The following is a 57,671-nucleotide window of genomic DNA, read 5'->3' as shown; positions in this document are numbered from 1 at the left end:
CGCCCCATGTCCTGTGGTACAATATTTACTTTTCCAATGCTCTCGTCAAAATCGGTAATGAGTTCGGCATTAAATGATTTATCCTTGGCCCGCAGACCATGATAAGCCAAGCGCAAATACTCATCGGCAAGGGCATTGATATCAGTTGGTTCTTTTGTGCCGCTGCTGCTCCTAGAATGTTGAAGCATACCTTTTACAATATTGTCCGCGCGTTTGCCGTGATGGTTTATTTTTTCAAGGTTTTGTTTGATATCCAACGAAATAGCCTTCACTTCTTCAAGATCTCCTTTATCCAATTCCTCGTTCATTTCATCAACAAGTTCGTTGCTTACTTCAGAGAAATTATTAACGAAGTTTAAGGGATTCTGAATCTCATGGGCAATACCGGCCGTGAGTTCACCAAGACTTGCCATTTTCTCGGATTGGATGAGTTGCGATTGTGTGGCTTTTAGATCATCTAAAGATTGATTTAATTCTAATGTTCTTTCTTTAACTAGTTGCTCTAAAGTATTTTTTTGTTGAGATAAAATGGATTCTTTTTCTTTGGATAATTCTTGGACACGATTTAAATTTAATCTTAAATCTTGACTGCGCTTTCCAAATGCGTAACCTAAATAGATAGCTAAAACAACAGGGATAAGCATAAAAGCAAAAGGAATAAATTTATCTATGCGCTGGTCTACTAAACCCATATACCAACATATCATTAAAATCCAAAAGGCCAGGTTAATACAACTAGAACTTAAAAATAAAAAGCTGGCAACTTTATTTTTGTTCCAAGATTTTAAACTTAAACGTATAATACCAGCATAAAAGAAAATTGACCAGATAGGCCCCAACGCGTCAGGATTATATAAAAAGTAACAACATATAGTTGAAAAACATAAAAAACTAATAGTTTTAAAAACAAGGTCTATAGGCTGTTCTAATATTTTGTAAAAACAGAATAAAAGAATAAGGCTTGAAATAAGAACGCAAGTGTCAAAATAAAACGTAAGCCAAAAATAAGTACCAGTATTATCATTGATTGACAATACTCCTAATGTAAATAGAATTAAGAATAATAAAGAGGCAGAAAAATAACCGTTAATTCTCTCTTTAGGGAAGAAAATAAAAAACGATAGGAAAATAATAAACATTAGAATGGCAAGACCAAGTGAGATATTATAATTATTGACATATTGTTGAAAAAAAGCTACACGTCTATTTTTTACCACATCAGTTGAATTGGCATTACGCAAAGACGATATAAAAATTCTAAATAGTCCGTTATGATTGAAATAGATAGGGTATTTGTATTGGGCATTGACAAAACGTACAGCTAAAATTTGTTCTTTGCCTATCTCTAAAGGTAAATGAAGCACTTGACTAAATGGATTATGGTAGATAACTTCATCCTTGTTAGAGCTTACATTACCCAATTGGTGAATTAGTTTGCCATCTAAATAAATTTCTGAAGCTCCTTCTTGATAAATATTTAAAACTAGAGCATCATTTAACGACTGGTCTGCCATAATACGTTTACGCAACCATACAATTTCGCCCCTATCTGCAATTACGTTTTTTCCATCAAGCAGATTTAAGTTATTACTAGAGAATTCATTCCAGGTAGAATCATCAAATTCTGGATTTGCCCATAATTTATTATCTCCTTTTTGATAACGCCAATCGTCACCAAGAATCATCCAGTTATCAGCCACAGTAGTATCTGTAATGACTAACACTTTGTCTTCTTGACTTAATAGTGTCAACGGAAGTAGAAAACCAATAATGTATAATATATGTTTCATTATCATTTAAATTATGGGAAAAATGATTTTAAAAGTGGTTCCTTCACCTTGTTGTGTTGTCACCAGCAATTCACCACCATGCCCCTTAGTAATAATATCATAACTCATGCTTAAGCCCAAGCCGGTACCTTGCCCAGTAGGTTTGGTGGTGAAAAAGGGTTGGAATATTTTCTCTTTGACTTTTTCAGGAATACCGTTACCATTATCAGAAACACTAATGGTGATATGTTCATCAGACTTTTTAGTGCTGACAGTAACTATCGGCTTAAAATTAATATCCCTTTGTTTTTTCTCGTTTACCGCATAAAACGCATTGGTAATCAAATTGAGAATTACCCTCCCCATGTCTTGTGGTACAATATTTACTTTTCCAATGTTCTCGTCAAAATCGGTTATGAGTTCGGCATTAAAAGTTTTATCCTTTGCCCGAAGACCATGATAGGCCAAGCGCAAATATTCATCTGCAAGGGCATTGATATCCGTAGGTTCTTTAGTGCCACTGCTACTACGACTGTGTTGTAACATACCCTTTACAATATTATCCGCACGTTTACCGTGATGGTTTATTTTTTCAAGGTTTTGTTTGATATCCAACGAAATAGCCTTTACTTCTTCAAGATCTCCTTTATCCAATTCCTCGTTCATTTCATCAACAAGTTCGTTGCTTACCTCTGAGAAATTATTGACGAAGTTTAAAGGGTTTTGAATTTCGTGGGCAATGCCGGCCGTGAGTTCTCCAAGGCTCGCCATTTTCTCGGATTGTATGAGTTGGGATTGGGTGGTTTTTAATTCATCTAAGGATTGATTTAATTCTGATGTTCTTTCTTTTACTTTTAATTCTAACTTTTCATTTTGTGAAGTAATAAGTGCACTCTTTTCAGCTTCAACCTTTACAAGTTCCATTGCATTTTGCCTCATATCCTCATTTTTCTCTCTCATGCGATAAGCGACAAATGCCAACATGCCTAAAAAGAGAATGGCTTTACCGATCGTATCACTATGAACCATTATTAACCTTAGACTAAAATCATCTTTTATAGAAGATTGTCTTACTAAAAGACCAACAAGAGTAAGGACATAAGATAATGTTAAACAATAAAGAAGTATTCTAGCAGATAAAACTTTATTCTTAGACTTTATGGATAGGTAGATTAAGAAAAGGCCAATACTAATTTTAAATATAAAATATAGGAAATCCCCTATATCGTTATTTAAAAAGAAGAAAAATAAAGGTATTATCAAACTTGCCAAAATAAGCCATTTAGGAACTTTTCCATAATATATTTTATAGGCGAACAAAACGCAGAATAAGTAAAAACATAATTCTAAATAAAATCCGCAATAGGCAAGTATTATCATGTAATGAGAAGGAATTGTAAAGTACAAACTATCACCACCATAGAAAGCTGTGCTAAAATTCTCTAATAACATTATAGTAGAAAAAAGAGCGATAAAGAGTAGTTCACTTTCCTCTTTAATAAGGAAATAAAGAAGCCAGAAAAGAATGAAGAAAATCAAAGAACTCAATAAGTCAAATAAATGTCTGTAACCTATAAAACTCATGTAGTCAAAATAGTCATTGGTAACAAATCTGGTAGAGCCCAAAGGAAGCAATTTAGCAATGCCCCAATAGGTACTATAGTCAACATAATGTATGGCTAATGTATATGTAGTGTCAGGCTCTAAAAAAATAGGAGATCGTATGTCGAAATCTTGAATATGCTCTTTAAACGAGGCTCTGTCATTCCCTTTTTCTCCAGATTGACGGAACAACTGTCCATTTATATAAATATCCTCTGCTGCATGGTCTTCTTTGTCCAAGTAGAGTGGAAGCTTTGCGAAAGCACTATCAATGGTAAATTGCAATCTGAACCATCCTTCAAATTTTCCAGAACTATCTGCCATATCATTGGTTATCTGAGAGGGGTTTAATCGTTCCCAACCAGCTAAATCAATGTTCATAGAAGACGCATCTTGGCTATTTCCTGATTTAAAAATCCAACCTGCTTTATTTGTCAACCTTAAGCCAAAAATTGAATCTAAATCTGCTTTCGTAAAATGAACAATTGTATCAAGGGCCAATCCATTTTTATCTACAGGGTTTTCTTGCCCACTTGCCGTAAATAGCATACAGAAAAATAGCGTGATGAATAGTAGGGATTGTCTAATCATGTATTCTTAAGTTAATTATGAAAGTTGTGCCTTCACCTTCTTTTGTTGTCACTTGTAATTCTCCTCCATGTCCTTTTGTAACAATATCGTAGCTCATGCTTAAGCCCAAGCCAGTACCTTGACCTGTTGGTTTCGTAGTAAAAAAGGGCTGGAATATTTTATCCAATACCTTTTGGGGTATTCCACCTCCATTATCCGTTACCTTAATTTCCAAATGGTCTCCGGTCTTTTTAGTGCTGACAGAAACTATGGGCTTAAAATTGTTGTCTTTTTGCTTTTTCTCGTTGACAGCATAAAAGGCATTCGTAATTAAATTAAGGATTACCCGCCCCATGTCTTGGGGTATTATATTTACTTTTCCAATATGCTCATCAAAATCGGTTACCAGTTCGGCATTAAATGATTTGTCCTTTGCTCGTAATCCGTGGTAGGCCAGACGTAGGTATTCGTCAGCCAAAGCATTGATGTCCGTAGGTTCTTTTGTGCCGCTACTGCTCCTTGAGTGTTGTAACATACCCTTTACAATATTGTCCGCACGTTTACCATGGTGGTATATTTTTTCAAGATTTTGTTTGATATCCAATGAAATAGCCTTGGCCTCTTCAAGATCCCCTTTATCCAGTTCCTCGTTCATTTCATCAATAAGTTCGTTATTCACCTCACTAAAATTGTTGACGAAGTTCAATGGATTTTGAATTTCATGGGCAATACCCGCTGTAAGTTCTCCAAGGGAGGCCATTTTTTCTGATTGGATGAGTTGAGACTGAGTAGTCTTTAGCTTGTTGTAGGCTTTTGCTATTTCCTTTGCATGTGCCAACTCTTTTTCACGTGATCGTTCTTGTTCTTTTCGTTTGATTTTTGCCCGCATAAAGCGGTTTACCATAATAAAGCCAAGAAGTACTATTACCGCATACAATGCATAGGCCCACCATCGTTTCCACCATGGCGCAGCAATATTGATATTTAAGATTTTTCCTTCTTCGTTCCATATGCCATAGGCGTTGGAAGCCCTTATGGCAAATTGATATTCACCTGGATATAAGTTGGTGTAGGAGGCGAAATTTCGATTGTCATAGATCCAATCTTCATCGTACCCTATAAGCTTGTGGGCATATTGATTCTTTTCTGGATTTGCGAAGTGTAAGGCCGAAAATTCAAAACTCAAGTTGTTCTGTTGATGGGATAAATTAAGCAAATCGGTGTTTAGTAAACTTGCTGTCAGCGGACTTTCCAATCCCATATCTAAAACCGATTTATTTGAAATTAGCACATTAGAAATAAGTAAATCAGGCGGCGTATTGTTCGCCGTGATACTTTTGAAAGAGGTGAGGCCATGATCGCCGCCAAAATAAAAAGTACCATCCGTACTGCGTGCAGCGCCCAAGGGTATAAAAATATCACCACCAAGACCATCGGTTGTGTTATAATTTATAAAGGTTACTTTACCCAAACTTTCGTTGGTAACCATTTGTGAGATTCCATTTTGTGTACCAATCCACATTTCACCATTATCACCTTCCAAGATTACCTCTGTTAGGTTGGTGGGAAGACCATCGGTCTCTGTAAATTGGGTGAATATTCCGGTATCAGGGTCAAGCTTATTAATTCCCTCTGACGTAGCCAGCCAAATAATACCTTTACTATCTTCTAGGATGTCTGAAATACTATTACTAGTCAATGAGTTTTCCTTTTTTGGGTCAAAGTCATAATAGGTTACTTTATTGGTTTCAGGATCAATTCTATTCAAGCCTTGCCCATTCGCACTAACCCATATATATTTAGTGCCTATTTCAATGTCTGAAATATTGTTACCTCCCATTACTATACCTTTTTTATTTTCGGCTATACGTTGCTCAAACGATGCAGATTGCTTGTCGCTTAAAGGTCTTATAAGTGATAAACCATATAGGGACGTTTGATCCGGCGGGTCTTCATTCCATGCGTCATAGGCATGGCTATTATCTGCTTTAAATCGTAATGTATAAGAGCCAGGTTGAAGTGTTATAGGCGCCATGACAATCCTGTTTTTTGCTGCACCTCCAGCATAATAAGATTCTTCAAAGTTGTTAAATTTCCATATCGTATCGTTTTGTGCGTTCTCTATCCATCCATAATCAGCCATACTTCTGGAATCTCCTTCCCCTACAGACATGATAAAATAGGTGTCCTCTTCATTTATTTCTATAGCTTGGGAGCGGTCTTCAGAATCTTTGACCTTATCAATGAGTCCCATACTTTGATCTGATCGGGATAATGTATCAAATTCTTTCACTAAATTTTGTGGATAGGCAAGGGTGAATTTGCTCATCAATCGCTGGAAATTTCCAGTAGCAGGGTCAAAAATATTTACTCCATTATTGGTGCCAACCCAGAGTTTGCCTCGCCCATCTGCCCTAATGACACGTACTTGCGTGTTAGATAGGGTATTGGTATTATCAGCTTCATATTTGTACCTGTTGATTTCACGATAATTTTTATCCAGTTCAATTAATCCATCGCCCCAAGTACCCAACCAAAGGGTGCCATCTGGGTCTTCCGCAATACTTCTTACAGATCCACCAAAATAATCATCAACGACATCAAAAGCTACTTTTTCGAAGCTTCGTTTTTTTGGGTCAAAAATATTCAATCCCTCACCTCTCGATCCAACGTACATGGTGCCTGGTTTTACGGTAGAAGCAAGAATGCCAAAAACGCCATTAGGGCTAATACTCAGAGGGTCCTCTTCTATATGGGAAAAATAGGAAAATGGTTTGTTGATCGGGTCGTATTTCAATAAACCAGATTCCAAACTCCCAAACCAAAAAATACCGCTACGATCAACAATTAAATGGCTTATTGTAATGTCCCACATAGTACCATTCATTTTTAATTTTCCTGCGATTGTAATTTCTTGGTAATTATCCGTAATTCCATCAAATTTTAATATTCCCTTAAAATTATTGGTGATCCATATATTACCCTGTTGGTCAGGTAAAATCTTATTCAGTCTATCGAAAAGTCTAGTTTCGGAATCACTGTAATCGACAAGGGTTTTTAGGTTATTGGTTTTCGGATTAAATTTGTATATACCTTTACGAGTGGTTAACCAAAGTATATTGTTGGTATCCCAATATATTGATGAGATATGATTATTTGGATTTACGAAGTCAAACCCTTCCAAATTATCAGCTTTTACCGGCTTAAAGGTTTTTTCGTCTTTACTCATGTGCATTAAACCATAAAGGGTGGAGCCAAACCAAATACCTCCTTGTGCATCTTCGGTTATTGCAATACTAAAACCATTATGGTCTGGGTCGGTTATATTTGGGATGTCATACTCGGCAAAACCCCAGCTATCAGTTTCAGGATTATATTTCACCAATTCCATTGCTTGTGTAGCTGCCCAAATGCGTTGTTGAGAATCAATAAAAACGGTAAAAACACGACCTACGTCTGGGGGTAAATCAAATAGTTCCACAAAAGCATAATTGATAAATTCATTTTTCTTTCGGTCATACTTGGATACTCCTTCGTCCGTTGCCACCCACATATCTTGGTTTGCATCCTCTGCAAGGCCCCAAATACCATTAGTAAGTAAACTATAGGGGTTGTTTGGTACATGTTTAAACGTCTCAAATCTGTAGCCATCATATTTTTGTAGGCCATTACTTGTTCCAATCCATAATAAACCATAGCTATCTTGTAAAACCTCTTTTACGTCTGGAGAGGCAAGACCATCGGCAATGCTTAAATAGGTGGGGTTTATCTGCTGTTGCTTCACTTGGGCAAATCCAAAAGAAGTTATTAGGCAGATTAGAGCAGTAATGAATCTGGTTTTTGCTTTCATTTCGTTTTTATTGGTTCGGTCACATATACTGGCAACGTAATGTTAAATTGCGTTCTCTCATTTTCTATGGTTTCTACATGGAGTTCCCCCCCATGCCCTTTGGTGACAATATCATAACTCATACTCAATCCTAATCCCGTTCCCTGTCCTGTTGGTTTAGTAGTGAAAAAGGGTTGAAAAACTTTGTCGATAACGTGTTTAGGTATTCCATTGCCGTTATCAGTGACTTTTATTTCTATTTTATCACCAACTCTTTTAGTACTAACTGAAACGATTGGCTTATAGTCCTTAGGTTTTTGTTGATTCTTTTCATTCACGGCATAAAACGCATTCGTAATTAAATTGAGAATTACCCGCCCCATGTCTTGTGGTATCATATTTACTTTTCCAATATGCTCATCAAAATCGGTTACCAGTTCGGCATTAAATGATTTGTCTTTTGCCCGTAATCCGTGATAAGCCAAGCGTAAATATTCATCTGCAAGAGCATTTATATTCGTAGGTTCTTTAGTACCGCTACTACTTCTTGAGTGTTGCAACATACCCTTAACAATATTGTCTGCACGTTTACCGTGGTGGTTTATTTTTTCAAGGTTTTGTTTGATATCCAATGAAATAGCCTTTGCTTCTTCAAGATCCTTTTTATCTAGCTCTTCGTTCATTTCATCAATAAGCTCGTTACTTACTTCAGAAAAATTATTGACAAAATTTAACGGGTTTTGAATCTCATGAGCAATACCGGCAGTAAGTTCACCAAGACTGGCCATCTTCTCGGCTTGTATCAATTGCGATTGGGTAGTTTGCAGATTAGACAATGTATTTTCTAATCTCTTTTTTTCTGTGAGTAGGGCAGTAGCTTGATTTTCCTTGACCTGTAAATCTAGAAATCGAGTATAGGTTTGTTCAAATACCGTTGCAAAGCGCTTAAAAATATCATGGGATTTTGGTACTCTTTCATAGGTGATAAACATAACATACCCATGTTTAAAATAACATATATGAAAGATTTGAAAAGTAGGAAGTGAATGCCCTGCTTTAAGAACACCATCCAAAACTTCGCCAAAAACAGGAAGCGTGCGCATAAACTCATAATGTTCTTTAATAAGTTCGCCACCAAGTTCCTCAACATGAAAGGTTTCACCATTATGTGACGGTTTTAAAAAATTATAACCAACACCAATATTTGGTAGTATAAAAGGTTTTTGAATTACGCCCTCACTGCTCATAAATGCAGTGGCTTTTTCTTTATTTTCTGACCATATGCAATATCCCGCGCTCCATGCTGGTATGCCTAGTGCCTGAACCTGTAAAAATAGGTCGTTGGCAGCCTCAGGAAGCTCATCACTACGCTGCATGGCCATTGTACGACTTCGTACCCGTTCTAAAGCATTTTCAATCTGTGCTTCACGAATTTGGGCTTCTGCTTTTTGAAGGTCTAGAAAACGTGTATAAGTTTGCTCGAAAACTTTCGCAAAACGTTTAAAAATATCATGCGCGTCTGGTACATGTTCTCTTGTGATAAAGAGCAGATAACCATATTTAAAATAAACAACATGGTCTATTTGATAGGTTGGGAAGCCATTATTGGTTTCCTTCAGCTTCTTTAATACATTACCTATAATTGGAAGAGAACTCATATATTCATAATGAGCCACACATTCATCACCTGTAAATTCTTTTATAACTAGAGATTCACCTCTCTGACCTTTTTTATAGTACTCATTAAATATACCTGCTCTTGGAACTTTATAGGTTTGTAAAATACCAGCCTCATTTCCAAACCATTCAGTAGAATCATTTTCTCCATAAATATTGAATGCGCATCCCCAGGTTTTAATATTCAACGCCCTTACTTGTTCATCTAATAGGAAAGAAGCTTCTTGTAATTCATCACTATGTTGCATTGCCATAGTTCGTGAACGTACTTTTTCCAATGCTAACTCTATCTGAACTTCACGAGCTTGTCTTGCAGATTTTTGAAGTTCAAGAAAACGATGATGAGCCAGGTCGAAAGCCTTTGCAAACTTCACTAAAATTTGCAGGTTTTCTTTAGGTGGATGTTCAACTATACCGGGTAAGCTATATCCAATTTCACCATGTGAAGTACGGGCCATAATAAAGGTTAATCCGCCAATATTGGTTATATCATCAGGTGTTGGTGCTTGAGGATCAATTTTTTTAAAATCGCCCAGGTTCATCATTTTATCCACATAACTGATTGCAGCTTTTGCATTCATAGGATATACGACCGTAGCATTATTGCTCTGTTCCCAATCGGCTAACAAAGGAATGTCACCATGAAGATGTCTTGGTAAGGACATTACAAATCCTATTTTGCTACCATCACCAGAGGTCATGGCTTTTTCATAGGTTTCTGGCAACCACATCATGTGCCAGAAGTACTGTGCTTCATATCCTAATTTGACAAATTCAGTGCGTAGCGTAACCACCACATCTAACAAATCGTCAGTGATATTCATCGCCAATGCCTTAGTGCGAATCCGTTCTAAAGCTCCTTCAATTTCTAATTCTCTATTCTTTATTTCAAGTTCTATGGTACGCCGCTTAATGGCTTCTCTTAATTCTAGATTTTCCTTACTAATCTGTTCAAAGCCTATAGTTTCTCCTTCTTGTGCCTTTACATCTGGGGTTGAGTAATGTTGATACACAAAATGCCAGCTTTTTTCGTTCTGCTCAAGAATATTGCTAAAACGAAAGCGACCATAATAATTCCATTCTTCTATATTTAGAAACCAAGCATCAAATAAGTGGGTGATAAATATGAGCTCACCAAATTGTTCTACTATTTTGGTTTCATTACGTATTTGAGATTTTCCAGAAAGTTGTTCAGCAGTTGCTTCAAAGAATTTAGTGGTATCCTTACGGTTTAAGAATTCTTCATTGTCTGTAGAGCCTATAAAATGAAAGTTAGTATCTAAATAGGAGTCGTAGGTTTCAACATCACCATTTAGGTAGCTGTACATCCATTTATCGTAAATTTCAATAACCTCTTTTTCCCTCTTTTTGGTTGGCTTCATGCACTAATTGGTGGTTAGTTTTGAAAAAAGTAAAAATTAATATCAGTCCATAAAAAAGTATAATCCATTACTAAAAACAGCATATACATTCTGTAATTTTTCGCAAAAGGAAAAAACAACAAATTGGAAATCAATTAAAAAATGGGGAATTTTATGCCTTTAAAATACATAATTTCCTTTTAAGATTAATGAAGCTTTCAACGGAATTCTATATTTTCTGTATAAACGGATGTATTTTATTCTTTTTTAAATACCTCTAATTCTATTTCGATCATAAACTCTGGCATGGCCAATTCTTTTACCCCTAACCAAGAACCCGCAGGAAACTGTTTTGTATAAATTTCATTTCTATACGCTGCCGCTTCTAAAAATTTGGGCATGTTGGTAGTGAAAATATTCTCGACAACAACATCATCGAACGTGCAACCATAATGATTTAGAATTTTCTGTAGATCGGCATAACAATTGATCATTTGCTGTTCAAAATTACCAGCGGCAGTTGGGGTACCGTCGGCATCCATACTTACGGCACCAGAGATTTTAATATCATTTCCAATTTTTACTGCATGGGAATAACCAAACAATTTTTCAACTTCTGGTCGTAGTTGAAAGTATTCTGGCACTTCTGCTTTTACTTCTATTGGCGGAAGTTCAACGGGTGTCTTTTCGGTATTATTTTGGTTACATCCAAAACACAAAGAAGCTACGAGTAAAATGACACTTATATTTTTAAGGTATGTTTTTTTCATTTTATTTAAGTTGATATAGTGCTTATTTAGTATGGGTAGCGTCTGCTATTTTTTTGGTGTCAGCAAACTGCTGAAATGCCACGATTTTTCCATTTTTCAATTTCCAGAAATGTGCAACTTGAGCGTTATACACTGCACCATTATTTTTTCTTTTGGCATCGTAGCGTAGGGTTGCCAGAACTTTATCATCAACCATATCATGAAGTTCAATATCCTTCAGATTAAAATATTCATGTTCTTCAGAGAGTCGTATAAATACTCCGTTTAGGACAGCATCAGGACCTATATATGGGTTACCTTCTGCAAGTGCATTTCCTTCGGCCTCGTTCCACTCCACATTTTTATCTAATAAGTCTAATACAACTGGTATATCTCCTGTTGCGAAAGCTTTATATAAATTGTCTATAATTTTCAAATTGTCCATCCTTAAAATATATATTGATGTTAATAATTTTAAACAAAATGTAGAAAATGCCATTAAGTCAAATCAAGACTTTATGGCATTTTTTTTACTTTTCTAATGCTGCTCTATTGAAGTATAAGATTTCAGAAATTATTTTTCCGTCCTCATCAAAGTCATCACTTATATGCATTGGAAGCGTAATTTTCTTTTTATCTGATTTTCTAACCAAGTGAAAATCCCACCAAGACATTACTACTCTTCCGTTAGCCATTTCGTATTCTAAATAATCGGGATAGCCAATCATATCAATACTTGTAATTTCAAAAGCATCTAAAAATGCTTGACGAATTTTTTTTACATCATCTTTAGTTTCCGGCTTATCTAAATCATCATTTATATTTAAAAAATAGGCATCATCGCTATAAAAACTAAGTGCTTTCTCTAAATCTGCATTCTCAAAGGCATACACTGCTTTTCGAACTGTATTTATATTTTCATGGTGGTTGTAAATAGTACCATTTGTACGGTCAGAAAAACTTTGTCGCAACTCATTAAAGATGCCTTCATTATTATAATTAATGATTGTTTTTATCTTATTGTCTTTTGTAACAACTATAAGACGATGGATTGGAGATGTGAATTTTACACCTGTTTCTTTATGTACTCCTTTAAGTAAATCCCAAGTTTGTACCCAAATTTCTCCATCTTTATTATCTTCTTTATACTCAACAGCATCAGGATATGCACCCGGAAAATCAGAAATTGAAAAATAATCTAGCTCATCAAACCAACGATATGAATTTTTTACATATTTAGCTTTGTCAGTGCCTTTATCACTGGGGTTTGTAGAAACACCATTATAGTTTTTAAAGTCATCTGTTAAAAGACTGGCTAATTTAACGGTGTCTCCTTTAACAAATGCCTGGGTAAAATTATTTACTACATCAATAGCTGAATGCTCTATATAAACAGTTCCATTTTTCTTTTGAGCAATTGTGATGAATGTTGTCATCAATGCGAATACTAATAAAATTTTTTTCATAATTTTTACTTTTAATAGTGGTTTGATTTTTCGTTTTAAAAAAAGACAGACATTTTTGACATCAGAATATTGGCTAAATTCAAAAACAGTTATGTTTTTCATATTGTAAATTGTCAAAATAAATTCTCCCGAATTTTGTCTGCCCTTTATTGTTGTATTGGTAATATTATTTAGGTTCGTTTGAAACTTGAACCATTATATTTTAAGTACTTCAATACAAAGAAAATTTCAGAAGCTAGTTGTATACATTTGGTGGTTACAAATTACTTAGTTGTACTATTTTTTAGCTGTGTCTGGAGGTATGACTGTATATCCTTGTTTTGTGAGTAAACTGATATAGTCTAGGTAATAGTACATGGCAGCTATTTTGTCGTCCTTGACTACTGCTGCTATGTGGTATGGTACGGGAGTTACCACTCCGGTTTTATTATTTTCAAGTGTATTTACTCCCCAGGTAAGCAGCCATTCGCCTTCGTTCCAACTATTTTCAACCTTTACAGGAAGGTAGAGGTCTTTAGAAATATTATGATTGTAGTTGGCTAAGCTGTTGATCCAATAATCTTTGTGTTGTGTTACGTTTAAAGAATCTAACCCACTTCCTAGACCGTAGACCATTGCATCTTTGGTCATTAGATTAGAGATATTCTCAACATCGGCATTTTGTATTGCGATTACGTATTTCTTTAGCGTTTCCATGGCAGTTTTACCATTGTCAAAATCTAAAGTTACACTAGGTTCCTGTGCATTGCTAAAAGTTGCTCCAAATGCCATGGCTACAAATAGCAATGTAATTTTTACTCTTTTCATAATTTCTCGATTTAAAGATTAATAGTACTTTATGAGATTCTAAAGAGGAGGAACTACTTTAAAGAAATCACTATTTGGCATGAAATACGAACTGTCTTGGACGGATGGGATTTTAAACTGTCCGAATGCCACTATTTATTTACCGAGAATTACTTACGGGATAGAATTAAATAAATATAATTTTATGTGTTAGGAATAAATAAGGAATAAATAAGGTGTGTTCAGTTAATTACCAATAGCTTCAATTAAAGAAATAAAGATTGGTAAATTGAATTAGGAGAATATTTTAGCGTGACTAAACACCCTAAACTACAAGGTATTTAAGTGTAGTCATTTCTAAAATTAGGGTTAGTGCAATAGTTGTATTTTTAGGATATTATGGAATTAGGTATAAGTTCTTCTTCTACCAAACCATCTTCTTTTAGATATACATAATACGAATTATTATCAGGGTCTAAAGAAACCGAAGTGTGTACTTTATCATCTATAAAGTGAATAGCAGAGCGATCATCACAGGCATAACCATCTGTAAGTTCTCCAGAAATAATATTATTATGATATAATGGTCTTCTAGACTTCTCTGAATTATAATGAGGACAATGGCTTTTATCTATAAATGACATGCCTTCTACAATGCTTAATTCTTTGGGTCTAGAATCAGTTGTGCCACCATTGAACCAACATAAGGATCCAGCACTACCACCGCCCATGACAACGCCATTATCGTATGCTTTTATAAGGGCAATGTCAATACCCTGAGCCTTCCAAATAGCTAGCATATTTAATGTATTTCCGCCACCTACTACAATGGCATCCATAGATGAAATTATCTCTTCAAAAGATTCTTTTTGGTCGTATGAGTTTATCCATACACTTAAAACATGGGGAGTTACATTAATTTGGGAACAAACCTGATAAAACGAATCTATATATTCTTGATCCTCGCCGCTAGCAGTAGGTATAAAGCAAAGATTCGGTTTTTTTTTACCTGTAGCTTCTGCCATATATTTTAAAAAGGGAACAGTATGCCTTCCACTACCATAAACTAAGAGCTGTTTTTTCATGAAGGCAAAATAATTGATTCTGCCACTAATTCGAAAGTATAGGGCAATTATTTTTTATTAAAATAATATGTTTGATGGTTTAGTTCATTACTGGTGGTGCCAAAGAATAGCCCCAGGCTTCCATAAGATTAAGCTTGTCAAAAAAGGCAATTTCATGGACTATTTTATTGTCATCATTAAATGTAAGAATACTGAAACCATGAATTTGCCCCACTTTTCCGGTTGGCGGTATATCTCCAAACATACCCGTGTTGGTTCCGGTACCCACCCAATTAACATACGTTCTATTTTCTACTACAATTATTTCTTTATCCACAATTTTAAGGTCTGGCATAACCCTGTGCCAAAAATGCATTGAATTAAATAATTGGTGCTGAGAGAAAGAAATATTATCACCATTAAGATTGCGAACAAATTTCTGTATAGTGATAGATTCCAACAACAACGTGTCATACTCGCTCCATGCATTCATATGATACTTTGTATTTTTCTTTAGGGCGTTGTTGACATTGTTAATTGTGGTTGACGTATTCTTGTTCTTAGTGGTTTCTTTATTTCTACATGCTATCAGTACAACTAATACAATAGCGAATAAAGTTATGCTGAGAGGTTTCATAGTAGAGGATTTTGGAGGTTCCACACTACTTTAACTAAGCTATAAATTCTTAATTATTAAGTTTTAAAAGGATGAATTCGTTGGTCTATTGTCCGAATAATGATATTTATTGATCCAGGAAAACACTGCGAAGATTGTTGTACATTTAATGAATACTCATTTTCCCTCGGTGAGAACTAACTTGTAAAATGAGAGTCAACTATCAAAAAATATACTACTTAATTCTGTTATGTTTTTTAGGACAGCTTTTTGGCTATGGGCAAATAGTAGATTTAGCAAGTGAACATCCTTATAAAAAAGTATTTGTTGAAACAGATAATTTCGGTGCTTCTTACCTAGATACTTTAGAGCAAAATTACAATAAGGTCAAGGTTGATACGGTCAAGTTTTCTATGCTTAATGACCTGGCCTATTATTGGCATACTAGGAACCTAAATAAAGCATTGATATTCACAAAAATTGGGCTTGACTGTACTGTAGAATCCGATTCGTTGTGGCATGGAAGGTTTCAAATTACACAGGGAGCTATTCTTTTGCGAATGGAAAAATTAGATAGCGCGCAAACCATACTAAAGTTGGCAAAAATAAAAGTTGACCAGTCAGATTTAGCATTTCTAAATACGCAATTAGGTTATGTATATGAACGTAAAAGTCAACTTGATAAAGCAGCGGATTATGCTTTGAAATCAATTGAATTAGGCCAAGAACATAATGATACTAAGGCAATAGCTATTGGGTATAGCGATTTAAGTAATCTGTTTTGGAAACAAGGTAAATATGAATCAGGTCTGGAATATGGACTTCGTTCTTTAGAACTTTTTGAAGTTTGGGGTTTTACTGATTTGGATTATGATTTTACCCTATATGTAACAGGTAATAATTATTTGGCATTAAGTAATTACGAACAGGCTCGCAAGTATTATGAACAATCAATTATAATTGGAGAGCGATACGGGTTTTACAATAATTTAAGTGATGTCTATATATCATTAGTAGACCTATATACTTACTTAGGCGAATTTGAAAATGCCAACGAAGCTGGAAAAAATGCTGTTAAGTATGCAGAGCTTCTTGAGAACAATTTTATGATAATGCGTTCTTGGCTAGCCATGGCAAAAATGCAGAATAAACAAGGAAATTATTTAGAAGCTATTGACGGACTCAACAAATCAATTAGAATAGCAACAGAAGACTTTGGTGATGCGTACTATTTGGGTGATGCCTATAAAGAATTAGGTAACGCTTATGCTGGGGAGCATAAATATAAAAAAGCCTATAAGGCATTTGCTAAATATGATTCCTTAAAAAGCGAAGTGTTTACGGCAGAGGCAGATCAACGAATATCACAATTAAGAACGGAGTTTGATGTGGCTAAAAAAGAGAATACAATTGCGCTACAAGAAATTCAAATTAAAAAGCAACAAACACGGCAGCACCTCATTATAATTATTACATTTTTATTATTGCTCCTATTGGTTTTGGCTTATAAGGCAATCTCTAATAATGTCAAGAAGAACAGACTTTTGCAAAGTAAAAATGCAGAAAAAGAATTTCTGTTGAAGGAAATACATCATCGGGTAAAGAACAATTTAGAAATTGTTTCTAGTCTATTATCATTACAGGCTTCATTAATTACAGATCCTAAAATATTGGATGCAATGGAGCAAAGTCAACATCGAGTACATAGTATGGGTATGATTCATCAAAAATTATATTTGGGCGAAAAATTGGCTACTATTGAAATGAAAGATTATTTTAAAAATTTAAGTGACTATATCATACATTCATTTGGTAAGTATGAACGGATAACTGTAAATATTGAGATGAAAGAACTTGAATTAGACGTAGACTTAGCAATTCCTATAGGTTTGATTGTTAATGAGTTGATTACTAATTCTTTAAAATATGCTTTTCCAGATAATAGAAAGGGTAATATTATTTTGTCGCTAACTAAAAAACAAGATTTGCTGCTTCTAGAAGTTGGTGATGATGGTATTGGTATGTACCATAATAGCCTAAAAAGTGGAACAGGTTTTGGCGCACATTTGGTTAATTTGTTGGTAAAACAATTAGATGGAAAGATGGAGCTTTTGACCAACTTAGGAACCACCGTTCACATTCAATTTCAAAATATAAAAGCTGCCTGATGAAGAATAGCCCAATTAAAGTATTGATAGTTGAGGATGATATGATCATTGCTGCCAATCTTTCTATTCAATTAACCAGCTTGGGTTATGAGGTTACAGGTATTTTGCCAAGGGGAGAAGAGGCTATTATACATGTTAGGGAACAAGCTCCTCATATTATTTTAATGGATATTAATCTAAAAGGAAATCTGAATGGAATTGCTACGGCAAAGGCAATACTTAAAGAAAAGAATATTGCTATTATTTACCTAACGGCAAATAGTGATGATGCTACATTTGAATTGGCAAAAGAAACACAACCCAAAGCTTTTATAGCCAAGCCGTTTAATAAATTAAGTTTAGAGCGCACTATTTCATTAGTTGTTGAACAATTAAAAGATGTAAGCGAGACGGCATCAATTGAAGAAAATATAGAAGTACTTGATGATCGTATTTTTGTACGACATAACGGTAGAATGGAAAAACTTTTACTAGAAGATATTCTATATATCGAAGCTGATCGTAACTATTGTTCTTTGGTTACGCACCATATAAAACATGTACTTACATGTACTCTCAAGGTTATGGAAGAAAAATTGCCAAGCCTCAATTTTGTGCGGGTACACCGTTCTTATATCATCAATATTTCAAAACTAGATGTGTTGGCAGATGGTCATTTAGAGATAGGAAGAAAAGTGATACCAATTGGTAAGTCACATAAAGCATTATTGTTGGGTAGAATTAAAACCATTTAAAATTTTGATTTTAATGTTATGGCTAACCAATTCTTGAAAAATGCTATAATGATAGCTATATAATTAAAAACCTCCATGATATTTCCATCATGGAGGTTTGGCAATTTTATATGTTAAGGTAAAATCTATCCGTTAATCTCGACTACTTGTCGAATTTCTATTCGGCTTTTTTTTACTTGTATTTCTGTTATTCTTTCCACGAAAGTTATTACCACCTGGTCTGTTCTTATTTTTGTTTCCAGAATTTCCGCTGTTTCTAGGACGTTGTGCTGGTCTTTCGTCTTTATCCTCAGTAGAATCCTCATCTGTAAATTGATGCTCTGGCATACGAGGTATCTGCTGCTTAATTAGCTTTTCAATATCACGTAAGTAAGCTCTTTCTTCTTTATCACAAAAAGAAATTGCCATACCGCTAGCATTTGCTCTTCCGGTTCTACCGATACGGTGTACATAAGTTTCAGAAACATTAGGTAAATCATAGTTGACTACTAATGATAAATCTTCAACATCTATACCTCTTGCAGCAATATCAGTTGCTATTAAGACCTTAAGTTTTCCTTCTTTAAAACCGCCTAAAGCTTTTTGTCTTGCAGCTTGTGATTTGTTACCGTGAATGGCTGCAGACCTAATACCGGCTTGATCAAGTTTCTTTACAATTTTATTTGCACCGTGCTTTGTTCTTGAAAAAACGATAAGGGTGTTATCTGGATTCTCGTTAATAAGGTGAACTAGTAGCTTAGGCTTATTGGCCTTGCTTATAAAATACACACCTTGTTCAACTTTCTCTGCCGTTGCTTGTTCTGGTTTAATAGTAACACGCTCGAAATCACCAAGCATTTTTCTAGAAAGCTCTACAATGTCTTTTGGCATTGTTGCCGAAAAGAATAGCGATTGTCTTTTTGCAGGGAGTTTGGCAATTATTTTTTTGATATCATGTATAAAGCCCATGTCCAACATTTGGTCAGCTTCATCTAAAACTACATGTTCTAAATCTCTAAATGAGATAAACCCTTGGTTCATTAAATCTAACAGACGACCAGGAGTAGCAATTAATATATCAACGCCGCCTCTTAAGGCACTTACTTGTTTGCCTTGTTTAACACCTCCAAAAATAACAGTGTTGCGTAGGCCAGTGTATTTACCATAAGCGGTAAAGCTTTCTCCAATTTGTATTGCAAGCTCACGAGTTGGTGTCACTACCAATGCTTTTACCTTTCGTTTCGATTGGCTTAAACTAATACCCTCATATAGTTGATGAAGAATAGGAATACCAAAAGCGGCCGTTTTACCGGTACCGGTTTGTGCAACACCTAGTAAGTCTTTGCCTTTAAGTAATATTGGAATTGATTGTTCTTGAATTGGAGTAGGGTGAGTATAACCTTCGGCTTCTAAGGCCTTTAGGATTGGTTCGGCTAAGCCGAGTTCTTTAAATGTCATAAAATTTTAATAAGCGGCAAAGGTACGCTTTAATGTGGAAGAATTAAGGTATAAGTAATATGTAGAGAGTTTAGGGGTAAAGACGCAAGCACATCATGTTATATATCTAGCAATATAAATGGCTGATTATAAATTGGGAGGTTAGATAAATTTGAGATTGACGGTTCTGCTATTTTCTGAATCAACCTTTACCCTAAGTATTATATTCTCAATTATAAAGTTGACTATTCCTCTCAATGTTCAATTTGAAATTTCTGAAATATCGGTTAACGACATCAAATATCGGTAAGGTGATTTTGGGTGGTGTGTCGTTAATCGGTTCGTTTTTACACTTTACCCGAACACGTGTAAACCAACGAGAATTATAGGTTTTTCAGCGATTCACAACCTAGTTAAACAAGGCCTGCGGCGTTCTATTAGTGTAACAAACGCAAGTCATGAAAACAATAATCACAATCATCTTCATCATCTTTTTAAGCTTCACAGCTCAAGCACAAAACAATACTGACAATGTAAAAGTTGAAACTATTGAAATGACTATCGTTACTGAAACTACTTACGAATTAAACCTTGAGACTGAAACTGAAGTTGCTCGTTTATACAAGTTTAAAAATTCTAGAATTAAAAGAGATTTAAACTTCATCACAAAAGCTAACAAGGCTAAAATGGCTTAATTTTAATATTCAGTATAAGGTTAAAAATATAAAGGAGAAATAAGGTGATGTAATTATAGATTGATTTTAATTTCTATCAATATATATAATAGAGAAGCTAAAATTATATTTTCCAACAACCAACAACCAACCAACTTAAACTTTAAAGTCCTCTCATTGCAGCTTCTGCACATCTTTCGCCGTCCATAGCAGCAGAAACGATACCACCGGCATAACCACCACCTTCACCACAAGGAAAAAGCCCTTTAATTACCGGATGTTCTAGTTTTTCATTTCTTGGAATGCTTACTGGCGATGAGGTTCTAGATTCAACACCAACAATATTTGCTTCAGCAGTGTAGTAACCATGCATTTTATCACCAAAAGCTTTAAAACCTTGTCTAAGTCTACCACCAATTAATTTAGGTAGTAGAGAGTGTAATGGGGCAGAATTCAAACCTGGTTGATATGAGGTCGGGTTTAAATCTACAGATAGGTTACCTTCTACAAAATCAGTCAATCGCTGAGCTGGGGCAGTTTGTGTTCTTCCACCAGATGTAAATGCTAATCGCTCTAAAGCCTTCTGATATTCTAAACCTTTAAGCGCTCCAAATTTCTCGTATTTAGGAATATCCTTATCCACATTAATTTCCACTACGATACCGGAATTGGCATACAGGTTATTTCGTTTAGACGGGGACATTCCGTTCACAACAACTTCTCCAGGTGCAGTAGCCGCTGGTACAATAAATCCGCCAGGGCACATACAGAAAGAATATACACCTCTATCTTTTACTTGTTCTACCAAACTATAGGATGCAGCAGGCAATAACTCGCTACGCTCACCAGAACAATGGTATTGAATACTATCTATAATATGCTGCGGATGCTCTACACGTACGCCCATTGCAAAAGATTTAGCTTCTAAAGCAATATCTTTTTTATGTAATAAATCGAAAATATCGCGAGCGGAATGTCCTGTTGCGAGTATCACCCTTTCAACAGCCATTTCATCGTTATCATTTAAAACAATAGCTTTTAGCGTGTTATCTTTAATAACGAAGTCGGTAACCTTGGTATTAAAGTGAATTTCACCACCATGATGTTGAATAACCTCTCTAATATTTTGAACGATTTTTGGTAGTTTATTAGTACCAATATGCGGGTGTGCATCTACCAGTATTTGTTCTGTAGCACCATGAAATACCAAACTTTCAAAAATACGGCGCACGTCTCCACGCTTTAAGCTTCGCGTATATAATTTTCCATCAGAATATGTGCCTGCACCACCTTCACCAAAACAGTAATTACTTTCAGGGTTAACTTGATGGTCTTGATTAATAGCCTTTAAATCTCGTCTACGTTCTTTTACATTGTTACCACGTTCTAGAACAATGGGTTTATATCCCATTTCTAAACAACGTAATGCTGCCCACATTCCTGCAGGTCCAAATCCTATAATATGAATAGGTTTGGCTTTAGAAACATCTTTGTATTTAAAGTTTAAAGTATCGCTAGGGGCAGGCTCATTAATATATATAGCCAGTTTGTAATTGAAGTAAATTTTAGGTTTACGAGCATCAATTGATTTTCTAAGAACTTTAATGGTAAATGTGCCATCTTCAAGTCCTAGATATTTCGCTGTGCGTATCTCTAATCCGTTAGGGGTAGCTTCTTCCTTTAAAGTTAATCGCAATTGTACATTTCTGACCATGCTGCAAAATTAAAGTAAAATACATGATGTTAACTATAGGGAGTTAAAAATGCTGAAGGGTAATTTAAAAGTTTTATTAGTTCTCAATAATTGTTCTAAAGGTCAAATTTACTCTTGGATGTTGACTTTTGGTTGTAGGGGGTAAACGGTGTAGCCAATTGGTTTGGGTTTCATCTTTCATAACAAGTAAACTACCATGTTCTAAAATTAGCTCAACTTTCTCTTTGGTTTCTTTATGCTTAAAAGCAAACTTTCTTTCAGAACCGAAACTTAAAGAGGCAATTGCTCCATTCTTTTTTAGATCTTTTTCTCCGTCGCTATGCCAAGCCATGCCTTCACTACCATCATGATAAAGATTAAGTAAGCATGAATTATAAGTTTCACCAGTTTCATGTTCAACTTTGTTCTTTAAAGTCAATAATTCAATTGTCCAGGGTAGGGCTTGTTTAGTAGTTTTTGAATAGGTGTATTGAAAAGGCTTTTCGCCATACCAAGCTACTTTACGTTTAGTAATTATTTTTTTTCCAAATATGATAGCTTCATCATTTTTCCATTCAATATGATTGAGTAGTTTATCTAAATAATCTTCAGCTTCGTTATCCATAAAAATCTTTCCATAGTAATTAACAGTGCCACCTTTTGGAAGTAGGTTTTTATTGTGGTCAACTTTAATATCAAATAACTTCATTTTATAGATTTCTGGTAATGTCCAATTACAATCTAACAAAATAAATACTGTTTTAAAAGTAAAAGCGAACAGATAACCTACCGAGTATGATAAGTTGTCCATTCGCTTTTATAACTAACAAAATGTTAGATAACTTAAACTTAGCTTTTCAGCAAGTTTTTAATTACACTATTCCATTTCTGTATAGATTGAAACTCCCCACTTAATTGGAAATTTACTTCCACATCATAAAATTCAAAAACAGTGTCAGGTTCATTGTTGTTTTTAGGAAAAAGATTTAGAAGTAAGCGTTCTGTAATCTTTTCTTTTCTAGCATATGACTTGCCAATATTGGCAATTTCACATGTTTTAATGGTAGATAAATCGACATATTGCTGATTTAAATCCTCACCGGATTTTGAAATAAAGAAAACAAATTTTTTCTCTTGGTCTACACCAATGGCATAATGACCAAAAATTTCATGTTCCCTAATTGTACAGTTATGTTTGTTTGCGACATCATTTAAAGATGCCATCATTTTCTTTTCTTTTAATTTTCTACTTCTGCTTGTAACAACAAAAGGCATTGCACAAATTGCAACAGATGCTATACCAATAGCGGCTATTCCTAATTCCATTTTATAATTTTTAAATAAGTGATATTAATTTCTGTATGAAGTGTTCATTAACTTCATATCAATTTGTTATACTTAGCTATCAGAATGATAGCCTTAAAAAAATATATTACCAGAAATTATGGAAAGGAAAGATAAGATCAGACTTTCTATGTCTTATCAATAAGGTATTAGCGTAAAGTGTGTACTGTTTATATCTAGAAGTAAAACGTTCTTCTATTGTATTTAAGTTAGCACTAAAACTTGTAAAAGGAAGCTTGTAATTTGGCGTTGAAATTTCCGCAACATCTGAAATAGAAATTTCTGATTGCTGTGCATGCGGAGATAAAATCTTTGATGATTCAGAAAAATATGTTTTCTGATCACCAGTCTTCCCTAATACAATCTCATTAGAAAATGGTAACGTATTGGCAGAACTATATATACCGAAACAGTAAACTGTTACGAGTAAGAGAACTCTAAGTATATTATTCTGCTTTATCATTCTAAACTAAAACACTTTGGTCGAGAATTTCGTTTACTTCTTTCAAACTTTCTTCATTATCTAACAGCAATACTAAAGTATCATTTGATTCAATTACTGTAGATCCTCCCGGACGTACAAATTTACCATCTCTTTTGATCATTACAATGAATGCGGACCTTGGAAAATGCAGGTCTATTATTCTTTTTTCTACGGCAAAACTGTTAGGCGAAATCGAAACCTCTTCCATTGCAGATTTTGGTAAATTAAGAATATATCTATCGTTTTCGGCTATAGGTTTTACTTCATCTGGCAATGCTACATTTAACCATTTAGCAAAAATGGATAGTGTCGTTCCTTGTATTAAAACTGATGATACCGATATGAAAAATACGATACTAAAAATGATATTCGCTTTGTCAATACCAGCCAATAGGGGGTAAGTAGCAAATACAATAGGAACCGCTCCACGTAAACCTACCCATGAAATATAGAATCTTCTTCCCAATTTCATTTTAAAGAACATTAAGCTAATAAAAACACTCACCGGTCTGGCAACCAAAATTAGAAATACAGAAATAAGTAAACCTATACCTATATAAGGCATAATTTGTGAAGGAAATACAAGAAGACCTAAAGTTAGGAACAACACTATTTGCATTAACCAGGCCATACCGTCGAACATTTTTAATATGGTCGATTTATGTATTAAATCTTGGTTACCCAGATAAACGGCACAAATATATATAGCAAGAAAACCGTTGCCACCAAAGAAATCTGTAGCAGAAAAAGTGATGAACATTAAGGCAATAACTAGCACAGGGTAAAGCCCCTCAAAACCAAGTTTTATTTTATTGATTATAATCTCGCTTAACTTTCCAAATGCAAATCCGCCAATACCACCTAAAATCATTTGTTTTAAAAACAAGGGTATAATGGAAAGAATGCTTAAATCTTGATTAATCACCAAGGTTAAAAAAGCCAATGTTAGTACATAGGCCATAGGGTCATTACTACCACTTTCTAATTCTAATGTGGGTCTAAGGTTGCTCTTTAACGCTAGGTTTTTTGAACGTAAAATGGAAAATACTGCAGCTGCATCTGTTGAAGAGACAATGGAGCCCAATAACATACTTTCATAAATGGTAAAATCTGTAATGTAGTAGACAAAAGTACCTAAGGTAACCGCTGTAAGCAGAACACCTAAAGTGGATAAAACAAGACCTTCTTTTAAAATTGGCTTTACAGCTTTCCAGTTAGTATCTAATCCTCCAGAAAATAGAATGAAGTTCAAGGAAACGATACCTATGAATTGTGCAAGCTTTGGATCATCGAACTTAATACCACCAATACCGTCAGACCCTGCTAGCATACCTATTGCTAAGAAGAGGATTAAAGTTGGTACTCCAAATTTATAAGATGTTTTACCAACTATAATACTGATGAACAGTAATATGGAACCTACAAGAAGTATATTTTCAATAGTAAGATTCATTGGTTGGTTTTATTCCTAATTTTTGCAGAACAAAGTTAATTCATTGTGTTAATTTTTTAATTTTATTATGTTAATGTTATGTTGTAATTACGCTTGCTATAAAATTATTTTTTTCTAAATAAAATAAGGTTTAGTTTTTTATTTATTTGTTCATAAGAAGATTTTAAAATGTACTAATAAATAGTTTTTGACGTTAAAATCTGATAACATCAAACAATTAAATATGAAGTTCTTTAAAAATTTTATTCTTGTTTTTTCATTGGTCTTAACATTTGGATGTACAAAGGAAGATGAAGTTAAAACAGAAAAGGTTATTGATGAAGAACAAAATGAAGAGGTAGAAACTGTAGAAGAGCCTGAACCCTTTGTTTATTTCACATATAATGCGACAGCGTTGAATGATTCAGAACGCTGGATAATTGTGTATGATAGCGATGGTAATTTATTAGACTATAAACAAGACCTATTAGAAGGTCCAATGACATTTACAGCTCATAAAGATTCAATTCCTGAAAAGATTAACATTACTAAATTATCTTATAATAAATTTAATGACGGTATCTCTGAAGGTCATAGATTATTAACCTTTACAGATATCGATGATAATAGTGTTTGGAATGATAATAATTATAATATTACAGGTAATTTAATAGGTACTTTCAACTTTCAAGTCAGAAACATAACAGAATACGAAGCTTTTCAAATTTCAACTCCTTATAATATTTTAAGACCTGGTGAATTTAGTTCAGAATCTAATGATAATAAAATTACTTTACAACTTACAAATATTCCTCTATATGAAAATATGGAATATTGGATAAATGTAAGAGGTGAAAATGGGCGAACTAAATTTTTAAAATTAAGTCCTGCGAATGGTGAATCTTATATTCATGATTTTAATGACTTTTTGGAATTCGATGAATATGTCCCTATTAATTTACCATCTAACCAATTTTACATATTACAATCTGGCGGCTTTTCGTCTAATGAATCAAATACGTATTGGGGAGACGGGCAATCTTTTAGCGAATTTTTTGGAAATGGAGAAGGTATGCCTGAAAACAGTTTTTTAAATGGGTATGATCGCTATAAATTCGGATTAGGTATTTCTTTTATCGATTATAGTTATGGCTATTATAAAATTGGTGATAAGGTTTTGGATATTACAATCCCAGAGAAGCCTTCATTTACAATGGTTAGCCAAGATATATATAATTTAGAATTTGTTACGGAGTTAAATCCAGTAACTAAGACCACACGTCATAATTCTGAAAAAACTAACGAAGAAGGAGCATACTTGACTACTGATTGGGAGGTGTTTTCAACTGGTAGTAAGACTCAACAAATTTATGAGCTACCAAATGAACTAATCGAAAGATTCCCAAATATGGAATTGGAAGATCTTAATTTAAACACTGTAATATTATACACGCAGGGTTATGAGCAGCAGCAATTCTTTATAGATAAGACATCTAAAATTAGAACAGGAAATTACATTAGTGAGAATTACACCTTTAATAAATTTTAAAATTCCAGAAAGTAAAATCTATTTATTTTTTACCATGGTCTCTTTTCTTCGAAAAAGGCTTTGAAGAATATTAATAATAAAAATTATTAGGCCTATTACGATTAGTAAAAGTGCAAATAAATTCATCATGTTCTGTTCAATTAAATTATCAAATTTAAAAAAGGTTGTTTCAGTAATATCATCTGAAAAAAAATAAGGAGCCAATAGTAAAATAGCAGAGCCGCCAATTGTAATTATTATATGTGTTAAGGTGAGCACATTTATTAGTTTTCGGTTCACTTTCAGAATAATCCAATAACCTAACCCTGTAATTCCAAAAAGTATAGACACAAATTCTGCCAAATGAATTAAAGCAATTACGTAATAGCTGTCGTGAAAATTTATTACTAATGTTTCGTCAGGAGCAAGAAATCCTAAGAGGAGAATTACTGGTATTAAAATCCACAGGAGTATTTGGGGCTTGTTCAAAATACTTTTCATATTCACTCAGAAGAAATTAGTCTTAAGGACAAGTTAATCATTATTAAGGTCTTCCCAATTTGTATTTTAAATCAATATTTATAAATACATTTGCATGTGTCAATATATTAAAACATCATGGAGCTAAAACAAGTTGAGAAAATATCTAAAGCATTAAGTGATGTAAATCGGTTGAAATTATTGCAGTATATGCAAAAGAACCAGGGTAAGGTAGAATGTACTAGAGCGTGTAATTTATTAGATTTGGCGCAACCTTCAATTAGTCATCATATAAAAAAACTGGTAGAATCCGGATTAATAAATCAACATAAAATTGGTCGAAATTATAATTATTCGCTTAACCATGAGGTTTGGGACAATTACTTGTTGAGGTTGCAGAACTTATAATTTTTTTAATTTGATATATAGATACTTTTAAATATATAAATGAATTTAATGGTATGAAAAAAATAAAATATTCCATATTAGATTTAGCCATAGTATCACAGGGGACTACATTGAAAGATACCTTTGATCATTCGGTAGCTCTAGCACAAGCTGCGGAACAAGCTGGTTACACACGTTTTTGGCTGGCAGAGCATCATAATTCAGTAGCTATAGGCAGTAGTGCCACATCTATTTTAATTGGTAAGATTGCTGAAGAAACAAAAACAATACGAGTTGGATCTGGCGGAATAATGCTTCCAAATCATTCTCCATTAATTATAGCGGAGCAGTTTGGTACTTTAGGTATACTTTATCCAAATCGAATTGATTTAGGTTTGGGGCGTGCACCGGGTACAGATCAGTTGACGGCACAAGCCATACGTTCCGATTTTTTCCAAGCGGCACAATCGTTTCCATTAGAGATTGAAAAAATACAACGTTACTTTTCTACAGAAAATGCAGATGCAAAAGTACGTGCTACTTTAGCAGAGGGTGTAGATGTACCGTTATACATTTTAGGTTCAAGTACAGATAGTGCACATTTGGCGGCTAAGAAAGGCTTGCCTTATGCATTTGCGAGTCACTTCGCAACAACACATTTAATGAATGCGTTGAAAATTTACCACAATGAATTTCAACCATCAAAAGAGTTAGAAAAGCCGTATACTATGGCAGGTGTTAATATAATAGTGGCTGATACCGATGAAGAGGCAGAACGTATTTCTACATCACTTTATAAGATGATTGTAGGCTTATTGACCGGAAATAGAGGTTTTATGCAAGCTCCTGTAGATATGACCGAAGAACTAAGAGAATTAAGTCAGAATCCTTCTGTGCAACAAATGCTTAAATACTCCTTTATTGGAAGTAAGGAAACAGTAAAAAAACAGATAAAGCAATTTATAGCCGATACTCAAGTAGATGAACTGATAGCGGTCACTAACATTTATGATGGTCAAGACCGTATTAAATCATATCAATTGTTTGCGGAGATTATGAAAGAATTGAATGGAGAGAACAGTTAAGTTCTCTCCATTTTAATCATTTATGTCAACAATTGATTGCCGTTCTCTATTAACGGTTAATTTCGTTACGTCTGGTCTAGAATAATGACCAACGGAGTCAAAATTTTGTCGTTCTTCAAGCACCCTGTTAAAATCAATAGTGGCAGTAATTAAATCTTCTTTATCAATAACTGGGGGCAATATCCATTCTCCATCCGGTCCAGCAATACAAGAGCCACCGTTTGCTAGAGTATCTGAGCAGTTTTCAAGAATAGTATTTAAGTGTGGTGTATCTTTAGGGAAATCGGTTTTGCTCATTAAACTAGAAACCGAAACTACAAAAGATCTAGATTCTCTCGCAATAAATCGTGTAATATCAGCAGTATTGTAATCGGAACCGGGCCAAACGGCTATATGCAAATCCTCTCCTAAACCATATAAAGCTGTGCGTGGAAGAGGCATCCAGTTTTCCCAACAATTGAGTCCGCCAACAGTAAAGTTTTTTAAGTCGTGTACTCGTAAACCGTTACCATCACCAGGAGCCCAGGTTAGACGCTCTTCATATGTTGGTTGCAATTTTCTGTGTACAGATTTAATTTCACCATCACTATTTATATAAACAAGTGAACAGTAAATACTGTGACCACCTCTATTTTTTGCACGTTCCATTAAACCTAAGTAGATAGCAATCTTATGTTGCTTTGCAAGAGCACAAATGTCATCTAATTCACCCGCTTCAATTTGAATGGAATTTTTGATGTAATGGGCATGAATTTCTTTCTGTACTTTAGAATCGAATTTAGCACCGTCTGTCATGGAAACCCAAAAAGGATAACCAGGTAATAGAGCTTCACCAAAAACTACAAGCTCACAATCATCTTCACCAGCTTTAATGATATACTCTTTGATTTTATCAATAGTCTTCTCTTTATTTAGCCAAACCGGTGAGATTTGAGCCATACCTATTTTAAGGTTATTTTGTTCTGGAGTATCTATAATTTTAGTCATTGCTGAATACTATTTTTATATTATAATTTTGAGATTATTTTTTGTCAAGAGAATTCTGATTATTAAATGTATGATAAAGATCAACTTTAATGTGAAATATATAAATATCTGTTTTATAGTCTATTGTGGTTAATTATTTATTCTTTTAAAATGCCGTTTTGGCTAACGCTATAAAAAGAAGTTCCGTTAAAACGAAACAGACCCATATAGCCACCCAGCCAAATTCTCCCTTCCTTATCTTCAAATATACATTGTATGGCACCACTTCTAAGTCCGTCGTTTTCGTTGAGATTTGTGGCTGTTGTACCATTGTATCGGTAGACGCCAAAACTTTCGATTGGAAACCAAATATGACCAGCTGTATCTTCAAATAGACTCCAAACTTCAGTACTATTTTCTCTTTCTTTTGTGGCAACTTTAGTGAAAGATTTTCCGTCCCAAAAACAAACTCCTTCATAGTGAGTGGCAAACCAAATATTGCCATTTTTATCCTCTAAAATGTCATTGACGGCGTTATTGCATAATCCGTCTTTTTCTGAAAGGTTAGATAGTGATTTTCCATCATAAAAATAGGCACCTTCATTAGTGCCAAACCACATAATACCTTTGCTGTCTTCCATTATACTATGAACGATTTTTTCACTGGTGACACCTCTATTGTAATTTGGTGTTCTTTCTGGTAATGAAAACGAAGAAAAATTTTGACCATCAAATAGGTTGATTCCTTCTAAAGTCCCTATCCAAAATATGCCCTTACTATCCATAAAAAGACTCCAAACATTACCATTGTTTAGTCCGTCTTTTTCTGTGAAATTCACAAAAGAATTCCCATCGTATTTCGTTAATCCACGTTCGGTACCAAACCAAATATTACCGTCCTTATCTTCTATAATTCCCCTAACGGCGACGCCACCAAAACCTTCATCGATAGAAAAATAGTCAAGAGTAGTACCGTTATACCTTACTACACCATCTCCGTTGGTGCCAAACCATAGATTCCCACTTTTATCTTGAAAAATTCTACGAACAAATTCGCTTATCGGTATATCAATTTCGGGTTGTAAAAAAGGACTACTATATTCATTTTTAAGCGGTTGTGTTTTTTGTAATGGAATGTCTTTCAGAGCGGTTCTTGAGTCAGTTTCTTTGGTATGCGGTTTATTTTCTGTCTGTTGACCGTTACATGAAATGATAAAGATTGAAAACAGGAGTAGGAGTAAAAATGATACACGAGTAATGCCATTATAGATATATGTCGTCTTTTTCATTTGTACTGTTTTTAACATTGTTTATTTGTTGGTGTCTGTCATTTTAGTCAATACCGTTAATAATCTTTAGTTTAGTATTTACTTGAGTTTTAAATCGCTGTGCGAAAATATGATTAGGGTCTAATTGAAGGGCTTTATCAAGGTTTGAAGTCGCTAAAGACAAACTGTCCATTTTTAAATATATACTTCCGTACAGCACGTAAGGTTGCGGTATGCCAGGGTCGTTAATTTGATTATTAAAATCATCGGCAATGGAGAGTGCTTTTTTAAAATTTCCTAAATCAGATTCTAAAGTAGCTGCATAGCTAATAAAAAATGGAACTTTTTTCTGTTTAGGGGTAGTAAGTATATGTAATGAATCTAAGGCTGTTTTTGCACCATATATTGCATTCAAAACTTCTATATACTCAGCTTTAATATATGATTCGTTTGGGTATTTATGGATAAAGGTTCTATAGTTCTTCTCGGCAGTGGTCAAAAAAAATGATATAAAGTTTTCATCTAATTTCACGTTTTTTCCACGGGCATTAAACAATTCTAAAGTAATGCGTGTTACTTCTAAAATTAAGTGGTCGTCTTCACTAACCTTAATTTGTGAGCTGTTTATGTCATTTAAAATTTGAATTCTTTCATTGAGGTTTGTAGTGTTTTTTCCAACCAAAGCTTTACCTACAATAAAAGTAGAATCAAAATCAACAGCTTTTCTAAATGCTTTTTCAGATAGCGTCCATTGACCATAATCTAAAATCAATTCCCAACCTTTATTAAAATAAAAAACGGCAGAATCGTTTTTAGCGCCGTACCTGTAAACATCTTGCTGAGTATGTAGTTTTTCTTGCTTTTGTTGACATGAAACTAATATGATAAAAAATAGTAGATAGCTTAGGTATTTGATATTCATTCAATATGCTTTTAGTCGAAAATAGTATTTTTAATTTCTTCATTACCCATCCAAGGTCTAAGGTATATGAGGGAATCTGTCTGTTCTACAATTTCCATTAAATCATCAATAGCTTCTGGAGTATATTGAGACTCATGACAATTTGATGCTTTATGTCCTAATTCTAAATCACTCTTATTATAAGGTATTCTATAGGTAAGAAATCTTTTTTGAGTTCTTTTTAAATTATCGTTCAACCAGCTGACCAAATCGGTATTAAAGGGTACTTCTGCATTGGTAATTTCTCTAGGATATCCGTAGTAGAGTAAATTCTGGAGCTCATTAGACGTCTCTCTTTGAAAAACCTCTGTAACCACGTTACTAACGATTCTATGGTCTGTATGTCCATACTGTCCTCCAGGTCCAAAACTAATTACAGTATTTGGCTTATACTTTATAAATAGGCTATCAATTTTCTCGTCTAAAGTATTGATGTTCTCTTTAAGTGCTAAATCTCCATCGATATATTTGAGAAATATTGGCGGATTAATGCCTAAGGTTTGTGTGACGCATAATGCCTCTTCAGCTCGAGTTTTGGCAAGTTCATCTCCTGCAGGAATATTAGCATGAGGAGTAACTCCGTTTCTACCGTCTGTTACAATTACCAAGTGAATATTTACACCTTCTTTTTGATATTTTGATAGAATAGGGGATATAACAATCTCATCATCTGGATGAGCAAATATTGCCATTAAGGTTTTTTCTTTGTTGCTAGTAATTTCAGTTTTATTTATTTTCTGTTCTTGTTCAGCACATGAAAATAACATGATTGCAATAAAAAGTATGGGTAATAGTCTATTCATTAAATCTATTTTAGAAGCAATTTAATGAAATAGAAATCGAATTGTATTCCTTTAAAAACATTAATACACCTCATATTCCTTCTTGTAAGCTAACGGTGTACGATTAGTAATGGCTTTAAATTGTTTATTGAAGTTAGAAAGCGTCTGAAAACCACTCTGGTAGCAAGCTTGTGAAACATTCATTTTTTGTTCAATCAGCAATTTACAGGCATGGCCTATACGTATTTCACTCACAAATTCTGAGAACGATTTATTGGCATGTATTTTAAAATACCTACTAAAAGATGTGGGCGTCATATTGGTTAACTCTGCCAATTCTGCCAAAGCTATTTTTCGTTTAAAGTTTTTCATTACATAGGCATATACACTAAACATACGTTGGGTATCTGCTTCACGCAAGGTATTGGTATACCCCGGACTTGCTAAAATTGCATACTCCTTTGTTTGGCTGATAAAATCTAAAATTTTAAGAAGGTGTAAAATACCTTCAAAACCATCCATTTGAATTAATTCTAGCATTAATTGTTGAAGGGTTTCAGCAGTTTTGTTAGTAAATTCAATACCCCGCAAACTTTTATGAAATAACTGTCGTAGTCGAATAGCCTCATCGGTCTGTAATAGGTTGTCACTTAAAAAATTCTCATGAAAATAGATAACGACCCCTTCAGACCATGCAATATTCTGTTCTTGTTCATGTGCATGTTCGCTGCGCCATAGGTGGGGTAAATTAGGTCCGGTAAATGTTATATCTCCAGCTTTATAAGGTTTTACACTATCACCAATAAAGCGAGTGCCGCTACCTTTTAAAACAAGAAATAATTGATACTCTGAATGAAAATGCCAATGTGGGTCAAAAACTGGTTCGTTTAATGTGCGTGCTAAATAGGCTTTTGATTCTGGTATTGGCGATTTTTGAAGAGCAGATTTCATGGTGGTCGAATATCATTTTAGCTGAAGAAAAAACTTATAATTGCATACTAATTTATCAATAAAATGGAGTTAAATGAAATGAAATGATAAAATACAGTCAGTATGTGGTAAATAAGAGTGATTTATACCGTGCTATTTTATGTAATATTGAGAGAACAAAACAACGCTCTTTATGAAAACCAACTTCGCATCATTACAAATAGTCTTTTTGCTATTCCTTATGGCGGCATGTTCGCCAGCTAAAAAAGAACGTGTCGATGATACTCCTCGTAGAATAGAACTATTGTTTTTGGGACACGAAATAGAGCACCATAATTCACGTGCCTATTTTCCTATTTTGGCATCTGCGCTAACAAAAGATGGTATCAATATTACGTATACCGAAAAACCATCCGATTTAAATACGGAAAATTTAAGTAAGTACGACGGACTCATCATTTATGCTAATCACGAAGAAATAGGTAAGGCTGAAGAAATAGCTTTACTGAATTTTGTGGAATCAGGTAAAGCGTTTATCCCTATTCATTCTGCAAGTTTTTGTTTTAAGAATTCCCCAGCATATATCAATTTGGTAGGGGCGCAGTTCATGAGTCACGAAACGGGTACGTTCACGGCTGAAATCACGAATAAAGAACATCCTATTACTAAAAAAATAAAACCTTTTGAAACATGGGACGAAACCTATATGCATGATAAAATAGCTGATGACATTACAGTATTAATGGAACGTGTTGAGGGAGACCACCGTGAACCTTGGACTTGGGTGAAGCAGCTTGGCGAAGGAAAAGTGTTCTATACTGCATATGGACACGATGAGCGTACGTGGGAGAACAAAGGATTTCAAGAATTGGTGAAAGCAGGGATTCTTTGGGCAGTAGATGATAACGCAAAAAAGAATTGGGAAGCATTTATGGTAGATATGCCGACCCTTGCATATGAGGAACGTGCGAATATACCTAATTACGAGCAGCGTGATCCTGCACCAAAATACCAATTGCCATTATCACCAGAAGCATCGAAAAAATTGATACAAGTGCCTGCAGGTTTTGATGTAGAGTTATTTGCATCTGAGCCCGATATTATTAATCCTATTGCTATGAACTGGGATGAAAAAGGTAGGCTTTGGGTTATTGAAACGGTAGATTACCCCAATACGGTACGTAACGATAATAGTATAGGTGATGATAAGGTAAAAATTTTAGAAGATACAGATGGTGATGGCAAGGCTGATAAGGTAACTGTCTTTGCAGATAAATTGAATATACCTACAAGTTTCGCTTTTTATGATGGCGGTATCGTAGTTTCTCAAGCACCACACTTTATTTTTCTGAAAGATACCGATGGTGATGATAAGGCAGATGTAAAAGAGGTTCTTATTGATGGATGGGGTACGTTTGATACACATGCTGGTCCGTCGAACTTACAGTATGGTATCGATAACAATTTGTATGGAGTCGTTGGCTATTCCGGCTTTGAAGGAGAAATTTTTGGTCAAGGCTTTAAATTTAATCAGAATGTATATAAATTCAATCCGAAGCGTAAAACATTTGATGTATTAACGAATACCAGTAACAATACTTGGGGATTAGGATTGACAGAGGACAATTCTATTTTCGCCTCTACGGCCAATAATACGCATAGTGTTTTTGTGGGTATCCCCAATGCAACGTTTAATCATGTAGAAGGAATAGGAAAAGACGGTAGTGCCAAAATTGACGGACATTACTACATGCAACCTATTACACCCAATGTTCGCCAGGTAGATGTTTTTGGCGGATTCACTGCTGCGGCAGGGCATCATTTTTACACCGCAAGAGCTTACCCTAGTGAGTACTGGAATAGTATTGCCTTCGTGTGTGAACCAACAGGTGGCGTAGTGCATCAGGCAAGAATACTAAAAGATGGCGCCGGATATGTAGAGGAAGATGCAGGTAATCTTTTTGCCTCTTCTGATGAGTGGAGCTCACCAGTGGATGCCAAAACAGGACCAGATGGTGCCGTTTGGGTAGCAGATTGGTATAATTTTATAGTGCAACATAATCCGACCCCTAATAAAGATAGAGGTGGTTACGATGCTGAAAATGGAGAAGGTAATGCCTATGTAAACCCCTTACGTGATAAAGGGCATGGTAGAATATGGCGTGTAATACCTAAATATGATTATATCTATCAAGAACAACAATTAACTAAAGATGACCCAGAAGCATTGATTGAAGCATTAAGTAGCGATAATCAGTTTTGGAGGTTAACGGCACAACGTTTATTGGTTGAACGTGGTGATACCGATATATTGAATGACCTTTACAAACTGGTCAATAAAAAACAGGTAGATGATAAGGGCTTGAACAATGCGGCAATGCATGCATTATGGACCATTGAAGGTTTAGGTGCTTTAAAAACCGATAGTAATGCATTAGGGGTAGTAAAAGGAGCAGTGTTTCATAAAGCCTCGGCAGTGCGTAAGGCGGCAATACAAATGCTACCACGAAATGATGAAAGCGATGATGCGTTATTTAAAGCGAATACCTTAAATGACCGTGATCCAAATGTGCAATTATCAGCATTAATATATTTTGCCGAAAGACCGTCTTCACAAAAAGTAGGCTCATTACTTCATGACCTTGGTGAGAACGAGGCGGTAATTAATGACTTATGGTTATACAAGGCATTATACGCTGCATCTGCAAAACATGTGAAGGGATTCTTAAATGCTTTTACGGCCGCTAATCCCGATTATAAAAAACCATCGGAAGAAGTGAGCGATTTTAGTGCGGCATCTTTTGATGATAGCAGTTGGGAAACCATGGAAATACCCCAATATATAGAAGATGCTGGGTTAGATGTTGATGGTGTTATCTGGTTTAGAAAAGAAGTGATGATACCTGCAGGCATGGCGAAAAAAGCCAATATATTATCCTTGGGGCCTATTGATGATTCTGATATTACGTATGTGAATGGAGTAGAAGTAGGTGGCATGGCATCCAGTTTCAGTTCTAACAGAACCTATGATATTCCTGAAGGAGTTTTAAAGGCAGGTAAAAATACCATTGCTGTTAGGGTTGAGGATGATGGTGATAAGGGAGGTCTTTATGGAAATTTTTGGCAACTGTATGTAAAGGCTGGTGAAGATTTGGTTAGAATACATGGACAATGGAAATATAAGGTAGAAAAAAACTATTCGGATCAAGAAGCTAAAACCTATTCTAACGCTGATATAGCCACACTTTTAATGAAATATTATGGTGTAGATGCTGAAGTGTTAGCGGCAGAAGGCTCAGAAGAAGTTACCAATGCAAAAGTCATTACGATTAAAACTATCACCAACGAAATGAAATTCGATGTCACCAAGTTTGAGGTGAAAGCAGGGGAACAGGTAGCATTGGTATTAGAGAATCCAGATTTTATGCAGCACAATTTGGTGATCACCAAACCAGGTAAAAAGGAACTTGTGGGTGCGGCAGCCGATAAAATGGCAGCCGACCCTAATGCAGCAGAACTTAATTATGTACCGCAAATGAGTGATGTACTTTTTGCGACACCAATTCTAAATCCCGATGAAACCTATTCGTTGAAATTTAAAGCACCAACAACTCCGGGTGAATATCCATTTATATGTACGTTTCCGGGACACTGGAGAATTATGCAAGGGGTGATGATTGTAAAATAAATAGCGAATAGTTAGCACAAAAGGAAATGAAAAATAAGATAGATTTTGGGGTCAGTACGTGGTTATGGCAATCGCCTTTTTCTACAAGTAGTATCAAACTTTTTCCAAAAATCAAGGAGCTAGGATATGACCTTGTTGAAATTCCAATAGAAGACACGCATATTATAGATGCAAAAGAAGTTAAAAAAGCCCTTTTAGACAATGGTCTTAAAGCTTCGGTATGTGGTGCATTCGGTCCTACAAAAGATTTAACTCATGAAGACCCTAAAGTACACCGGCAGTGTTTCGATTATTTAGAGGAATGCTTTGAACTATGTAATATTCTAGAAGTAGATTTTTTTGCCGGACCAATGTATTCTGCGGTGGGTAAAGCACGTATGGTGCCACCTGAGCAACGAAAAATAGAATGGGATTTGGCAGTGACCAACTTGCAAAAAGTATGTATAATGGCAGATGGTCATGACCTTGCAATTGCATTAGAACCTTTAAACAGGTTTGAATCTGACATGGTCAATAATGTTGATGATATTATGCAATTGGTTACCGATATCAATCATTCATCGGCTCGGGTATTATTGGATAGTTTTCACATGACAATTGAAGAAAGAAATATTAGGGAAGCTTTAAATACTGTAGGAGATAAATTAATTCATGTTCAAGTATCTGAAAACCATAGGGGAGTGCCTGGTACCGGACTTACACCTTGGAACGATTTCAAATTAGGATTATCTGATATCAACTATAGTGGCGGATTGGTTATAGAGAGTTTTACGCCAGAAATTAAAGAATTGGCAGCCGCTGTTTGTATATGGAAAACCATGGCTAAAAGTCAAGATGAATTTGCCAGGCAAGGATTAGAATTTTTAAAACAAACGTTTAACGATTAAGAAGTACATAATGAGCGAGAAGAAAATAAGAATAGCCATTGTAGGACTCGGTTTTGGAGCAGAGTTCATTCCTATATATAAAAAGTATCCCAATGCAGAATTGGTTGCGGTTTGCCAACGTAACGAAGAAAAATTAAATGAAATTGCGGATGCGTTCAATATTGCAAAAAGATATACATCGTATGAGGAGTTATTGAAAGATGATACAATTGATGCAGTTCATATCAATACCCCGATTCCTAACCATGGCGAGCAATCGATACAAGCTTTAAAAGCAGGTAAACATGTTGCGTGTACCGTACCAATGGCAACAACGGTAGAGGAATGCAGACAAATTGTAGAACTTACCGAAAGTACAGGACTCACCTATATGATGATGGAGACGGTCGTGTATGCAAGAGAATTCTTGTATATGAAAGAACTATACGATAATGGAGAATTGGGCAAGGTTCAATTTTTAAAGGCAAGCCATCAGCAAGATATGGACGGATGGCCAAATTACTGGCCTGGTTTGCCACCAATGCATTATGCAACACATTGTGTTGGTCCTGTACTTGGTTTAACAAAAGATGAAGCGGAATATGTGTCATGTTTTGGTTCGGGTACCATACGTGAAGAATTAATTAAGGAATATAACTCACCTTACGCTGTTGAAACTACACATATAAAATTCAGAAATTCAGATTTGAGCGCGCAAGTATATCGTTCACTGTTTGATGTTGCCCGACAGTACAGAGAAAGTTTTGAAGTGTACGGTTCAAAAAAGTCGGTAGAGTGGCCGTTGATAGAAGGTAAGCCATTAGTAGTTCATACGGCGAAGAAACCAGAACCAGAAATCCCCGAAGAAGTTGAGAGTCCTGATTTTGCGAAGTTATTACCAAAAGAAATTCAACCGTTTACAACGCAAGGAGTATACGATGAAGGTGATAATCAACATTTATCATTTACCCAAGGTGCTGGTCACGGTGGGTCGCACCCACATTTGGTACATGCCTTCGTAGATGGTTTGATAAATGGTACGTCTTCCTACCCAAATGCGAAGCAATCTGCAAATATTACATGTGTGGGTATTTTGTCTCATGAGTCCGCCCTTAAGGGGGGTGAGATAATAAAATTGCCGGAGTTTACTTTTTCAAAATAAAAACCAACCAACCTTTTATATACTGTGAATTACAGTTCGGATGTCTTTATTGACATTTCGGACTGTAATTTTTTTATTTCAGTGCTAAAACTACCAAGTTTGTCAAATAAGTGGATACCCTATGTAGAGAACATATAGTTCTAAAAGGAAATCCCTAATTTTAAAGAATAGAAAGCAATTAATAATAGCTTTAAGCATATGGGTAGTTTTTTCAAAGTTTTTAGGGCAAGTATCATCATTACGGTGGTTATGGTAGTTGTTCGCTTACTTTTTTCAGATTGGGAGAATATCACGTTATATAGAGAGCTGCAATTTGCAGGGGTAAGCTTTATTTATTCTTTTGTACTTACCTGTGTAAACGCATACTATAACGAGTATATATCAAAAATATATAGTTGGGAGAAGCAGACTAGAAAACGTTTGTGGTATGGAGCCATAGGTTCGGTTATATTAACGGTAATGGCTTTTGGTGTTGTAAGATGGTTTACGGAAGTTATATTATTTGGCAAAGATTTTAGTAAATTCTTAGCAACTGAAAAATCAGAATACTACATCATTGCTTTAGGGATTACCCTTATAGTATCACTGTTTCTACATGCATTTTATTTTTACAAAGCATTACAAGATACGAAGGTACAGGAGCAAAAGATAATTGCTGGTTCTGCATCTGCAAAGTTTGATGCTTTAAAGAATCAGCTAGACCCACATTTTCTTTTTAATAGTTTAAATGTGCTAACGAGTTTAATAGAAGAAGACCCGTTACAGGCGCAGAAATTCACTACATCCCTCTCTAAAGTATATAGATATGTTTTAGAACAAAAGAGTAAAAATCTTATCTCTGCAGATGAAGAATTGAATTTTGCCAGAACCTACGTGCGCTTATTAAAAATGCGATTTGAGGATAGTATCGTATTTGAAATTCCAGATAAAGCTATAAACCCTGAGACTAAAATAGTACCCTTGTCACTTCAATTGTTATTGGAGAATGCGGTGAAACACAATGTGGTAACTTCTTCTAAACCATTACATATTAGAATTTATGAAGAAAACGACTATTTGTATGTCGTTAATAATCTTCAAGAAAAACAGGTGGTTAAAAAGAGTAGTGGGGTAGGGCTGCAGAATATACGCCAGCGCTATGCCATTCTCACAAAAAAGGAAATGCAAATCTTTAAAACGGACAAAGAGTTTAAAGTACGCCTGCCTATGTTAATGAACGAAATTTCGTTTAGAGAAACACAAGATTCTCACATTAGTGCCAAGCGCTACGAGAAAGCTAAAGAGCGTGTAGAGCTTATTAAAGGCTTCTACGGTAACTTAACCTCATACTGTATTGTAATACCTGTGCTTGCCTTTATAAATTATAGAACTACCAGTTTTGTGTGGGTTATTTTCCCTGCCATTGGTTGGGGTATAGGTTTACTTGCCCATGGCTTAAAAGCATACGGCTTAAATCCGTTATTTGGTAATGACTGGGAAGAAAGAAAAATTAAGGAATTCATGGAGAAAGATAATTTCTAAATGAATTTTTAAAGAATTACACTATGATGCTCACAAAAGAAATAGAAGCGGCTATGGACGATAGTGTATTGTGTTGGCTGGCAACATCTTCTGCCAATAACATGCCCAATGTATCACCCAAAGAGATATTCTGTTATTTTGAAGACGATACAATTATAGTAGCAAATATAGCTTCGCCACAAACCGTTAAAAATATAAGGGCGAATAAAAATGTGTGTATCAGTTTTATAGACATTTTAAAGCAAAAAGGATTCCAGCTTAAAGGTGCGGCTGAAATAATAGAGAAATCAGCTACAGACTTCTCTAAGATGGAGAAAATGCTGCTACACCTTACTGAAGGCAAGTTTCCATTTGCTACAATTACCAAGATTACGATTACTAGTTCAAAACCTATTATAGCACCTAAGTACCTGCTGTATCCTAATACTACAGAAGAACAACAGATAGAAAGTGCAAAGAAATCGTATGGGCTTTAAAGGTTTTTTACGCCTATAAATACCACATTTTACAATTCAGTCATTAAAAATTACAACTGGGTATTTCATTTTTTCAAAACCTGTATGATCTTCCGAAATTTGAAGTATAGAAATAAAATAGTAATCACCTAAAATTTTAAAAAGATGGAATCAAACTTCACAACCGACAGAAATTATAAGTATGAAAAGGCAAAAGAAAAGGTGCAAGCTATAAAAGGCTTTTACGGTAATTTAATGGCATACTGCATCGTAATTCCCATTTTAGCATATATCAATTATAATACAACTAGTTTTCTATGGGTAATTTTTCCGGCACTAGGTTGGGGATTCGGATTAGTGATGAACGGTCTTTATGCTTATGGATATAACCCACTATTCGGTAAAAATTGGGAAGAGCGTAAGATCAAAGAATTCATGCAAGAATCATAACCTAAAAGACTTAAGATCATGGAAAACACAAAATATATTAGAGCAAAGGAAAGAGTAGAAGAAATTAGAGAATTTTATGGAAAAGTAGCATCAGCTATTGTAACCGTTATAATTGTAGTAGCAATAAATTATTATTTAAATGAGTGGCGAAATGCCTGGTTTCTTTGGGTAGTATTCGGTTTAAGTATCAGCTTATTTTTTAAAGCGAATAAAATTTTTAACTTGAATCCGTTTATCGGCAGAGACTGGGAAGAAAGAAAAACACAAGAGTTTTTAAGACAAGAAGAAAACGCACAAAGATGGAACTAAACGAATTTGAACAATCAGATAAATTAGCTAGAGCCGAAAAGAAGGTTAAAGAATTGAAAGGGTTTTATATTCACTTACTTGTTTACGTACTTGTAAATCTGTTTTTAATGACAGTTACCATAATGGGAATAATGTCTAGCGGAGCTTCATTTTCAGAAGCATTATTTAACTTCGGTACATTTTCTACTCCGTTTTTCTGGGGTATAGGTTTGGCATTTCATGCAGCCAAAGTATTTGGCTACAGTCCTTTCTTTAGTAAAGACTGGGAACAGCGCCAGATTAATAAATATGTAGAAGAGGAAGAAAGAGATGCCAATAAATTTAGATAATATGGAAGTTTCAACAATAGGTAATATAGATAAACTAACAAAGGCTGAAAAGAAGGTAAAAGACTTAAAAGGTTTTTATATTCATTTAACCGTTTACATTTTGGTAAATATTTTTATAATAACCATGAACGTAATTATAAGAATATGGGAAGGGGAATCACTATATGAAGCATTAGTTAATTTTGGCACCTTTTTAACGCCCTTTTTCTGGGGAATAGGATTGGTTTTTCATGCAGTCAAAGTTTTTAACTTCATTCCGTTTTTAAGTAATGACTGGGAATCTCGCCAAATAAATAAATACATTGAGGAAGATAAACGTGAATTTGAAAAATATAGATAACATGGATACCAATCAAGTAAACGAAGATTACAATAGGTTGTCTAAATATGGGAGAGCAAAAACAAAAGTGGAGAGTATCAAGCGTTTCTATAATCACACATTAGTTTTTCTAATAATAAATATCATTTTGTATTTCTTGAGACATAAGTTCGTTTTCATTTTGGTGAATAAAAATGCATTAGGCAATACTGAATTTTTAGATTGGATAAACTGGAATGTTTACGGCACCACCATTGTTTGGGGAATTATACTGGTTGTTCATGGAATTATTGTATTTGGAAATATTTCATGGTACATGAAGAAATGGGAAGAACGTGAAATTCAGAAATACATAAATTCATATAACGATTAAAGCATACGAATCTATTTAACCATAAATATAGACCATGAAGACCATTATAATTGAAGACGAAAAACCGGCAGCACGTAGGTTAGGTAGAATGTTAGAGAGTTTAGATTTAACAGTCTCTACTATGTTACACTCGGTTGAAGAGGCTATCAATTGGTTTCAGGAAAATGAGCATCCAGATTTAATCTTCTTGGATATTCAACTATCTGACGGACTTTCTTTTGAGATTTTTGATGTCATAGAAGTGCACAGTGCCATCATATTTACTACCGCGTTTGACGAGTATGCGCTTAAAGCCTTTAAATTGAATAGCATTGACTATTTATTAAAACCAATAGATGATGAAGATTTGGAGCAAGCCGTCATTAAATATCGCAAACGATTTAAAACCATTAGCGAGCCTAATAAAATTGCGTTAGATTTTGAAGATATTAAGAAGCTGTTGGTCAACCCGTTAGAACGCGAGTATAAAAAGCGTTTTACGGCTAAAGTAGGTCAGCATTTAAAAATTATCAATGCAGAAGATGTAGAGTGCTTCTTCAGTGAAAACAAAGGAACCTATGCTGCCACTAAAGATGGGCGTAATTATTTATTGGATACTACTTTAGAACAATTAGAAGATGAGTTAAAACCACAGGTTTTTTTTAGGGTAAGTAGAAAGTTTTTTGTGAATATTGAACATATAAAGGATATCATTTCCTACACGAACTCTAGACTACAGATAAAATTGAATAACAATCCAGATTGTGAAATTATTGTAAGTAGAGAAAAGGTAAAAGACTTTAAGCTTTGGTTAGAGTAGAAAAATTAATGTATTGTAAATAAGTTATTTACGATATAAATCTTCTTCCTCGTCAATTCTATTTTCATCAAATGCCGATGGCAATAATTTAGGAATCAGCTTAATAAATATAGGAAGTAAAATTGCACCGCCAGGCAGAATAAATATAGCTAAAGAAGGGATGCTTTTAAAAATATCTAAAAGTTGATTTTGAACCTTCTTCTTTTCTTCATTGTTTAAATCTCTCATGGTAGATTTTGATAACAAAGCAACCAATTCGGCACTTTGAGAAAGCTCTTTATGTAACCTTTTACTATTGCGTAGAATCAGTTTCTTAACAATCTTACCCATGCTATCGTAAAACTGTTTTGCCAAATTCTTTTCTTTTAAATAAGGAATTACATCCATATTCAATTTAAAGAATTCTGTTACATCTGTAATAGATGTTGATATGATGGTTTTTTCAAAACCTAGATCTTTTCCAATTCCGAATATGAAGTCAGACTCTGTATAATCTAAAGAATGATCTTCCCATACCGTTAGGCAAGCCATATCTAATAAATACCGATTCTCCCAGTTTTCTTTATTGTTCAATAGTCTCTCGCGATAAGAACCATCAAAACTATTTTCAGCACAACTGATATAAGTTAATGAAGACGCTAGCAATTGAGAAAGTTTGTTGTCTTTTCTATCTATCTCTTTAGAGCTTAGCGCATGGTAGGCAATGTTAATAGCTAGGTATTCAATTTCTTCAGCCTTTTCTTTTAGGGCGATATGGCCATTTAAAAAGTGCTTAAAGAGTAATACATCAATGAATAGCAGTGAATTGGTAATAAGACTGTTAAAAGTTTTGCTAATGATATTGTCTTCAATATAAATACGTGAAGTCATCAGCTTCTCTAGCTTAGCTGAGGTTTTGTTTCCTGTAAACCATTTATCAAAAAAACCGGTTCTATTGATTTTTAGAATTTCATAAAATTTAAATACCTGTTCAATAAATTCAGAATAATCATCATCTCCTTTTGTACGGTAGGTAAAGTAAAGCGCGTGTAATAAATTTATTTTAGCCTTTTCGTCTTCAGATAAGGTATGTTCCAATTCAATAAAATCTGGAATGCTAGAATTTAGACCATATACAAAACCACTTCTTTTAAGTGTCCCATATAAAGCTTCAAAACTAGGGAAAGCGTCTTGGTGTTTTTGAACAACCGAACCATATTTCTCAATCCAACCAGAGGAAGACGGGTTCATATCTTAAATAATTTAACAGTACAAAGTTAGCTAATTATTACTTCATACTTATTTAAAAAATGTTACATCTACGCCAAAGAAAGGTATATGCGCGGTTCTTATGTATTGTGGTGAGAATATTTTTTAATTTTTTTTAAGAAAAAATGAACCTTGTCTTTTTTACCTCGTAAGTAAGGGTGATTCTAATCTAAAAAAAAAAGGATAATGAAAAAATCAAAATTATTTATGGGACTTGGGGCATTAGCCTTGGTAGGAGTTCTTTTAGTTGCGGCAGATCATATTGATGCGCCAGACACAATGGGAACTTCGGCAGACATTGCCGACTTTTATGCGTTTGAACCAACATTAGGTTCAGACAATACCGTTTTTGCGGTAGACCTTCAATCTAATGTACTGCCAGATTTGGCTTATGGTACTTTCGATGAGAATGTATTAATGGAAATTAATATTGACAGAGATGGCGATTTAGTTGAAGATTTAGTAATCCAAGCTATACCAAGAGATGGTAAAATGTATTTCTTTGGTCCGATTGCACCAAGTGAAACAGGATTGAATGGTTCAGTTATGGTAGATGCTCCGTTAGGATCAGTAGCTATTTCTGCAGAAACTGCAATAGTAGAAACTACTGCAAACGGTGTTTCTTTATTTGCAGGTCCAAGACAAGATGCTTTTTTCTTCGACTTTTTTCAATTCAATGCAGTAATAGGTGGTGAGGCTCCTTTAGGTTTTAAACCAGCGGGCGATCCAAATTCTACAGCTGATGACGATGATACTGCGGTTGACACCTTTGATGGTGCTAATACAATGTCTATCGTTATTGAAATACCAAATAGCCTTTTAGGAGAAACTACAGCAGTTAATGTTTTGGAATTACCAGTCTACAAAACATGGGTAACAACAAACGTTAAGCAATAATAACCTTATAAAAAATATAACGATGAAATATAAAAATATAAAATATACGTTTTTGTCTCTTTTGGCAGTAGCTGCTTTAGCATCTTGTAGCGATGATGATGACAATACCCCAATTGTAATTACACCAACATGTGATGATGGAATTATGAACGGTGATGAAACCGGTGTTGATTGTGGAGGTACATGTACTCCATGTGAAGAAGCCATGGATTTAGATTTTACTGGAACATATGCTCAAGTTGATTTTATGGGTAGACCAGGTATCAATACTGTTTTAAGTGCAGACGGAGATACTAAGAATTCTCATAACATGTCTATTCCTTCAGAAATGCAGGCTACTTTTCAAGCTGCTTTTGAAGCTAGGTTAGAAGCATATCATGATGTTTACGCTACTATTTTAGGAGCAGATCCTGCAGCCGTAAACTTTGAGCCTAACATTCTAGGTGATATTTTAAACGGACCAATGGATGATGGTTTTACTAACAATCCTGTTTCTGCTACTGTTTTAACTACAGTTTTATCAAATGATGTTTTAGAAGTAGCACCAAATTTACCAACTACGTATTTTAATGGTGGTAGTGGTGCACCAAATTATGAAGGTGCTATAGGTTTAACGGGTAGAACACCTCAAGACGATGTTATTGATGTATCCTTAATATTATTATTCGGTGGTGGTGATGGCGCTAGATTTAGCGGTCAAGATACTGATGGTGATGGTGTTGCCGATTTACCAAGATTAACTTCAGATGGCGTTGGGCTAACCGCTACTGTTGGTACTACGTTCCCATATTTGGGAGCACCAGAATAAAAAGTTGCCTTCATCTTATCTGCTGATAGTGGTAAATAAGACAGGTACAACCCTAAATTGTTTATGAAAAAGAAGGGGAAGGGGAGTTGAAAGGCTCCCCTTATTTTAAACGATCCACATTGAAACAAACCTTATGAAATTAATTAAGCTTTTAATAGTAGTGATACTGGTATCATCTTGTGGTACAAAGAATCAAGACACAGTTGCACATAAAAAAGATTACAATAAATATTTAGTATCAAACGAGATTGAAACAACCTCAAAATATTTTGACCTCTGGAATTCTAAAATTAGACCAGATAGTATGCAGCTTACTAGCTTTGGTGTGGTGGGCGGCGAATACAATCGCTATTTTCAGCAAACTGGAGATATTAAGTTTCTAAAAAAAGCAGAAAAGAGTTTAAAGAAAGCGGTAGATATCGCAAATATCGGGAAACCTGGTTTTTACAGATCACTGGCAAGAAATTATATCTCTCAGCATCGTTTTAAAGAAGCATTACTATTAGCAGATTCTGCTGCTGCAATAGGCGGAGATTTCAATGAAAATCAAAGTTTATTCTTTGATATACATATGGAATTAGGAAATTATCAAAAAGCAGAGCAACATTTGGATAGTTTAAAGAACATGTCAGATTTTGGTTATATGATTCGTTTGGCTAAATGGAACGATTATAAAGGTGATTTAGATACTACCATAAATTTTATGGAAAAGGCAAGAACAAAAGCAGAGACGTCTAAAAGTAAAGATTTAATGCTTTGGAGTTATACCAATTTAGCTGACTACTATGGTCATGCCGGTAGAATTCAAGATTCATATAATCATTATTTAAAAGCTTTGGAAATTGATAATAATAATGCTTATGCTAAAAAAGGTATTGCTTGGATCGCTTTTTCCAATGATAAGAATGCAAAAGAAGCAATACGCATTTTAGATTCTGTAACCAAGACTTATAATGCTCCAGATTATTTTTTGCTGAAAGCGGAAATAGCGGACTATATAGGTAATGACTTGGTGAGAACCAGAAATTTAGATGAATACTTTACCAGGGTGAAAAATGAAGCCTATGGAGATATGTACAATGCTTATAATTTAGGATTGTATATAGGCGAAACAAAACAATATGATAATGCTTTAATCTTGGCACAACAAGAAGTAGAGAATAGACCCACACCAGAATCATATAGCTGGTTAGCATATAGTTTATTAAAAAATGGTGATAAGGAGAAAGCTTTGGAAGTAATGAATACCTACGTATATGGTAAAACATTTGAACCTGCATTACTATATCAAGCGGCAGAGGTTTACAAGGCAAATGGTAAATCTGAAAGGGTTAAAGAATTAAAAGGAGAATTAATAGGGGCCATATATGAGTTAGGTCCCGGTATGGAAAAGCAAGTCCATGATTTGTAATTGATTGCCCAATTATTTTCATTTCATGTTTGTTTTAGGTTGGATTGTTTTTTTTCAACGCCACGATGAATAGTCGTGGCGTTGTTATTATTATGTATTTCGTCGAAAATTTGGTTTTTTTTAACAGCGTGATAGATGAAATACATATATTTATCGACCAAATACATTTAAAATGCCCCAGCATCTTAAATGAGTGAACTAAAAGTAACCAAGTAAACCAATTAGTGTTATGGAATACCTACTCTTTACATTATGGATAAGTTTAATGATTTTAATGGTTGGCAAAAGCATTTTTGCCTATAGATCATTACAAAAAACGCTTCACCGAACTAATCGTTCTATCTAAAGTAATTTTCTTAGTAGTACAGGTAATAACAGCAAATCTAGTATTAATGCTGTTACTAAGGTTACACTAATTATCAACCCAATGGTAACACTTGGTTGATGAATTGAAAATAGCATCACCATAAATCCAAAAAATAGGATAATGGTAGTTATTACTAATGCTCTACCGGTTTGTGCAAATGTCTTTTCAAGTGCAGCTTCTTTATCCAAGCCTTGCGTAATACTTAATTTATACTTTCCTAAAAAGTGAATGGTATCATCAACGGCAATACCAAAGACGATAGCAAAAACCACAGAAAGGGAAGCTTCTAATGGTATACCTAAAAATCCTAAAATTCCACCCGCAAACAGTATGGGTAAAATATTGGGTACTAGAGATATTAAAAAGATTTTGATATCTCTAAAAACAAAAGCCATGATAACTCCGATAACTAATAATCCATAAAGAAGTCCTTCTAATAGGCTACTTCTAATGTATTCAGAGTTTTTATCTAGTAAGATACTTTTTCCGGTCACTTTAATAGCAACGAGAGAGGTGTCTAATTTTGTTTTAGCAAAATTATCAATATCACTGTAAACAACTTTTAATTTATCGGTACCAATGTCTTGTAGTCTTCCGTTAATACGGGCAATAGTTTCATCGGTATTAACAAATTTAGCTAATTGTTTACGAGCTAGCTTGCGCGTGTCTTTTTGGTATTTTAAAAAGGTTTTCTCATCGCTAGGTAACGTAAAAAAAGCAGAATTATTTAAGTTGTTTGCCTTATTAAAAATCTTATAAGGAAGGTTGGCAGATTGCACGTTACCAATACTTTTAAATGTCTTTAGATAAACCAGTAGTTTTTCAATTTCTTGGGCAACTTTAAAATCGGTTACCTTATTGCCATCAGTACTCATTACTGCAATTTCCAAAGGTCTAAATCCTGAGTAATTGGATTGGAAATAATCGAAATCATTTGCTATTTCACTTCCTGCAGGTAAGGTGTTTTTTAGTTCTTGATTTGTTTGTACAATACTAATACCAACAAAACATAGAAAAGTGAATACTACCGTACCAATAATGATAGATTTTGGGTAGTTTTTGGTGAACGTATTTATTTTTAAAAGATAGTTGACCCAGTTTTCTGAAATAGTTTTACGTCCCGTTAACAATTTTTCAGGTATGCTTATAAGTAATGAGCCAGTAAATAAGATTACGGTGATATAAGCCACTAAGACACCGATAGCGGCGTTTATTCCAAATTCTTGAATGCTTACCAATCTAGAGGAAAGTAAGGTAACAAAACCAACCGCAGTAGTTATTGACGTAAGTAGGGTAGTCATACCAACTTCTTTAAGGGAAGATTTTATGGCATGGTATGGTGGTGTACCACTATGTAATTTTCTAATATAACTATCGGTTAGGTGAATAACATCAGAAGTACCCACGATGAGCATGAGCACTGGGTAAAATGCTGCCATTGCATTTAGTTCTTTTCCTAGCCAGCCCAGCAAGCCCATAAAAAGCAAAAGAGAGGTAGCTATAGAGACTACAGAAATTAATACCACCGGCATACTTTTATACACCAACAAGAGAATGATAAAAACTAGAATAGACGCTACAATAGTAGTTGTTAGTACTTCGCTCTTTTGCATATCAACAATTGCTTCATAGAAAAAAGCTCTACCCAGAATATGGTAATCCGGTAAATTATGCTCTTTTAATGAAGCTCTTATACTTTTTAGAAGAAGTTCTGACTGTTTGTAATCTAAATTGTCTTCTGTTTCTAATGCTAATACGAGCGACTTTCTCTTTTCATCGACAAGTACATTTATGAAAAGGGAGTCTTCTTGAATTTTTTTCCAATCTTTCTGGTATTGGGTGGAATCTTTTATATGAATAATTGGCAGCGTAGTATAGCCAAAAGAGGTTTTAAGCGGGTAGGAGAGCGAGGTTAAAGAGCTACTTTCTAAAACATATTCAAAGCTTTTACTTTCCTCGGAAAACGCTTGAAATTTATTTAAGAAATCTTGCTGAAATACATTGGGTTCGTTTTTAACGGCAATTAATAGGAAATTGTCATCAGTTCCAAATTCCTCGACATAATCATCGTAAAAGGCTAAATCTGGATCTTCTTCAGGGAAAAACTGACTAAAATCAAATGAAAACTGAAGCTCATCCAATTTAGAGGCAGCCAAAACTCCTAATAGGATAAATAGCGCAATAAAGAATTTTTTAAGGAAACCAAAGCCAACCTTCATAGAGGAAAATAAATCTTTTTCGGGTGCAAATTTACCATTCTACATTTTAACCATGGTAAAAAGAACTAAATAAGAGAATCAAATATAAAATTATCCTTATGTATATGTTTTTAAATGTAGCAAATACATAAGGTTAAGCTGTTTATAATTCAATAAAATTATCTAGATATAATGTCCAATCGTAATTGGTGTATTCGATATCTACACCTTTGGTTGAAGGTATTATCTCATTTTCTTTTAAGATTTTCTTGATACCACCTTTACCTCCAAAATCACCTCTAAACCAACTAAATAAAGAAGTCACCTTAACCACATTAGTTTCTCTATTATATTCACTTGTATTTTCTAAAAGCTTTTTTGTCCCTATTTTTAATTGTTCAGGTAAGCGTTCCCACTCATAGATTGCTACTGGAGGACAATCTTTAGCACCGCAGTTTAAGGCAAAGTGTACGTTATATACAGGCTTGTTTACACGTAGTTTACGTTCAAATTTACCAGGGAACCATTTGCGTATATAGCCTAGACCGTATTCCCATTGCGATTTTCTAATAATTCCATGTTCTATTTTTGCAAAAGAAACCATTTCACCGGCAATCTTAATTTGCTCTAATTTGAAAAAGCTACCGCGATCATCGTATAATTCTGGATTTTTCTGCAAAATCACCTGTATGTAGCCATTATAAATATTTAACCAAAAAGCTAATCGCTTATCATTTGTATCTAAGGCGTTATCTAATTCTTCAATAGTTGTATTGGCTAAAATATCTTGTATTTCTTGCGTATCCTTGTCATCTATGATTCGCTTTAAAAACGATTCGGATAACTCATTAAAATCTGTTTCGTTTGCAGTTTCTACTTGTGCTTGAAGTCCGGTTTTTGCAGTGCAGGACAGTGCAAATAAAGTCGCAAGAAAATATAATTTAAGTTTCATAGTATTATTTTAGGTTACCTATAGCTACGTAACTATAGTTAAAAGGTTCATGAAACATTTGTCGCACCTTTATTTAATTGATTACAGTATTATTTTTAAAAATATACGATAGTTTTAAAACTATTTTCCTCAATTTGCGTAAGTAAGGCGTAAAACTATATACTATTTAAATGCTGTTTTACTTTTTAATAAAAATGCCTTAACTATTGCCATGATAAGTATTATAATTCCAGCTCATAATGAATTTGATAACCTGCAGCGACTCTTTAAAGTTGCTTGTTTTATTGAACATGAAAAGCTCTTGGAAATTATAGTTGCAGTTTCTCCTGGTAATACTGATACTATAGACATGTTAGAATGCAGTCAAAAAGTAAAGGTATTACACTGTAAAGATAAAGGCAGGGCTGCACAAATGAATGAGGCGTCACAAGCTGCTTTGGGAAATACCTTGGTTTTTTTACATGCCGATGTTGTTCCGCCGCCGGAGTTTATAGATGATATTTTACGCAGCTTTAAAAACGGATATGCAGCAGGATTTTTTACATATCGCTTTGATAAGGATACCTGGTATTTACGTGTAAATGCATCTTTTACGGCAAAAGACGGCTTGTTTACTGGAGGAGGAGATCAATGCCTATTTATTAAAAAAGATATTTTTGAAAAATTGGGCAGATTCAATGAAGCGCAAGTCTTAATGGAAGATTTTGAATTTTTCGATAGAATGAAGAAACAGAATATACCATATACAATAGTTAAGAATGACTTGGTAGTCTCGGCACGTAAATATGAGTGCAATTCATATTTGAGGGTAAATCTTTCAAATTTTCTATTGGTTGTTTTATTCAAATTCGGTTACCCAGGCAACAAACTAAAAACACTTCATAACAAGTTGATACGCACCCCATACAATGGTTGAAATTATTAATGGTATTCAGCAAATTGGTATTGGTGTTTGCGATGTCAAAGAAGTATTTAATTGGTATAGAAAGCATTTAGGTTTTGATATTTTATTGTTCGAAGATGAGGCAGTCGCATCATTAATGACCCAGTATACTAATGATAAAGCCGAAAGAAGAGAAGCATATTTAGCCTTGAATATGATTGGTGGCGGCGGATTGGAGATTTGGCAGTTTAAAGACCGACAACCAAGAGCACCTAGAGTTCCTATTGAATTTGGAGATTTAGGTATCTATGCAATGAAAATTAGATGTAATAATCTAACCGAAATTCATTCATATTTAAGGGGATTAAAAGTGTCTGATTTATCGGATATCAATCAATCATTCTGTCCTAACTTTTACTTTACCGATCCTTTTGGTAATCGAGTGCAAATGGTTGAAGATCATTATGTTTTTTGTAAACAACCGTCTAATAATGGTGGAGTGTTAGGTGCTGTTATTGGTGTCTGTGATATGGAGCGTTCTTTAGAGTTCTACGGTACCATGTTAGATTATTCAATTATTGAATATGATAATATTGAAGCTTTCAAAGGTGCTGGTAAAGGCAGATTTAGAAGGGTTGTTATAAAACAAGAACGAAAACAATTTGGTGGTTTCGGAGATTTATTGGGGCCTAGTCAATTAGAATTGATTCAAGTTTTGGACAGCACTCCTAATAAAATATTTGAAAATCGACTTTGGGGAGATTTAGGGTACATACACCTATGTTTCGATGTTTCGGGTATGTGTTTTATAAGAGATAAAGCAAAGAAAAACAATTACGCATTTACGGTAGATAGTGCCAATAGTTTTGATATGGGCGATGCTGCCGGGCATTTTAGTTATATGGAAGATCCAGATGGTACATTGATAGAATTGGTAGAAACCCATAAAGTTCCTATTCTAAAATCATTAGGATTGTACTTAAATCTCAAAAATAGGAATCCGCATAAAACATTACCAAAATGGTTGGTTAAAAGTTTAAGCTTGCATCGTGTAAAAAAGGACCGGTAATTAAAGAGGTTATTAATACTAACCCTTACTCGTATTTCTTATAAGTCCAATTCCAGAAAAGAAAAAGATAGCGCCTAATACACCGTAAACAATAAGTTGTTTTGTAGTGCCTGTACTATTCCCAAATAAAATTGCAGTATAAACAAGTCCGCCAATGCCTAACAAGGTTAAAACGGTTCCAAAAAGTTTCTTTAAATCCATATGCGAAAAATAGTAAAAAAAATGGGCAGATTTTAAAATCTACCCATTTTTACTTTAAATTTTAATTCGTTATGAAGCTGATACTACACCAAGTGTATATAGTTGTTCTAGTGTTGGTGCTTCGCTACCACCTGCCGGTTCTAACGTAATACCAAATGCCTCTGAGTCATTAGGGTTATTTAATGCAAAGACTTTATTTTCATCCGTAGCAAAATCTTCTAGCAGACCCATACTGGTAGGAGTAAGCGGTGAAAGTTTAAGAGACCATACTTGATATACAAAACCATCTGGAGGCTCAGGTAAACCTTTGGCATCTATAAATACCTTTTTGTTTTCCTTGTTCCAATACGCTTTTGCGTATGATGTTGGCGAAATATCTTGTCCGCCCAACGTAGTTACACTAATGTTTTTATCACGCAGCGAATTCAATAAATCTTGTGTCTGTTCTAATGAAGAGTCCGTGTCAGCTATTTGCTGCTCAAGATCAACATTCTGTTTTTCAACTAACTCAATTTCTGACTTTAAATCTTGATTTTGCTGATACATCCAAAACAAACCAACGGCTAGTAAAACTGATGCAGCCAAACCTATATAAGATAATAATGGGGTGCCTCGTTTATCATTGATAGAAACTACTTTAACCTCTTTATTTATTCTATTCATTAATGATTTAAACGAATAGTTATATCCTGGTGATGCTTTTCTTGATAATTCTAATATTGAAGCCTCAATCGCTTCTATTTCTTTTTGAATTTCTGGGTACTCTTTAGCGTAGTTAGCAATTTCCAGATTTTCTTTATCTGAAAGTATACCAGCTATATAAAGCTCTAAAATTCCTGATGCTATGTACTTTTCTACATCCATACTACTTAACCTCCATATTCTCCCTTAATTGGGAAATGCAACTCCTATTCCTCGTTTTGACAGTACCTATCGGAATTTCCAATTCTTCTGCAGCATCTTTTTGAGTATATCCTCTAAAGTATAACAGTTCTATGATTTGAACACATTTTTCCTTTAAATTCTTAACTAAATCCCTCAATCCTTTGGTATCTACAGTAGAACTTTCTTCTTCCTGTTTGTTCTGTAAAATACCTACGAAGTAATCTGCGGAAAGGTTCTTTTTATCATTTTTATACGACCTACTGCGTATTTCGTCGATAGCCGCATTTCTGGCTATGTTCAAAATCCATGTAAAGAATCTTCCTTTAGATGAATTATAACTTTCGCAGTTGTTCCAAATTTTTATAAAAACGTCTTGACAAATTTCTTGAGATAAAGCGTCGTTTTTGACTATGGTATTAATTACGCCACAAATATTATCGGCATACATACCGTATAACTTCTCGAAAGCGGAGGGGTCTTTCTTTCTAAATTGATCAACCAAACGGTCTAATTGCATGAGTGCTTTTTTAAATCGATTAAAAATAAAAAAAGCTGTTCTTAGAACAGCTTTTAAAAAATATATTATTAACCCTATTCAATAATACCGGCACAACTAACACGTGCACCAGCAGCACCACTAGGCTGCGAAGTGTAATCATCTACACCTTGGTGTACAATTACTCCTTTTCCTAAAATGTTTTTGTTTTCGTCATCACATCCAATGCACCATTCTTCTGTAGAGAATTCAACTTTTGCATTACCATCGGCATCTGCGGTAAAGTTTCCAATATCTCCTTTATGGTATCCTTCAGATGCGCCCCATTTACCATGTGGCTCGTTTGTTGGATTCCAGTGACCTCCTGCAGAAGAACCATCAGCTGCAGTACAATCTGCAGTCTGGTGAATATGTATAGCGTGTTCTCCTTCTGTAAGTCCAGATAGTACCGCTACCATACTTACTTCTTCATCATCCTCAGTAAAAGTTACTTCACCTTTTACTTTACTATCACTTTTGGGCTCTAACATAAATTTCACGACAGTTTCCTCTTCGTTCATTTCAGTTTTAGCCTCATCCATAAGTTCTTCTACTTCTTCCTTTGCGTCAGAAGCTTCTTTTTTTACTTCTTTGCAACTAAAAGCAACTAATATTGCTAGTAGTGCTAATTGCGTTTTAAATATTTTCATGATGTTCTAATTTTGTTATGAATTGTTAAATTAGACATAAATTAAGGCAATATCAAACCGTTACTTGAAATGAGCAATACTTTTAATTTTTAAGGATAAAAAAAGAGGTGCTGTTGGGCACCTCATTCTTTTATTGATAATAAGCTTAATTATTTCTTTTCAAGTAAAACTTCTGCTTTTAGGGCAACTTCGCTCCAAGTTTTGCTAACACCATCTTTTCCTGTGTGTAATATTTCACACGCCTGATTAATAGAGGTAACGGCATCCATGGCATTCCAGTTTTCTAAATCCATTACACCGTTGAAAGTAATTTTGTTGTCACCATTCATTTCATATGCTAGTGGAATATTCTGTGTCTCCCCATTTAAAGTGATATCAATTGAACTTTTGTCATTTTCAACTTTAAAAACACCAGAGATTAATTCTGTATTCTTCAAAACCCCAAAGAAAAATTCTAAAAGTTTTGGGTCTCTTGTACCAGTAGGGTCATTAGTAAATAAGCTACTTACGGGAATACTGAATTCAGTACCATTTAAAGCGGTCAATGCAGTTTCACCACTATTTGTCTTTGTGAAATTGATTTTTTCAAATTTACCGCCCACAGGGATTTTTTCTGTGGTTTTGTAAGCAATAAAGCTCACTTTTGTTGAATCTTGTACTAAACTGAAGGTTTCAACTGCTTCAGTTGAAGCATCTACACTAGTAGACTCTTCACCTTTCTTAGTTTCTTTACAGCTTGCAAAAACAATCAATAATGCACTAACGAAAGTTATAGTTATTTTTTTCATGATAATGTAATTTGTTTATGGTATAAAGTTATTCCTTCTTTTTAAAAATGCCTCTTAAATCTGTATTATAAAATACCCCAACTTGAAAACGATCAAAGTTAGTTTCACTGAAATGATTCTTTAAATAGCCTACTTGCATGCTCAAATTATCGGTAACATTAACACCTAGGGCTGCATATGCTCTATTCTGACCAAAAGCATCATTTTGTAGGTTGATGAAAATTTCATCATAAAAGTTTAAAAAGAAAATATCGGTTAGGGGCAAGGTCATTTGAATTCTATATCGAGCCCTATGTAATGTATTACTGATACCTGTAAAGTTATTTTGAACAAAGCGTTGCTCTAATCGATAGCGATGCTCGAACTTAAATTCCCAGACCTTGTTCTTAAGAACGAACTGCTCAAAAATACGATGCTCTGAAATAGAATTATTTTCAAATAAGGCATCGTCCCCAAGAATATCAAATTCTCTAAAAGTAGGATCAGTGTCTATAAAGCCGTACCCTAATGTAGCAATGGCATCAGAATTAATATGATAATTGACTCCCGTACGCAGTAACAATTGATTGAAATTGGAAGCCATTTCGTAATACCTAAATTGCGCTTCGGTATGTATACTCCATTTATCGGCAATTTTGTTGGTGCCAAAATACATGAACCAACTACCAAAATCATCTTCTCCGGTTA

The 57,671-nt window shown here is 34.5% G+C and carries 53 protein-coding genes (2 of these 53 only partly in view); 22 read left to right on the top strand and 31 right to left on the bottom strand.

Features of this window, described 5'->3' with window-relative positions; genetic code table 11:
* The 10 genes from P178_RS23605 to P178_RS0117490 form a co-directional block, all read right to left on the bottom strand.
* Positions 1-1,790: the 5' portion of a sensor histidine kinase gene (locus P178_RS23605; RefSeq protein WP_231500564.1), read on the bottom strand. The gene continues 328 nt to the left of window position 1, outside the view; the window shows 1,790 of its 2,118 coding nt (coding positions 1-1,790); its start codon is at positions 1,788-1,790; the stop codon falls past the left edge of the window.
* A gap of 6 nt (positions 1,791-1,796) precedes the next feature.
* The gene (locus P178_RS23600) at positions 1,797-3,962 is read right to left on the bottom strand and encodes an ATP-binding protein (RefSeq protein WP_231500563.1); all 2,166 of its coding nucleotides are present in this window, start codon (positions 3,960-3,962) and stop codon (positions 1,797-1,799) included.
* Complete coding sequence (locus tag P178_RS22960) at positions 3,955-7,791, bottom strand: two-component regulator propeller domain-containing protein (protein ID WP_081819468.1); 3,837 nt, start codon at positions 7,789-7,791, stop codon at positions 3,955-3,957. The genes P178_RS23600 and P178_RS22960 overlap by 8 nt, the downstream gene beginning before the upstream one ends.
* Positions 7,788-10,829, bottom strand: coding sequence for an ATP-binding protein (locus P178_RS22745; protein WP_051638342.1), 3,042 nt, complete (start codon positions 10,827-10,829; stop codon positions 7,788-7,790). The genes P178_RS22960 and P178_RS22745 overlap by 4 nt, the downstream gene beginning before the upstream one ends.
* A gap of 236 nt (positions 10,830-11,065) precedes the next feature.
* Complete coding sequence (locus tag P178_RS0117515; protein ID WP_027067457.1) at positions 11,066-11,578, bottom strand: RidA family protein; 513 nt, start codon at positions 11,576-11,578, stop codon at positions 11,066-11,068.
* A 22-nt stretch (positions 11,579-11,600) separates the two neighbouring features.
* Entirely contained in the window at positions 11,601-12,002 is a 402-nt protein-coding gene (locus P178_RS22270; RefSeq protein ID WP_036147089.1) for a nuclear transport factor 2 family protein, read from the bottom strand.
* 85 nt (positions 12,003-12,087) lie between these two features.
* On the bottom strand, positions 12,088-13,023 hold the full coding sequence (locus tag P178_RS0117505) for a nuclear transport factor 2 family protein (protein ID WP_027067456.1): 936 nt from the start codon (positions 13,021-13,023) through the stop codon (positions 12,088-12,090).
* A 276-nt stretch (positions 13,024-13,299) separates the two neighbouring features.
* A complete protein-coding gene (locus P178_RS0117500) occupies positions 13,300-13,830 on the bottom strand; it encodes a hypothetical protein (protein ID WP_027067455.1) in 531 nt (176 codons plus the stop codon).
* A gap of 368 nt (positions 13,831-14,198) precedes the next feature.
* The gene (locus P178_RS0117495; RefSeq protein WP_027067454.1) at positions 14,199-14,894 is read right to left on the bottom strand and encodes a peptidase E; all 696 of its coding nucleotides are present in this window, start codon (positions 14,892-14,894) and stop codon (positions 14,199-14,201) included.
* 79 nt (positions 14,895-14,973) lie between these two features.
* Positions 14,974-15,510, bottom strand: a complete 537-nt coding sequence (locus P178_RS0117490) for an ester cyclase (protein WP_027067453.1) — start codon at positions 15,508-15,510, stop codon at positions 14,974-14,976.
* Positions 15,511-15,698: 188 nt separating this feature from the next.
* Here P178_RS0117490 and P178_RS0117485 point away from each other — a divergent pair, with 188 nt between their 5' ends.
* Together P178_RS0117485 and P178_RS0117480 are read left to right on the top strand one after the other, a co-directional pair.
* Positions 15,699-17,657 (top strand): histidine kinase dimerization/phosphoacceptor domain -containing protein, encoded by a 1,959-nt coding sequence (locus P178_RS0117485; RefSeq protein ID WP_027067452.1) that lies wholly within the window; start codon positions 15,699-15,701, stop codon positions 17,655-17,657.
* Positions 17,657-18,391 (top strand): LytR/AlgR family response regulator transcription factor, encoded by a 735-nt coding sequence (locus tag P178_RS0117480; RefSeq protein WP_027067451.1) that lies wholly within the window; start codon positions 17,657-17,659, stop codon positions 18,389-18,391. The genes P178_RS0117485 and P178_RS0117480 overlap by 1 nt, the downstream gene beginning before the upstream one ends.
* Before the next feature lie 132 nt (positions 18,392-18,523).
* Here P178_RS0117480 and P178_RS0117475 read toward each other — a convergent pair whose 3' ends face one another.
* On the bottom strand, positions 18,524-19,828 hold the full coding sequence (locus tag P178_RS0117475) for a DEAD/DEAH box helicase (protein ID WP_027067450.1): 1,305 nt from the start codon (positions 19,826-19,828) through the stop codon (positions 18,524-18,526).
* A 437-nt stretch (positions 19,829-20,265) separates the two neighbouring features.
* Between P178_RS0117475 and P178_RS0117470 the strand changes: the two genes are divergently transcribed.
* Positions 20,266-20,502 carry a hypothetical protein gene (locus P178_RS0117470; protein ID WP_027067449.1) on the top strand — a complete coding sequence of 79 codons (237 nt, stop codon included), beginning with the start codon at positions 20,266-20,268 and terminating at the stop codon, positions 20,500-20,502.
* Between the two features lie 142 nt (positions 20,503-20,644).
* Here the strand turns inward: P178_RS0117470 and P178_RS0117465 are convergent, their stop codons facing one another.
* The 5 genes from P178_RS0117465 to P178_RS0117445 all read right to left on the bottom strand — a co-directional run bounded on the left by P178_RS0117465 (position 20,645) and on the right by P178_RS0117445 (position 25,455).
* A complete protein-coding gene (locus tag P178_RS0117465; protein WP_027067448.1) occupies positions 20,645-22,195 on the bottom strand; it encodes an NAD(P)/FAD-dependent oxidoreductase in 1,551 nt (516 codons plus the stop codon).
* Between the two features lie 76 nt (positions 22,196-22,271).
* On the bottom strand, positions 22,272-22,883 hold the full coding sequence (locus tag P178_RS0117460; RefSeq protein ID WP_027067447.1) for an alpha-ketoglutarate-dependent dioxygenase AlkB family protein: 612 nt from the start codon (positions 22,881-22,883) through the stop codon (positions 22,272-22,274).
* Between the two features lie 140 nt (positions 22,884-23,023).
* The gene (locus P178_RS0117455) at positions 23,024-23,500 is read right to left on the bottom strand and encodes a hypothetical protein (protein WP_027067446.1); all 477 of its coding nucleotides are present in this window, start codon (positions 23,498-23,500) and stop codon (positions 23,024-23,026) included.
* Positions 23,501-23,606: 106 nt separating this feature from the next.
* Positions 23,607-23,981, bottom strand: a complete 375-nt coding sequence (locus tag P178_RS0117450) for a hypothetical protein (protein ID WP_027067445.1) — start codon at positions 23,979-23,981, stop codon at positions 23,607-23,609.
* 1 nt (position 23,982) lies between these two features.
* Positions 23,983-25,455 carry a potassium/proton antiporter gene (locus P178_RS0117445; RefSeq protein WP_027067444.1) on the bottom strand — a complete coding sequence of 491 codons (1,473 nt, stop codon included), beginning with the start codon at positions 25,453-25,455 and terminating at the stop codon, positions 23,983-23,985.
* A gap of 223 nt (positions 25,456-25,678) precedes the next feature.
* On the opposite strand from P178_RS0117445, the gene P178_RS0117440 reads away from it, so the two are divergent.
* Positions 25,679-26,983, top strand: a complete 1,305-nt coding sequence (locus P178_RS0117440; protein WP_027067443.1) for a hypothetical protein — start codon at positions 25,679-25,681, stop codon at positions 26,981-26,983.
* 18 nt (positions 26,984-27,001) lie between these two features.
* Here the strand turns inward: P178_RS0117440 and P178_RS0117435 are convergent, their stop codons facing one another.
* Positions 27,002-27,463, bottom strand: coding sequence for a hypothetical protein (locus P178_RS0117435; RefSeq protein WP_027067442.1), 462 nt, complete (start codon positions 27,461-27,463; stop codon positions 27,002-27,004).
* A 117-nt stretch (positions 27,464-27,580) separates the two neighbouring features.
* Here P178_RS0117435 and P178_RS0117430 point away from each other — a divergent pair, with 117 nt between their 5' ends.
* Both P178_RS0117430 and P178_RS0117425 read left to right on the top strand, forming a co-directional pair.
* On the top strand, positions 27,581-27,850 hold the full coding sequence (locus tag P178_RS0117430) for an ArsR/SmtB family transcription factor (protein ID WP_027067441.1): 270 nt from the start codon (positions 27,581-27,583) through the stop codon (positions 27,848-27,850).
* 53 nt (positions 27,851-27,903) lie between these two features.
* Complete coding sequence (locus P178_RS0117425; protein WP_027067440.1) at positions 27,904-28,914, top strand: LLM class flavin-dependent oxidoreductase; 1,011 nt, start codon at positions 27,904-27,906, stop codon at positions 28,912-28,914.
* Positions 28,915-28,926: 12 nt separating this feature from the next.
* On the opposite strand, the gene P178_RS0117420 is transcribed toward P178_RS0117425, so the two are convergent.
* The 5 genes from P178_RS0117420 to P178_RS0117400 all read right to left on the bottom strand — a co-directional run bounded on the left by P178_RS0117420 (position 28,927) and on the right by P178_RS0117400 (position 33,842).
* Positions 28,927-29,901 carry a carbon-nitrogen hydrolase family protein gene (locus P178_RS0117420; protein ID WP_036147082.1) on the bottom strand — a complete coding sequence of 325 codons (975 nt, stop codon included), beginning with the start codon at positions 29,899-29,901 and terminating at the stop codon, positions 28,927-28,929.
* Between the two features lie 137 nt (positions 29,902-30,038).
* A complete protein-coding gene (locus P178_RS0117415) occupies positions 30,039-31,169 on the bottom strand; it encodes a two-component regulator propeller domain-containing protein (RefSeq protein WP_197026817.1) in 1,131 nt (376 codons plus the stop codon).
* Between the two features lie 43 nt (positions 31,170-31,212).
* On the bottom strand, positions 31,213-32,070 hold the full coding sequence (locus P178_RS0117410) for a hypothetical protein (protein ID WP_027067437.1): 858 nt from the start codon (positions 32,068-32,070) through the stop codon (positions 31,213-31,215).
* Between the two features lie 11 nt (positions 32,071-32,081).
* Positions 32,082-32,912 (bottom strand): PIG-L family deacetylase, encoded by an 831-nt coding sequence (locus P178_RS0117405; protein ID WP_081819467.1) that lies wholly within the window; start codon positions 32,910-32,912, stop codon positions 32,082-32,084.
* A 60-nt stretch (positions 32,913-32,972) separates the two neighbouring features.
* Complete coding sequence (locus P178_RS0117400) at positions 32,973-33,842, bottom strand: AraC family transcriptional regulator (RefSeq protein WP_027067435.1); 870 nt, start codon at positions 33,840-33,842, stop codon at positions 32,973-32,975.
* Between the two features lie 172 nt (positions 33,843-34,014).
* Between P178_RS0117400 and P178_RS0117395 the strand changes: the two genes are divergently transcribed.
* The 11 genes from P178_RS0117395 to P178_RS0117345 all read left to right on the top strand — a co-directional run bounded on the left by P178_RS0117395 (position 34,015) and on the right by P178_RS0117345 (position 44,092).
* On the top strand, positions 34,015-37,509 hold the full coding sequence (locus P178_RS0117395) for a PVC-type heme-binding CxxCH protein (protein ID WP_027067434.1): 3,495 nt from the start codon (positions 34,015-34,017) through the stop codon (positions 37,507-37,509).
* A 26-nt stretch (positions 37,510-37,535) separates the two neighbouring features.
* Positions 37,536-38,396, top strand: a complete 861-nt coding sequence (locus tag P178_RS0117390; protein WP_027067433.1) for a sugar phosphate isomerase/epimerase family protein — start codon at positions 37,536-37,538, stop codon at positions 38,394-38,396.
* A 10-nt stretch (positions 38,397-38,406) separates the two neighbouring features.
* The gene (locus P178_RS0117385) at positions 38,407-39,537 is read left to right on the top strand and encodes a Gfo/Idh/MocA family protein (RefSeq protein WP_027067432.1); all 1,131 of its coding nucleotides are present in this window, start codon (positions 38,407-38,409) and stop codon (positions 39,535-39,537) included.
* A gap of 198 nt (positions 39,538-39,735) precedes the next feature.
* Entirely contained in the window at positions 39,736-41,058 is a 1,323-nt protein-coding gene (locus P178_RS0117380) for a 2TM domain-containing protein (protein WP_027067431.1), read from the top strand.
* Between the two features lie 23 nt (positions 41,059-41,081).
* Positions 41,082-41,534: a pyridoxamine 5'-phosphate oxidase family protein gene (locus tag P178_RS0117375; RefSeq protein WP_081819466.1), complete on the top strand. Its 453-nt coding sequence runs from the start codon at positions 41,082-41,084 to the stop codon at positions 41,532-41,534.
* Positions 41,535-41,678: 144 nt separating this feature from the next.
* A complete protein-coding gene (locus P178_RS0117370) occupies positions 41,679-41,963 on the top strand; it encodes a 2TM domain-containing protein (RefSeq protein ID WP_027067429.1) in 285 nt (94 codons plus the stop codon).
* 18 nt (positions 41,964-41,981) lie between these two features.
* Positions 41,982-42,272, top strand: a complete 291-nt coding sequence (locus P178_RS0117365) for a 2TM domain-containing protein (protein ID WP_027067428.1) — start codon at positions 41,982-41,984, stop codon at positions 42,270-42,272.
* Positions 42,263-42,601: a 2TM domain-containing protein gene (locus tag P178_RS0117360; RefSeq protein ID WP_027067427.1), complete on the top strand. Its 339-nt coding sequence runs from the start codon at positions 42,263-42,265 to the stop codon at positions 42,599-42,601. The genes P178_RS0117365 and P178_RS0117360 overlap by 10 nt, the downstream gene beginning before the upstream one ends.
* 1 nt (position 42,602) lies before the next feature.
* Entirely contained in the window at positions 42,603-42,941 is a 339-nt protein-coding gene (locus P178_RS0117355; protein WP_027067426.1) for a 2TM domain-containing protein, read from the top strand.
* Between the two features lies 1 nt (position 42,942).
* The gene (locus P178_RS0117350; RefSeq protein WP_027067425.1) at positions 42,943-43,293 is read left to right on the top strand and encodes a 2TM domain-containing protein; all 351 of its coding nucleotides are present in this window, start codon (positions 42,943-42,945) and stop codon (positions 43,291-43,293) included.
* A gap of 34 nt (positions 43,294-43,327) precedes the next feature.
* Positions 43,328-44,092 carry a LytR/AlgR family response regulator transcription factor gene (locus tag P178_RS0117345; protein ID WP_027067424.1) on the top strand — a complete coding sequence of 255 codons (765 nt, stop codon included), beginning with the start codon at positions 43,328-43,330 and terminating at the stop codon, positions 44,090-44,092.
* 24 nt (positions 44,093-44,116) lie between these two features.
* Here P178_RS0117345 and P178_RS0117340 read toward each other — a convergent pair whose 3' ends face one another.
* Positions 44,117-45,322: an LETM1-related biofilm-associated protein gene (locus P178_RS0117340; protein WP_027067423.1), complete on the bottom strand. Its 1,206-nt coding sequence runs from the start codon at positions 45,320-45,322 to the stop codon at positions 44,117-44,119.
* A gap of 204 nt (positions 45,323-45,526) precedes the next feature.
* Here P178_RS0117340 and P178_RS0117335 point away from each other — a divergent pair, with 204 nt between their 5' ends.
* The 3 genes from P178_RS0117335 to P178_RS0117325 all read left to right on the top strand — a co-directional run bounded on the left by P178_RS0117335 (position 45,527) and on the right by P178_RS0117325 (position 48,456).
* Positions 45,527-46,237, top strand: a complete 711-nt coding sequence (locus tag P178_RS0117335) for a DUF4331 family protein (RefSeq protein WP_027067422.1) — start codon at positions 45,527-45,529, stop codon at positions 46,235-46,237.
* Positions 46,238-46,259: 22 nt separating this feature from the next.
* A complete protein-coding gene (locus P178_RS0117330; protein ID WP_027067421.1) occupies positions 46,260-47,045 on the top strand; it encodes a DUF4331 family protein in 786 nt (261 codons plus the stop codon).
* 133 nt (positions 47,046-47,178) lie between these two features.
* Positions 47,179-48,456, top strand: a complete 1,278-nt coding sequence (locus tag P178_RS0117325) for a tetratricopeptide repeat protein (RefSeq protein ID WP_036147077.1) — start codon at positions 47,179-47,181, stop codon at positions 48,454-48,456.
* Between the two features lie 342 nt (positions 48,457-48,798).
* Here the strand turns inward: P178_RS0117325 and P178_RS0117320 are convergent, their stop codons facing one another.
* Positions 48,799-51,042, bottom strand: coding sequence for an efflux RND transporter permease subunit (locus tag P178_RS0117320; protein WP_027067419.1), 2,244 nt, complete (start codon positions 51,040-51,042; stop codon positions 48,799-48,801).
* A gap of 142 nt (positions 51,043-51,184) precedes the next feature.
* Positions 51,185-51,973: a DUF547 domain-containing protein gene (locus P178_RS0117315; RefSeq protein WP_027067418.1), complete on the bottom strand. Its 789-nt coding sequence runs from the start codon at positions 51,971-51,973 to the stop codon at positions 51,185-51,187.
* Between the two features lie 211 nt (positions 51,974-52,184).
* Between P178_RS0117315 and P178_RS0117310 the strand changes: the two genes are divergently transcribed.
* Positions 52,185-52,889 (top strand): glycosyltransferase, encoded by a 705-nt coding sequence (locus P178_RS0117310; RefSeq protein WP_027067417.1) that lies wholly within the window; start codon positions 52,185-52,187, stop codon positions 52,887-52,889.
* Positions 52,882-53,925: a VOC family protein gene (locus P178_RS0117305; protein ID WP_027067416.1), complete on the top strand. Its 1,044-nt coding sequence runs from the start codon at positions 52,882-52,884 to the stop codon at positions 53,923-53,925. The genes P178_RS0117310 and P178_RS0117305 overlap by 8 nt, the downstream gene beginning before the upstream one ends.
* 18 nt (positions 53,926-53,943) lie before the next feature.
* Here P178_RS0117305 and P178_RS0117300 read toward each other — a convergent pair whose 3' ends face one another.
* From P178_RS0117300 to P178_RS0117270, 6 genes are all read right to left on the bottom strand, one after another.
* The gene (locus tag P178_RS0117300) at positions 53,944-54,126 is read right to left on the bottom strand and encodes a hypothetical protein (protein WP_027067415.1); all 183 of its coding nucleotides are present in this window, start codon (positions 54,124-54,126) and stop codon (positions 53,944-53,946) included.
* Positions 54,127-54,195: 69 nt separating this feature from the next.
* Positions 54,196-54,990, bottom strand: coding sequence for an anti-sigma factor domain-containing protein (locus P178_RS0117295; RefSeq protein WP_027067414.1), 795 nt, complete (start codon positions 54,988-54,990; stop codon positions 54,196-54,198).
* A 1-nt stretch (position 54,991) separates the two neighbouring features.
* Positions 54,992-55,528 carry an RNA polymerase sigma factor gene (locus tag P178_RS0117290; protein ID WP_027067413.1) on the bottom strand — a complete coding sequence of 179 codons (537 nt, stop codon included), beginning with the start codon at positions 55,526-55,528 and terminating at the stop codon, positions 54,992-54,994.
* A gap of 74 nt (positions 55,529-55,602) precedes the next feature.
* A complete protein-coding gene (locus tag P178_RS0117280; protein ID WP_036147072.1) occupies positions 55,603-56,196 on the bottom strand; it encodes a superoxide dismutase family protein in 594 nt (197 codons plus the stop codon).
* A 149-nt stretch (positions 56,197-56,345) separates the two neighbouring features.
* Entirely contained in the window at positions 56,346-56,984 is a 639-nt protein-coding gene (locus P178_RS0117275) for a YceI family protein (RefSeq protein ID WP_027067411.1), read from the bottom strand.
* A 28-nt stretch (positions 56,985-57,012) separates the two neighbouring features.
* Positions 57,013-57,671 carry the 3' portion of a DUF2490 domain-containing protein gene (locus P178_RS0117270; RefSeq protein WP_027067410.1) on the bottom strand. The gene runs 67 nt beyond the window's last position, so the window shows 659 of its 726 coding nt (coding positions 68-726); its start codon lies beyond the right edge, outside the window; it ends in the stop codon at positions 57,013-57,015.

The organism is Maribacter sp. Hel_I_7, from assembly GCF_000688315.1.
In the GTDB taxonomy this organism is placed as follows: Bacteria; Bacteroidota; Bacteroidia; order Flavobacteriales; family Flavobacteriaceae; genus Maribacter; species Maribacter stanieri.
This window is presented reverse-complemented; position numbering and strand designations above follow the sequence as displayed.

What these genes read in the sequence shown, in the direction of transcription:
- P178_RS0117380 (WP_027067431.1), top strand. Translation starts at nt 39,736, where the DNA reads ATGGGTAGTTTTTTCAAAGTTTTTAGGGCAAGTATCATCATTACGGTG.
- P178_RS0117495 (WP_027067454.1), bottom strand. Translation starts at nt 14,894, where the DNA reads ATGAAAAAACAGCTCTTAGTTTATGGTAGTGGAAGGCATACTGTTCCC.
- P178_RS0117445 (WP_027067444.1), bottom strand. Translation starts at nt 25,455, where the DNA reads ATGAATCTTACTATTGAAAATATACTTCTTGTAGGTTCCATATTACTG.
- P178_RS0117425 (WP_027067440.1), top strand. Translation starts at nt 27,904, where the DNA reads ATGAAAAAAATAAAATATTCCATATTAGATTTAGCCATAGTATCACAG.
- P178_RS0117415 (WP_197026817.1), bottom strand. Translation starts at nt 31,169, where the DNA reads ATGAAAAAGACGACATATATCTATAATGGCATTACTCGTGTATCATTT.
- P178_RS0117310 (WP_027067417.1), top strand. Translation starts at nt 52,185, where the DNA reads ATGATAAGTATTATAATTCCAGCTCATAATGAATTTGATAACCTGCAG.
- P178_RS0117460 (WP_027067447.1), bottom strand. Translation starts at nt 22,883, where the DNA reads ATGAAGTTATTTGATATTAAAGTTGACCACAATAAAAACCTACTTCCA.
- P178_RS0117320 (WP_027067419.1), bottom strand. Translation starts at nt 51,042, where the DNA reads ATGAAGGTTGGCTTTGGTTTCCTTAAAAAATTCTTTATTGCGCTATTT.
- P178_RS0117505 (WP_027067456.1), bottom strand. Translation starts at nt 13,023, where the DNA reads ATGAAAAAAATTTTATTAGTATTCGCATTGATGACAACATTCATCACA.
- P178_RS0117350 (WP_027067425.1), top strand. Translation starts at nt 42,943, where the DNA reads ATGGATACCAATCAAGTAAACGAAGATTACAATAGGTTGTCTAAATAT.
- P178_RS22270 (WP_036147089.1), bottom strand. Translation starts at nt 12,002, where the DNA reads ATGGACAATTTGAAAATTATAGACAATTTATATAAAGCTTTCGCAACA.
- P178_RS0117465 (WP_027067448.1), bottom strand. Translation starts at nt 22,195, where the DNA reads ATGGTCAGAAATGTACAATTGCGATTAACTTTAAAGGAAGAAGCTACC.
- P178_RS0117300 (WP_027067415.1), bottom strand. Translation starts at nt 54,126, where the DNA reads ATGGATTTAAAGAAACTTTTTGGAACCGTTTTAACCTTGTTAGGCATT.
- P178_RS0117330 (WP_027067421.1), top strand. Translation starts at nt 46,260, where the DNA reads ATGAAATATAAAAATATAAAATATACGTTTTTGTCTCTTTTGGCAGTA.
- P178_RS0117410 (WP_027067437.1), bottom strand. Translation starts at nt 32,070, where the DNA reads ATGAATATCAAATACCTAAGCTATCTACTATTTTTTATCATATTAGTT.
- P178_RS0117335 (WP_027067422.1), top strand. Translation starts at nt 45,527, where the DNA reads ATGAAAAAATCAAAATTATTTATGGGACTTGGGGCATTAGCCTTGGTA.
- P178_RS0117390 (WP_027067433.1), top strand. Translation starts at nt 37,536, where the DNA reads ATGAAAAATAAGATAGATTTTGGGGTCAGTACGTGGTTATGGCAATCG.
- P178_RS0117435 (WP_027067442.1), bottom strand. Translation starts at nt 27,463, where the DNA reads ATGAAAAGTATTTTGAACAAGCCCCAAATACTCCTGTGGATTTTAATA.
- P178_RS0117470 (WP_027067449.1), top strand. Translation starts at nt 20,266, where the DNA reads ATGAAAACAATAATCACAATCATCTTCATCATCTTTTTAAGCTTCACA.
- P178_RS0117480 (WP_027067451.1), top strand. Translation starts at nt 17,657, where the DNA reads ATGAAGAATAGCCCAATTAAAGTATTGATAGTTGAGGATGATATGATC.
- P178_RS0117295 (WP_027067414.1), bottom strand. Translation starts at nt 54,990, where the DNA reads ATGGATGTAGAAAAGTACATAGCATCAGGAATTTTAGAGCTTTATATA.
- P178_RS0117375 (WP_081819466.1), top strand. Translation starts at nt 41,082, where the DNA reads ATGATGCTCACAAAAGAAATAGAAGCGGCTATGGACGATAGTGTATTG.
- P178_RS0117420 (WP_036147082.1), bottom strand. Translation starts at nt 29,901, where the DNA reads ATGACTAAAATTATAGATACTCCAGAACAAAATAACCTTAAAATAGGT.
- P178_RS0117405 (WP_081819467.1), bottom strand. Translation starts at nt 32,912, where the DNA reads ATGAATAGACTATTACCCATACTTTTTATTGCAATCATGTTATTTTCA.
- P178_RS0117340 (WP_027067423.1), bottom strand. Translation starts at nt 45,322, where the DNA reads ATGAACCCGTCTTCCTCTGGTTGGATTGAGAAATATGGTTCGGTTGTT.
- P178_RS0117360 (WP_027067427.1), top strand. Translation starts at nt 42,263, where the DNA reads ATGGAACTAAACGAATTTGAACAATCAGATAAATTAGCTAGAGCCGAA.
- P178_RS0117400 (WP_027067435.1), bottom strand. Translation starts at nt 33,842, where the DNA reads ATGAAATCTGCTCTTCAAAAATCGCCAATACCAGAATCAAAAGCCTAT.
- P178_RS0117370 (WP_027067429.1), top strand. Translation starts at nt 41,679, where the DNA reads ATGGAATCAAACTTCACAACCGACAGAAATTATAAGTATGAAAAGGCA.
- P178_RS0117345 (WP_027067424.1), top strand. Translation starts at nt 43,328, where the DNA reads ATGAAGACCATTATAATTGAAGACGAAAAACCGGCAGCACGTAGGTTA.
- P178_RS0117280 (WP_036147072.1), bottom strand. Translation starts at nt 56,196, where the DNA reads ATGAAAATATTTAAAACGCAATTAGCACTACTAGCAATATTAGTTGCT.
- P178_RS22960 (WP_081819468.1), bottom strand. Translation starts at nt 7,791, where the DNA reads ATGAAAGCAAAAACCAGATTCATTACTGCTCTAATCTGCCTAATAACT.
- P178_RS0117440 (WP_027067443.1), top strand. Translation starts at nt 25,679, where the DNA reads ATGAAGTTCTTTAAAAATTTTATTCTTGTTTTTTCATTGGTCTTAACA.
- P178_RS0117515 (WP_027067457.1), bottom strand. Translation starts at nt 11,578, where the DNA reads ATGAAAAAAACATACCTTAAAAATATAAGTGTCATTTTACTCGTAGCT.
- P178_RS23600 (WP_231500563.1), bottom strand. Translation starts at nt 3,962, where the DNA reads ATGATTAGACAATCCCTACTATTCATCACGCTATTTTTCTGTATGCTA.
- P178_RS0117325 (WP_036147077.1), top strand. Translation starts at nt 47,179, where the DNA reads ATGAAATTAATTAAGCTTTTAATAGTAGTGATACTGGTATCATCTTGT.
- P178_RS0117475 (WP_027067450.1), bottom strand. Translation starts at nt 19,828, where the DNA reads ATGACATTTAAAGAACTCGGCTTAGCCGAACCAATCCTAAAGGCCTTA.
- P178_RS0117455 (WP_027067446.1), bottom strand. Translation starts at nt 23,500, where the DNA reads ATGGAATTAGGAATAGCCGCTATTGGTATAGCATCTGTTGCAATTTGT.
- P178_RS0117290 (WP_027067413.1), bottom strand. Translation starts at nt 55,528, where the DNA reads ATGCAATTAGACCGTTTGGTTGATCAATTTAGAAAGAAAGACCCCTCC.
- P178_RS0117430 (WP_027067441.1), top strand. Translation starts at nt 27,581, where the DNA reads ATGGAGCTAAAACAAGTTGAGAAAATATCTAAAGCATTAAGTGATGTA.
- P178_RS0117305 (WP_027067416.1), top strand. Translation starts at nt 52,882, where the DNA reads ATGGTTGAAATTATTAATGGTATTCAGCAAATTGGTATTGGTGTTTGC.
- P178_RS0117485 (WP_027067452.1), top strand. Translation starts at nt 15,699, where the DNA reads ATGAGAGTCAACTATCAAAAAATATACTACTTAATTCTGTTATGTTTT.
- P178_RS0117500 (WP_027067455.1), bottom strand. Translation starts at nt 13,830, where the DNA reads ATGAAAAGAGTAAAAATTACATTGCTATTTGTAGCCATGGCATTTGGA.
- P178_RS0117385 (WP_027067432.1), top strand. Translation starts at nt 38,407, where the DNA reads ATGAGCGAGAAGAAAATAAGAATAGCCATTGTAGGACTCGGTTTTGGA.
- P178_RS22745 (WP_051638342.1), bottom strand. Translation starts at nt 10,829, where the DNA reads ATGAAGCCAACCAAAAAGAGGGAAAAAGAGGTTATTGAAATTTACGAT.
- P178_RS0117450 (WP_027067445.1), bottom strand. Translation starts at nt 23,981, where the DNA reads ATGATAAAGCAGAATAATATACTTAGAGTTCTCTTACTCGTAACAGTT.
- P178_RS0117490 (WP_027067453.1), bottom strand. Translation starts at nt 15,510, where the DNA reads ATGAAACCTCTCAGCATAACTTTATTCGCTATTGTATTAGTTGTACTG.
- P178_RS0117355 (WP_027067426.1), top strand. Translation starts at nt 42,603, where the DNA reads ATGGAAGTTTCAACAATAGGTAATATAGATAAACTAACAAAGGCTGAA.
- P178_RS0117365 (WP_027067428.1), top strand. Translation starts at nt 41,982, where the DNA reads ATGGAAAACACAAAATATATTAGAGCAAAGGAAAGAGTAGAAGAAATT.
- P178_RS0117395 (WP_027067434.1), top strand. Translation starts at nt 34,015, where the DNA reads ATGAAAACCAACTTCGCATCATTACAAATAGTCTTTTTGCTATTCCTT.
- P178_RS0117315 (WP_027067418.1), bottom strand. Translation starts at nt 51,973, where the DNA reads ATGAAACTTAAATTATATTTTCTTGCGACTTTATTTGCACTGTCCTGC.
- P178_RS0117275 (WP_027067411.1), bottom strand. Translation starts at nt 56,984, where the DNA reads ATGAAAAAAATAACTATAACTTTCGTTAGTGCATTATTGATTGTTTTT.